Genomic DNA, 57,671 nt, shown 5'->3' on the forward strand with positions numbered 1-57,671 from the left:
CATCTACGTCAAGGGCATTGCCCCTGCCGAAGCAGAAGCCAAGATGGAAGCCCGTCGTGTGGAACTGAAGGAAGGCAAGTTCGAGTACAAGCCGAACCCCGCCGAACCGAAGTAACCATTCAGAACGGGCAAGCACATCGTGGCAATCGACATGAACCAGCAGGATGCAACCGCGCTCGCGCAGGCGATTGCGGAAGGAATCCTCAGTGCCGAACAGGCGATGGATGCGGCTCTCGACGCAGCAGAAAAATGGCGCCCATTGGGCGCCATTGCATATCTTGATCGCGATCTTGGCCGTGCCGGTGCCATTGCATTCGATGCAGCCCCATCCAAAGCGGCCTTCGCGGGCGTTCCCTCACTGTTCAAGGATCTGGGCGGCCCCTGTGCCGGTCTGCCGATCCGGCTCGGCTCAAAGGCATTCCTCAATGCCTCACCGCAGATGGATTCCGAACTCGGTCGCAGGCTGCGCGCAGCCGGACTCAACTTTTTTGGCACCACCACCGTTCCCGAATTCGGTTTGGCGCTTGCGAGCGAGCCAGCGGGAGCACCGCCTGCGCGCCATCCCTTCGATGAAACGCTTTCACCTAGCGGCTCATCCGGCGGAGCGGCAGCAGCCGTCGCAGCCGGGATAGTCGCAATTGCGCACGCCACCGACGCTGGCGGTTCCATCCGTGTGCCCGCTGCAACCTGCGGTCTTGTCGGCCTGAAACCAAGCCGTGGCGCCATGCCAGCGGGTCCACATTTCGGCAATTATCTTGCAGGCATTGCGAGCGAATTTGCGCTTTGTCGTTCCGTCCGAGATGCGAAAGCGCTTCTGCCGCTTGTCGAAGGCAAAACAGAAGGCTTTCTGCCCGACCCGGCAATGCAGGCAGGCGATTTGCCGAACCGCCTTCGTGTGGGCATCGTGACCGGCGATCTTGCAAACTATCCAATCAGATCGGAGCGCTTGCAGGTTGTGGCCGATGCAGCGCATTTCATGGAAGCACAAGGTCATACAATCCGTGAAATTCCGGCTTCGGAATTCAGCCCGCTGATCGCTTCCAGCGCACGCGCTTTCGACCGCATCATTTCCGTCAATCTCGCGGCTGCAATCGATTTTCTAGCCCTTGATGAAGACAGGCTTGAACCGCTTACCCGTGCGGTTGCAGAGCGCGGGCGGCGCATGGAAGCCACCGCGCTTTACCGCGCCATGAACGGAGCCGTCAGCACCGCACATATGCTCTGGCAGATTTTCCGCAACATTGACGTGTTGATTACACCAATGCTGTCGCGCGGGCCGATGCCACTCGGCTCGTTTCCCATGGATCACGACGATGTGGATGCACACTGGCAAAAGATGAATGCCTTCGCGCCTTATGCAGCGCTCGCCAATATTTCCGGTTTTCCGGCACTTTCTCTGCCATTCGGAGAAGATGCTGATGGAATGCCCGTCGCCTTACAGCTTGTGGCCCCGATGGGCGCCGACCAGCTGCTTCTGAACCTTGGCGAGCGTTTGGAGGAGGACCGGCGCTGGCAGCACAGATTTCCCGTTGCGGGGTTGAACATATGACGACGACCGTTCTTGAACTGCAAAGCATCACCAAGCGATTTGGCCAGCTTACCGCCAATGACGACATTTCGCTGAAGCTGAAGCGTGGCGAAATCCTCGCTTTTCTTGGCGAGAATGGTGCAGGCAAAACCACGCTGATGAACATCCTGTTCGGCCATTATGTGCCGGATGAAGGCCGCGTCTTCGTCAAGGGCGAGGAAATCCCGCAGGGTAAGCCGCGCGCTGCCATCGATGCGGGCGTGGGCATGGTGCACCAGCATTTCACGCTTGCACCCAATCTCACCGTACTGGAAAACATCATTACCGGTACTGAAAGCCTCTGGAAGCTTAAATCGGCACATGGACCCGCGCGCACCAAGATTGCCGACATCGCCGGACGCTTTGGCCTGCAGGTTGATCCCGATGCACGGCTTGGCGATCTCTCGGTGGGCGAACAACAGCGCGTGGAAATCCTGAAAGCGCTCTATAATGACGCCGACATTCTGATCCTCGACGAGCCAACCGCCGTTCTGACCACGCAGGAAGCCGAAAACCTGTTTGCGACACTGAAAGAAATGGCTCGTCAGGGCCTGTCGCTGATCTTCATCTCGCACAAGCTGCATGAAGTTATGTCCGCCGCCGACCGAGTAATCGTGCTGCGCGGCGGAAAGCTTGTCGCTGAGCGTAAGGCCTCCGAAACCTCGAAAGAGGAACTTGCCGAACTGATGGTTGGCCGTCGCGTTTCGCGCCCTTCGCGTGCAGCGGCCACGCCCGGCGAAACCTTGCTGGAAGCGAAGAATGTAACGGTCGTGGAAGATGGCGCGACACGCCTCAGCGATCTCGACTTTCACCTCCGCGCTGGCGAAACGCTGGGCATCATTGGAGTGTCGGGGAATGGGCAGGCAGCGCTTGGACGTCTCGTTTCCGGCCTCAGCCAGCCTGCGAGCGGCTCACTTGTCATGTTCGGGCAGACAGTTACCAAATTCGACCCGCGCCAGTTTGTGGCGGAAGGTGTTGGCCGCATTCCGGAAGATCGCAATGCGGAAGGCGCAATCGGTGATCTGACACTTTGGGAAAATGCTGTGCTGGAACGCGTGCGCGATCCGCAGTTCTCCAATGGTCTTCTGGTCAACCGGACGGCTGCGCGTGAATTTACCGACCGCATCATCAAGGATTTCGATGTGCGCGGCGGTACGCCTGATAGCCGTATTCGCCTGCTTTCCGGCGGCAACATGCAAAAGCTTATCCTGGGTCGCAATCTGGAAACTGCCCCGCGTATCCTGATAGCGGCGCAGCCGACACGCGGCCTTGACGAAGGTGCCGTTGCGGCCATCCATGCCCGCATTCTGGAAGCGCGCGCCAAGGGAGCCGCAGTACTGCTGATTTCGGAAGATCTGGATGAAATCATTGGCTTGGCGGATCGTGTTCAAGCGATTGTCAAGGGGCGCCTCTCCCCACCCATCGACGCGGAAGAAGCCGATGCACAAAGGCTGGGCCTGATGATGGCGGGCGAATGGCAGACAAATATCACGAAGGGGCTCAACTGATGCGTATTGAACGACGCGAAACACGGCCCATGGTTCTGGTGGCAACCGCACCAATTATCGCCGTCCTGACCGCCTTCGTGCTTGCCGGACTGCTGATCGCCGCTGCGGGTGCGCCGGTTCTGGAATCCTTTCGCCAGATCGCAATCGGTGCATTTGGCAACAAGCTTTCGATCACCGAAACGCTCACGCGCGCAACACCGCTGATGCTGACCGGCCTTGCCGCTGCCGTCGCCTTCCGCTCCAAACTCTGGAATATCGGTGCCGAGGGCCAGTTCTATATGGGCGCTCTTGCGGTCGTCACCTGTGGCACGCAATTGCAGCTTCCGGCTCCCATACTTATTCCGCTGCTGCTCGTGATCGGTGCCATTGCAGGCATGATTTTCCTGCTTATTCCGCTCGGGCTTCGCCTGCGCTTCGGTGTTGATGAAGTGGTGACGACACTACTCTTGAACTTTGTTGCCGTGCTCATCGTCTCGATGATGATCGAAGGGCCGATGAAAGACCCCCTCGCCTTTGGCTGGCCGCAATCTGAGCCCGTACCGGATGCCGCAGTGCTACCCAAAATCATGGCGGGTATGCGGCTGCATATCGGTATCATCATCGCCATCGCCCTGGCTCTCATCATCGCCTATGTGCAAAAGCGCACCGTCTTCGGGCTTGAAACCAAGGCTGCGGGCCTCAACCCGCGCGCCGCGCGCTTTGCAGGCGTTCCGCTTGGCAAGACGCTGGTGAAAGTCGCCTGCATTTCCGGTGGTCTTGCAGGCCTTGCTGGCGCGATACAGGTCATGGGCGTAAAGGGTTACGTCACGACTGACCTCTCACCGGGCTTCGGCTATTCCGGCATCATAGTCGCCATGTTGGCCAATCTGAATCCTATCGGCGCGATCTTCTCAGCGCTTTTTGCAGCCGCCATGTTTGTCGGTGCCGACGGCATGAGCCGCGCTATCGGCATTCCAAGCTTCATTGCCGATGTCACCGTTGCGCTGTCGCTTCTGACCATGCTGGTTGCTCTGTTCTTCACACAATACAGGATCGCCCGATGAATGAGTTGATGGATATCCTGCTCTCCGCTGGCCTCTGGGTCTCGGTCCTGCGCATTGCAACGCCGCTGATCTTCGGCACGCTCGGCGCACTTTATTGCGAACGGGCGGGCGTGCTTAATCTCGGCATCGAAGGCATCATGACCTTTGGCGCGATGATTGGCTGGCTGACCGTCTATAATGGCGCAGACCTCTGGGTGGGCGTGCTCGCGGCGGCTGCTTCCGGCGCCGTGTTCGGCCTGCTTCATGCAGCCCTCACCGTGCCGCTTGGCCTGTCGCAGCATGTCGTCGGCCTCGGCATCACACTGTTTGCATCGAGCCTCAGCTATTTCCTGTTTCGCCTTCTCGTACCGCTTTCTTCAACACCACCGACGATCACACCATTCCAGCCGGTCAATCCGTCCTGGCTTGCAGATATCCCGTTCGTCGGACAGGTGCTTGGCACGCAAACGGCGCTCACGTGGATCGCCATTCCTCTGGCACTGCTGCTTGGTTATGTGCTTTTCCGCACGCCGCTCGGCCTTGCCATCCGCATGACAGGCGAAAATCCACATGCCGCGGAAGCGCAAGGCATCAACCCTATCCGGGTGCGCATCTTCACGATCATGTTCGGCAGCGCACTGATGGCGGTGGGCGGCGCGTTCCTCACGCTCTCTGCCTTCAATTCGTTCTTCCCGACGATGATGCAGGGGCGCGGGTGGGTCTGTATTGCGCTCGTCGTCTTCGCGTCGTGGAAGCCTGCACGCGCACTTCTGGGCGCGCTTCTGTTCGCGCTGTTCGATGCTTTCCAGCTACGCCTGCAAACGGTTTACGGCAAGGTCGTGCCTTACCAGCTCTTCCTGATGATCCCTTACATCATGTCGATTGTGGCGCTCATCGTCATGGCGCGGCGCGCACGTGTTCCGCAGGCGCTGATGCAGCCCTATCGTCGCGGCGAGCGGTAGAGCATTTCCAGCAAAAGTGTGAAACGGCTTTGCGTTGGAAAATGCGACAAAACAAATAGTTAGAGCGGATCCGGCGATCCTGATAAGATAGGAACCGCTCTAAGAATATCCCAAACAAAACGGCGCCCCGAAAGGCGCCGTCAGGCTGCTGACAAACCTCCGGCAGGGTCAAAATGACCTCAGATTCACGGAACGTCCCAGATTCAGAACGTGAACAAATCGGAATCAAAACCCCTCGTTTTTGACTGCTTCCAAAAATCGAGGGGTTTGTAATCAATCTGACGGCGCCCGAAGGCGCCGTTTCTTTTATTCTGTCGGGCTTATGCAGCGCTCGACGACTTGCTCTTTTCAAAGCGCTTGCGCTCATTCGGATCAAGATAGAGCTTGCGAAGACGGATCGACTTCGGCGTCACTTCAACCAGCTCGTCATCCTGAATCCACGACAAAGCGCGTTCCAGCGTCATCCTGATCGGCGGGGTCAGCTTCACGGCTTCATCCTTACCGGCGGCACGAACGTTCGTGAGCTTCTTGCCTTTCAAAACATTCACTTCCAGATCGTTGTCGCGACTGTGAATGCCGATAAGCATGCCCTGATAGACCTTGACGCCAGCGTCGATGATCATCGGCCCACGATCTTCAAGGTTGAACAGTGCGTAGGCAACCGCTTCACCCTGATCGTTGGAAATCAGAACGCCGTTGTTGCGGCCAGCGATTTCACCCTTGTATGGCTGATAATCATGGAACAGGCGGTTCATGATCGCCGTGCCGCGCGTATCGGTCAAAAGTTCCGACTGATAGCCGATAAGGCCGCGGGTCGGAGCATAGAACACCAGACGCACGCGATTGCCGCCCGAAGGACGCAGTTCGACCATTTCGGCCTTGCGCTCGGACATCTTCTGCACGACCGTGCCGGAATATTCTTCATCAACGTCGATGACGACTTCTTCCACCGGCTCCAGCTTTTCACCGTTCTCGCCGTCCTTCATGACGACGCGCGGACGCGAAACGCCAAGCTCGAAGCCTTCGCGACGCATGTTTTCGATCAGAACCGCAAGTTGCAATTCACCGCGACCGGACACGAAGAAGGAATCCTTCTCGGTCGATTCCTCAATCTTGAGCGCGACATTGCCTTCGGCTTCTTTCAGCAGACGGTCGCGGATGACGCGGCTTGTCACCTTGTCGCCCTCGGTGCCTGCATAAGGGCTGTCATTGACGATGAAGGACATGGTCACGGTCGGCGGATCGATTGGCTGCGCAGCCAGAGGCTCGCTGACCGAAGGATCGCAGAACGTGTCGGCGACGGTGCCCTTGGAAAGACCGGCAATAGCGACGATGTCGCCTGCCTGTGCTTCATCAATGGCCTGACGCTCGATGCCGCGGAATGCGAGAATCTTCGAGATGCGACCGGTTTCGAGTAGCGAACCATCTTGGCCGAGAACCTTGACGGCCTGGTTCGACTTGATCGAGCCGGAATGGATACGGCCCGTGATGATGCGGCCAAGAAACGGATCTGCTTCGAGGATCGTACCGATCATGCGGAACGGGCCTTCGGCAACCTTCGGTGCCGGAACGTGCTTGAGCACGAGGTCGAACAGCGGAGCCAGACCTTCGTCCTGCGGGCCTTCCGGGTTCAGTGCCATCCAGCCGTTACGGCCCGAACCGTAGAGGATCGGGAAGTCGAGCTGTTCGTCGGTTGCGTCGAGATTAGCGAAAAGGTCGAACACTTCGTTGACGACTTCCTCGTGACGGCCATCCGGACGGTCGATCTTGTTGATCGCAACGATTGGCTTCAAGCCAACTTTCAGCGCCTTGCCGACGACGAACTTCGTCTGTGGCATCGGGCCTTCAGCAGAATCGACAAGCACAATCGCACCGTCGACCATCGAGAGGATACGCTCAACTTCACCGCCAAAGTCGGCGTGGCCCGGCGTGTCGACAATGTTGATACGCGTATTTTTCCAGACAACCGAAGTGGCCTTGGCGAGAATGGTGATCCCACGCTCGCGCTCGATATCACCGGAATCCATCATGCGTTCGCCGACGCGCTGGTTCTCGCGGAACGAGCCGGCCTGCTTCAAAAGTTCATCAACCAGTGTTGTTTTGCCATGATCGACGTGTGCGATAATAGCGATATTACGCAATTCCATATGGAGATCACTTCTATATGAGTTGGGAGCCGCGCCAGCATTGGGTGCGCGGAAAAACAATGCGCCGCTCTTACAGGTTTTTTTGCGTTTTAGAAAGGGGCAGCGCGAAACTACCCCTCATTTGACCAAGAAAACCTTGTTTTCACCGCTTCTCTACACTGTCAATCTGACAGTTTTTTGTCGCGCTTGTTACAAAAGCGTACCTGAGAGGATGACCAGCGCGACGCTGAAATAGATCACGAGGCCGGTAACATCGACCAGGGTTGCCACAAATGGCGCCGAAGCGCTCGCCGGGTCGAAGCCGAGCCTTTGCAGAATAAACGGCAGCATGGAGCCTGTCAGCGAGCCGAAAGTCACGATGCAGACCAGCGCCATGCCAACGGTTGAAGCCACAAGAATCCAGTGTTCGCCATAATCGTATATGCCGAGCGTCTGCCAGATGGCGATGCGTATGATGCCGATCAGGCCGAGGAAGCTGCCAAGCGCCAGTCCCGTTGGCAATTCGCGGAAGGCGACACGCCACCAGTCCTTGAGCTTGAGTTCCTGCAAGGCAAGCGCGCGAATAATCAGCGACGTTGCCTGCGAGCCGGAATTACCACCCGACGACATGATGAGCGGGATGAACAATGTCAGCACCAGCGCCTTTTCTAGCTCCAGCTCGAAATGCTGCATCGCGCTTGCGGTCAGCATCTCACCGAGGAAAAGGATACCGAGCCAGCCAGCGCGCTTTTTCAGCATCTCGCCGAAGCCGATGCGCATATAGGGCTTGTCCAGCGCCTCCATGCCACCGAAACGGTAAGCGTCCTCGCTTGCCTCTTCCGTCATCGCGTCGAGCACGTCATCGACGGTCACAATGCCGATGATGTGGCGGCTTTCGTCCACGACAGGTACGGCCAGAAGGTCGTGCTTGCGGAACAGGCGCGCCACTTCCTCGCGGCTCGCCAGCGGCGAAATGGTGATCGGATCGTCTTCCCGCGCAATCGACAGGATCGGCTCGTCCGGCTGGCGGATGATGAGGCGACGCAGGCTGACCACGCCCAACAAAACGCGGCTGACCGGATCGACCACATAGATGGCATAAACCGTCTCGCGAGTGCGCTCGACCTTGCGGATATGCTCCAGCGTCTGACCGACATTCCAGTTGGAAGGCACAGCGATGAATTCGATGGTCATGAGCGAGCCTGCCGTATTCGGCGGATAGCCCATCAGCTTTTTCAGCGCAGCTTTGGTTTCAGGCGCGAGAATAGGAAACAGGCGCGCCCGGTCGTCGTCGTCCAGCTCCTGAAAAACGTCGGTTGCACGGTCCGCCGACATGCCGTCAAGTAGAAGGCTTGCAAGGCCGGGTGGGAGGGTAGCAATGATTTCGGTAGCACGGTGCAGTTCCGGCTGGTCGAGCAGACGGATGGCATCGTCATGCGAAAGCTGTGCGATGACGGCGACTGCATCATCGGCATCGAGTTCGTTAACGAGTTCCACTGCGTCGCCAGTACGCATGTCCGCAATGCGGCTTGCGATGGCTGCAGCAGGGAGGTCGGCAACATTGAGTACTTCCGGGAAGAAGTTGTTGTCGGTCATGGGCTTGCCTTTCTGTCGATCCGCCGTCGAAGGCAGACCGTGCAAGCCGACCGCGAGCGATCAGATCACGAACTGCCTTGACGGCTGAAACAATCGACTGTGACTGTCGCTTGGCATAAGAGAATAAAACTCCGGTTGAAATTGCTGCCGCAGAAATCCGGCTGCGAGCGTGATGTGCGCTGGGTCGCCAACAAAGTCAAGCCCCGCAAGGCAATGTCGAACGCTTTTTCCCGAAAGCAGTCTTCAATGTCGTGAACCTCTTGCCCGCCCGCTTTCTAAATCTTAAGTCTGGTTCATACCAAATTCATTTGATCTGGAGTTTCATCATGTCCGACAAGCCCACCCACAACCACGCGCTGACTGAATGGAACGGACCGCTGGGCCTGCCGGATTTCACCGCCTTTGAGGATGGCGATTTCGCATCTACATTCGATGCCGCGCTGGCTGCAGACCTCGCAGAAGTGGAAGCCATCGCCAAGGCGGCAGATGACGCGACCATCGACAACACGCTCAAAGCCCTGCAACTGACCGGCAAGGCGCTCGACCGCGTATCGGCGGTTTTCTGGATGCGTGCTGGCGCACATACCAACAACACGATCCAGGCGCTGGAACGCGAGATTGCGCCAAAGATGTCGCGCCATTATTCGCGCATTTTGATGGATCCCGCACTTTTCGCCCGCATTGACGCGCTTTATGAAAATCGCGATACGCTGGACCTCGATAGCGAAACCAAGCGCGTTCTGGAAAAGACGTGGAAAGGTTTCGTCCGTTCCGGTGCAAAGCTCGACGAGGCGGGCAAGACGGAGCTTGCAGGCATCAATGAGAAGCTGGCGGGACTTGGCGCCCGTTTCGGGCAGAATGTGCTGAAGGATGAATCGAGCTGGGCCTTGTTCATCACCGATGAAGCCGACCTCGCCGGCCTGCCGGACTTTCTGAAAAACGCCATGCAGAGTGCTGCTGCCGAACGCGGCAAACCGGATGCCTGGGCGGTTACGCTATCGCGCTCGATTGTCGAGCCATTCCTTTCCTTCGCCGAAAATCGCGAACTGCGCGAACAGGCTTTCAATGCCTGGGCAAAGCGCGGTGAAAATGGTGACGAAAGCGACAATCGCGAAATCGTGCGCGAGATGGTGGAGCTGCGCGAGCGCAAGGCCCATCTGCTCGGTTACGCCAACTTTGCAGCCTACAAGCTCGACGACACTATGGCCAAGACCCCGAAGGCGGTCATGGACCTGCTGGAGCCTGTCTGGGACAAGGCGCGCGCCAAGGCCCATGAAGAAGAGGTCGAACTGGAACGCCTGATCACAGCCGATGGCGGCAATCACAAGGTCGCACCGTGGGACTGGCGCTTCTATGCCGAAAAGCTGCGCGCCGAGCGCTTCGCCTTCGATGAGGCGGAACTGAAGCCTTATCTGCAACTTGAAAAGATCATCGAAGCCGCCTTCGACGTCGCAGGCCGCCTGTTCGGTATCCGCTTCGAGGAAAAAAAGGGTATCGCAGCATGGCATCCGGACGTGCGGGTGTTTCAGGTGTTCAATGCCGATGGCAGCGAACGCGGCCTGTTCCTTGGCGACTATTTTGCGCGTACCTCAAAGCGTTCTGGCGCATGGATGAGTGCCCTGCAATCGAGCCACAAGCTTGACGGCGGACAGAAGCCGATCATTTACAACGTCATGAATTTTGCGAAGCCAAAGGCTGATGAACCTGCCCTGCTCTCGCTTGATGATGCGCGCACGCTGTTCCACGAATTCGGCCATGCGCTGCATGGGCTTCTGTCGGATGTGACATGGCCTGCCATTTCCGGCACTGCCGTTTCGCGCGATTTCGTGGAACTGCCGTCGCAGCTTTACGAACACTGGTTGACCGTCCCGGCCGTTCTCGAAAAATATGCCGTGCACTACCGCACTGGCGAGGCCATGCCGAAGGCGCTCCTCGACAAGGTACTTGCCGCGCGTACCTTCAATGCTGGCTTCAACACGGTCGAGTTCACCTCGTCCGCACTGGTCGACATGGCATTCCATACCGGTAAGGAAAAGATCACTGATCCGCTGGCTTTTGAAACACAGACGCTTGCAAAGCTTTCCATGCCGGATGCGATCATCATGCGCCATCGCACACCGCATTTTACCCACGTCTTCTCCGGCGACGGTTATTCCGCAGGTTACTATTCCTACATGTGGTCGGAAGTGCTGGACGCGGACGCTTTCTCGGCCTTCGAGGAGACCGGCGACGCCTTCAATCCGGAACTGGCGGCAAAGCTGAAACAGCATATCTATGCCGCTGGCGGCAGCCGCGACCCGGAAGAACTTTACAAGGCCTTCCGCGGTAAGATGCCGACACCGGACGCGATGATCGAAAAGCGTGGATTGAACTAAGAACAAAGGCCGGGAAACCGGCCTTTCAGATTGATTACAAACCCCTCGATTTTTGGAAGCAGTCAAAAACGAGGGGTTTTGATTCCGATTTGTTCACGTTCTGAATCTGGGACGTTCCGTGAATCTGAGGTCATTTTGACCCTGCCGGAGGTTTGTCAGCAGCCTGAAAGGCCGGGAAACCGGCCTTTGTTCAACTTTTGTGGGTCAGAATATTCACGAGCCGACCGTAAGGGTCACGCGTATAGAAACGACGCACGCCCCATTCCTCATCGGTCGGACCGTATTCGACGGGAAATCCCAGCGCGATCGCGCGCTCCAGCACGGCATCGACATCATCGACCTCGATGGAAAGATCGGGCACCGGTGTGCCCGATCCCCCCTCACTCATGATGCTCACCTGTACCCGCGCCTCAGCATCAGTCGCATAAGTGACGATCCAGCCGAAATCCATCGCCACATCGAGGCCCAGCAAATCGCCATAGAAGCGCTTTGCCGCCGCGGGATCACCTGCGGCGATATTGGCGACGATGCGGCGGACGGCCATCAGTATTCGCCGAGCTTGATGTCCGGTGTGTAATCGACGCCGTCGACTTCCTTGACCACCGGCTGGCCGCAATGCATCACGCCGGTCGCGGCGTTAAAAGCATAGGTTGGCGAGCCATAGAGCTGCCAGCCCTTGTTAAGCGCGGCGGTGACACGATGGCAGAAAGCGGAATCGTCGGGGCCTGTAATAAAACGGTATAACTTCATGCTTTTACTTCCTCTGTTATAACTTCACACCGGTTTTGGCGAGCACACGCTCGGCCATCTGAAGATGCAGGCGCTCGACCATCTGCCCGTCCAGCGAGACGACCCCCTTGTCGGCATTTTCAGGGCGGGCAAAGATTTCAACGACGCGGCGGGCGTGGGTCACTTCATCCTCGCTCGGGGAGAATGCCCGATTGGCCGCTTCGATCTGCCCCGGATGAATGAGCGTCTTGCCGTCGAACCCCATGGCGGCACCTTGCGCGCATTCTGCTTCGAAGCCAACGCTATCGCGAAAATCGTTATAAACGCCGTCAAGCACAGTGATCCCGCCAGCGCGCGCCGCAAGAATGATCTGCATCAGCCATGGAACCAGATAAGGTCGTCCCGGTTGCGGGCGCACACCGGTTTCACGCGCAATATCGTTCGGCCCGACGACGAAACAGGCAAGTCGCACCGCCGAACGATGCCCGAGAACGGCAATCTCATCGGCATTGAGAATGCCGCGCGCGGTTTCGATCATCGCCCATACACCAACTGCCGGATCGGCATCCTGCCGGTCGAGCCGGTTGGCCGCGTCGATTATATCCTGCGGTCGTTCGGTCTTGGGCAGGAGGATCGCATCCGCTCCCATCTTGGCAGCAGCCGCAACATCGTCCCTGCCCCACGGCGTTTCCGCCGTATTGACCCGCACGATGCGCTCGAAGGCAACTTTCGGATGGCTTATGAAATGAGCCGCCAGCGCATCGCGCGCCGCAGCCTTCGCTTCCGGCGCGACGGAATCCTCCAGATCATAGATCACGCAATCTGCTGAAAGGGTCAGCGACTTCTCCAGAGCGCGTGCATTTGCGGCGGGGACAAACAGGACCGAACGGCGGGGACGAACAACAGTTTTCATAAGCCGATTTGTGCACCGAACCGCACAGCAGCGCAAGCGTAGAGAACACGAGTAGACCAGCCCTTGAAATCCTGTATCGACACGCCTATTTCCAGCTTTCGGTTGGAATGCACCCGCCGCCCGCAGCCTTATGGCCTTGGTAGAGCATTCTGAAACTTCGTTTTTGTTCCGGTGACGGCAGAAACGGCAATGCGGGTACCCGTTCATGAAAACGCCGCTCACAACCAGGAGCGAAAACAATGACCACAGCTATCATCGCTGGGACCAATAACGCTGACTTCAAGCATCAGGCCCGCCGTCTGCGGCAAGCATTGAGCGAGGAAGGCATCACCATCAGCCACGGCAAGGCACTCGACCTTGTGGCGCGCCAGTCCGGCACCCGTGACTGGAATACGCTTGCCGCCAATGACAGCAAGGTGGCACCCGCACCCGTTCAAGACGATACCGCGCCTTACCGCGTCGGGCAGCGCATCACCGGCATGTTTCACGCCACGCCGTTCGATGCCCGCATCATCGCCGTCGAGGAAACGATCAAGCCTGAACTGTGGCGTATCACGTTGCAATTCGATCCAGCCATCGATGTGACTATGTCACCCAATCTCTCCATGCGGCGCAGGCGTTATACGATCGTCGTCGGCACGGATGGAAAATCCCGTCGCCTGACCGGCAGCGAGACCGGTGGCATCGCCCTCAATGTCTGATAATTGCGTGAATGGCACCAACGGCGCATGATCCGTAAAACTTGACGCGGTTTCCAGACAGGATTATGCGCATAACCCGACAGTCGGACTATCCGGCGCGCTTGTCCGCGCGCCGGATAATTCGCAAAACGGGTCGGGAGTTGCGACCTATTGGGCAGTTTCGGCCTCAAACGTTGACTCTCGGTCAAGCTGATGTAAACCAGTTTGCAAATTGCAAATTCCCAACCGACAGGTTCAGGACATGGATAAGTTCACCAAGCTCACGGGCGTCGCTGCCCCCCTGCCGATCGTCAATATCGATACGGACATGATCATCCCGAAGGATTACCTGAAGACGATCAAGCGCACGGGTCTGAGCAAGGGTCTTTTTGCCGAAATGCGCTTCAACGAAGACGGCACCGAGAACCCGGATTTCGTCCTGAACAAGCCGGGCTATCGCAACGCGCAGATTCTCGTTGCAGGCGACAATTTCGGCTGCGGTTCCTCGCGTGAGCATGCGCCATGGGCCCTGCTCGATTTCGGCATCCGCTGCGTGATCTCGACCTCGTTTGCCGATATCTTCTACAATAACTGCTTCAAGAACGGCATTCTGCCGATCAAGGTCAGCCAGGAAGACCTGGACAAGCTGATGGATGATGCTTCACGCGGCGCCAATGCGACCCTTACCGTCGATCTCGAAGCCAAGGAAATTCACGGTCCGGACGGTGGTTCGATTTCCTTCGACCTCGACGATTTCAAGCGCCACTGCCTGCTCAACGGCCTGGACGATATCGGACTGACCATGGAAAAGGCTGGCAGCATCGACGCGTTCGAGGCCAAGCGCGCCGAACAGCGTCCCTGGGCATAATGACGGAAAGCATTATATATGGCCTGCAAGAGCCCGGTGGCCTGAGACATTGAATAGGACACGATTGGCTGGAATGGCCCGAGAAGATCAAAGCGGCGATTGGGCGGGACGTCTCTCGCCTTCGCTGGACGAAATCGAATCCATAGCGATCGAAGCTCTTGCGCATCTGCCGCAGGAGTTTCGTGCGTTGTGCGGCGACATCATCATTCAGATTGCCGATTTCCCCGACGATCAGATCATCGAAGATATGGGGCTGGAAACGCCTTTCGACCTGCTGGGTCTATTCGAAGGCCGCGGCATCGGCGAACGTTTCAGCCTGCAGACCGGCGAAGGTCCGAACCGCATCACGCTCTATCGCCGGGCGATCCTCGACTACTGGTCCGAACATGAAGAAACGCTGGGCGATATCATTACCCATGTACTGATCCACGAGATCGGCCACCATTTCGGCCTGTCCGACGACGATATGGAAAATATCGAGGCACAGGCGGAATAATCACGGTTGCCCGACGGCGGGACGACCGCGCCGACAGCCTCTCCCCTTAACAAAAGCGCCGGAAAACCGGCGCTTTTCATTATCAGTACGGATAAAGCGGATCAGGCGGCAAGCGTCTTCGGCTTGATAAGGCCGCGCGCGACCAGAAGTTCAGCGATCTGGATCGTGTTGAGAGCAGCGCCCTTGCGCAGATTGTCGGAAACGACCCACAGTGCCAGACCGTTCTCGACCGTGATGTCCTCGCGGATACGGCTGATATAGGTCGCATCTTCGCCAGCGGATTCATAAGGCGTGATGTAGCCGCCGTTCTCGTGCTTGTCGACAACCTGACAGCCCGGAGCTTCACGCAGAATCTCGCGTGCTTCTTCCGGCGTGATCGGGTTTTCGAACTCGATATTGACCGCCTCGGAGTGACCGATAAAGACCGGAACGCGAACAGCCGTTGCCGTCAGCTTGATCTTCGGGTCGAGCATCTTCTTGGTTTCGGCTACCATCTTCCATTCTTCCTTGGTGTAGCCGTCTTCCATGAAGACATCAATATGCGGGATCACGTTGAACGCGATGCGCTTGGTGAACTTCTTCGCCGTGACAGGATCAGCCACGAAAACAGCGCGTGACTGTTCGAACAGCTCATCCATGCCTTCCTTGCCTGCACCGGAAACCGACTGGTAGGTCGATACGACGACGCGCTTGATCTTCGCCGCATCGTGCAGCGGCTTCAGGGCCACGACGAGCTGGGCAGTCGAGCAATTCGGATTGGCGATGATGTTCTTCTTGCGGAAACCTTCGACCGCGTCCGGGTTCACTTCCGGCACGATCAGCGGCACTTCCGAGTCATAACGCCAGGCCGACGAATTATCGATGACGACGCAGCCCTGCTTGCCGATCTTCGGCGACCATTCCTTGGAAATCTCGCCGCCGGCAGACATCAGGCAGATGTCTGTATCGGAGAAATCATACGTGTCGAGCGCCTTGACCTTCAGCGTCCGGTCACCGTAGGACACTTCCGTGCCTTGGCTGCGGCGCGATGCAAGCGCCACAACTTCGTCAGCCGGAAAGCCGCGTTCTTCGAGGATATTGAGCATTTCGCGCCCGACATTTCCGGTGGCGCCGACAATTGCAACCTTGAAACCCATTTTTCGTCTCCTGTCCCTCTCCGCTTCCAGATTCGGAACCCCGCAGGCCACGCGGGACTTCCGCCCCCGGGCCAGACCCGGGGAGAGGGCGAGCAGGCCAAGGGAATCAGACCGTTTTCGTGGTCGTTTTAGTAATGGCCGTGAGTGTTTTGGAAATCGAAGGCATGCGCGCTGCCCCGGCAAGAATGCCGGCAGTTCCGATCGAAACTGACGCTACGTTAACGCGATCCACGCGGGTTCTCCTTCGTTCGCCACTGCTTTTACGCGGTTTATAGATGGAGTCAATTCTCCAACCCTTCAAGGAGTGCATTTTTGGCGCTTTAGATGTTTAGTCCCAGTATGTGACAGTCGCTTCCTTGATCGTCCGCATCCTCTCGGCCTGGCCGTTGGTCCACGGATGATATGGTTTTGTCAGTCGATGCTCAATGGCGTTTTCAAGCGCTATTCGCCCGAAGATGTGTGGGAAAGTGAGGTTTGTACCTTGCTCTCGCTGAACAAAATGCACGCCATTGTCCATCAAGATCGTATGAATCCTGTAAGACATGGTTTTGATCAATGACTTGAGGAACCCGGCGGTGGCCAGTTTGGTGGCCTTGCGATAGATTCGTGCGAACACCAGCTTCGCTTGTCCGATCGACCGCAACAAAGAGGAAGCCTTTGCCGCCCTCATAGCGGAGCTTGGCAATGTCAATGTGGAAGTAGCCGATCTCGTAGTCTTTAAGCTTCTTCGGTTTCTCCCGGTCGCTTTTCGGCAGACGAGAGATATCGTGGCGTTGCAGGCACCGGTGCAGCGAAGAACGGGTCAAATGCGGGATGACATCCTTGAGCGCAATGTAGACATCATCGAGCGGTAACCGTGCCTGAACCCGCAGCACTATGATCGCAGCCTCTTCAACAGGCATCAGAACCGTACTGCGGCGCGCTTTCGGACCCATTGGCATATCTTCGACTAAACGCCCCTTGCGCCACTTCAGGACCGTTTTCTCGTTGATCCCGAACCGCTCGGCAAGTTGCGCGACCGAAGCTTTCGATCGCTGTAGTTCTGCTCGGATGGCGTGCGTGGTCTTGGCGCTGCCGTGGAGAACTTGGCCATAGCTCCCTTTGCTGTGTCGGTGACAATTCATACCGTCATATGCCGAGACCAAACAGCTAGTAGTCTGATTCCGACATTTGCTCAGCGCTCATATCCGGGGGATGCAAATGTCGGAATCAAAAAGATAACTGGTAACTTTATGAATCTAGTGGATTTTTCGAATTTGACGTTTGAAACGGGATTAATATCGGACGGGTATCAAACGTCAAATTCAATCGACTAGCTCAACGTTGCGAAGTGGCGCAACGTGAAGGTGATCTGATACACCAGTGCAACCGCCGCGAAAAGCGCATGATAGCGCCGGTTGCCCCAGAACACCGCGATCAGACTGAACAGGATGAAGCAAGCGACCTGAATGGGATATTCGATGCCGTAGAGCCGGTAGTGATCAGCTCCCTTCAGCAGCGTATCGATGAAATCGACCACATAGACCAGCGCCAGAATGCCGAAGAACCACCTGCGCCTGGAAATGAAGTAATCGCGATAGCCGGTATATTCTTCCATACTGTCGGGGAAAAGCAGCGTGCTGAGCAGAAAGTACAGCCCTGCATAAAAGATCACGAACAGATATTTCTCGAAGGTCCAGAGCGGAATGGTGCGCAAACTGAACTCGAACCACCAGAAATGGATGACCGAAAGCAGAATGAAGCCCACCCATGCCAGATGGACCGGATAGATTTTCTGCTTGCCGGGATGCTGGATGAAACGCGCCAATCCTGTCAAAAGGCGTGAAACGCACAGGCCCAGGATCATGCCGATAATAATACGGACGTGTCCGAAAGCTTCTGATGGCGGAACGCCTGTCGTCAAAGCCGGATCCATTGTCTCCCCATTCCAGCAACACCGACAGAAACTGCTTCGTTGCTCTATCAAGAATTCTAGATGGGAAGCATAATGACTGATACCTTATGAGCAATCGGTAAATCGCATTGCAATAACCAGACAGTACTTCGCAGCAAGTATCGTGCTTTTCATCAGACCGCCGCCTTGCAGGTCACAACCACGCGGGTCTATATCCCAAAGGAATGAGAGAAGGCGTACATGACGCTGTGCGTCAGGATCAAACAGGTGGAACGATTGATATGCATGACACGGTAATTCTGGTCGGTTGCGGCAATATGGGCTTCGCGATGCTGAAAGGCTGGCTCGATAGCGGTATCCTCAATGCGAAAGACGTTTACGTCGTGGAGCCGACCGAAGCGCTTCGCGAACGCGCCGCGGGTGCGGGCGTCCATGCCTATGCCGATGCAGACGCCCTGCCGGACGACCTGAAGCCGCGCATGGTTCTGGTCGCCGTCAAGCCTCAGGTCATGGCACAGGTTCTGCCAGCCTATGCGCGCTTCGCCCCGGCTGCCACCTTCGTCAGCGTTGCGGCTGGCATTCCGGTCTCCGTTTTTGAAAGCAAGCTTGGACCCGATGCAGCCGTGCTGCGCTGCATGCCCAACACGCCTGCCGCCATCGGCAAGGGAATGCTCGTCACGTTCAAGAACGCCAATGTGACCGACGACAATGAAGCTTTTGTCGCCCGCCTGCTTGCAACATCCGGCAAGGTCGCAAGCGTGAACGATGAAGCGCTGATGGACGCCGTGACCGCCGTTTCCGGCTCCGGGCCTGCCTATGTTTTCCACTTCATCGAGGCGCTGACTGACGCCGGTGTAGCCGCCGGCCTGCCGCAGGAAACGGCGGCACTTCTGGCCATGCAGACCGTCATGGGTGCTGGCGCTCTGGCCGATGCCAGCACGGACACGCCGTCAAAACTGCGCGAACAGGTGACGAGCCCGAACGGCACCACCGCTGCCGCGCTCGACGTGCTGATGGGCGGCGACCGCCTCAGGAAGCTGGTCGCCGAAGCGGTGGAAGCTGCCCGCAAGCGTTCGGTGGAACTGGGCAAAAGCTAAACTGAGAGACGCAGCACCGCTTTGATCAGCGCCTTGGTGACAGGCGCTTGCGGTGCCGTTATCAGCTCCTGCGTCGGGCGGCATTCGACAATCCACCCGCGCTCCATCACCGCGATACGGTCCGCCATCTGCGCTGCGACCGCCAGATCATGCGTGATGAAGAGATAGGCCGTCCGCTCGGCTTTCTGTATATCCCGCAACAGGTTGAGAATGGCGCGGCGCACGGTGACATCGAGCGCCGAAACCGCCTCATCCAGCACAATCAGCGACGGCTTGGTCGCAAGTGCCCGCGCAATCGCGACACGCTGGCGCTGCCCGCCGGAAATCTCATGGACACCGCGCCGCGCAAGCGCCGGATCGAGCCCGACCGTTTGCAGAAGCTCTGCACTATCGCGTTTCAGCCCGTGGATGCGCAGCGGCTCGCGCAGGAGATCATCAACGTTTGCGCGCGGATTAAAAGCCGAGAGTGGGTCCTGAAAGACCATCTGCATGCGCGCCCGCGCTTTGCGAAGAACGGCTCCCTTGAGCGCCAGCCAGTCCTTGCCCTCAAAGCGGATCGCGCCGCTTGCAAGCGGGTGAAGCCGCAGAAGGGCGCGCGCCAGCGTGGATTTACCGCTGCCGGACGGGCCGACCAGCGCCAGTGTCTCGCCCGGCTGGATCGCGAGGCTGACGCCATCAAGCGCAAGGGTGTCGCCATAGCGTAGAATGAGATCGTCGGCCTTCAGAAGCGGATCAGCCATGGGACGCCCCCGGCATCGGCACGGCAGCGATCAGCGCTTTTGTATAATCCGTTTGCGGATTCAAGATGATATTTTGTGCCGGGCCAAGTTCCACCAGCTTTCCTTGCCGGAAAACCGCAATGCGGTCGGCCAGTCCCGACGCCAGGGCAATGTCATGCGTGATGAAGATCAGCGTCATACCGTCTTCGCGCACCAGTTCGCGCAGGAGAGAGACAATCTCTTTCTGCACGATGGTGTCGAGCGCGCTTGTCGGCTCATCCGCGATCAGCAGGCGCGGACCGGCGGCAATGGCGAGCGCAATCGCGATGCGCTGTTTCTGCCCGCCCGAAAACTGATGCGGATAGCGCGAGAAACTTGTTTCCGCTTGCGGGATACGGACCCGCTGCAAAAGGGCGACTGCTTTGGCTTTCGCCGCCAGCCTGTCGATTTTTGCATGAGCGCGGATCGTCTCGACAAGCTGCGCACCAACCGTCATCAGCGGATCGAAGCTCGATGCAGGGTCCTGAAACAGGAAGCCTATGTCGCATCCCGGTTTCAGTCTGTTCTCCAACCATTCCATATTGCCCGAAATGCGTGCGTTGGTTGGTAGTAGCGAGGCCAGCGCCAGCGCCAGCGTGCTTTTGCCCGAGCCGCTTTCGCCAATGATCGCCAGTGTTTCGCCGCGCCGGACATCGAGATTAATGTTCTCCAGCGCCATTTCACGGCCATAGCGCACGCAAAGCTGCTCCAGCCGGACGATCACCGTCATGACTGCACCTCGCGTCGGGACAAGGCGTTCGTCAGTCCCTCGCCCGCCAGATAGACGCCCACAACAGTCAATGCCAGCGCCAGTCCCGGAAGGATCGAAAGAAAGGGTGCGGAACGCAGGACCGTGCGCCCCTCGGCGATCATGCCGCCCCAGGTGACACGGTTCGGATCGCCCAGCCCCAGAAAGGACAGCGCCGCTTCGATCAATATGGCCGAAGCGACGATCACTGGCACCAGCGCCAAAACCGGCGGCAGAGCGTTGGGCAAAATCTGGCGGAAAGCGATTTCCATCGGATGCATGCCGATGACGCGGGCGGAAGCCACGTAATCGCTTTCGCGGATTGTGAGCACCTGCCCGCGCGTGAGGCGCGCAGCCTGCGTCCAGCTTGAAAGTGCAATTGCTGCAATCAACACCGGCAGTGTCGGCCCGGCAATACTGACCATCGCCAATGCCAGCAGAAAGCCCGGCACGGTCTGGAAGGCTTCCGTGATCCGCATCAGGACTTCATCGACGATACCGCCCGCAAAACCGGCCAGCGTCCCGATGATGCTGCCGAGGATAATTGAGGCCAAGGCAGCAGCCAGTCCAACGCCAAGCGATGTGCGCGCACCATAGAAAAGCTCGGCCAGAACATTGCGTCCAAGCCGGTCGGTTCCGAGAATAAAATCTGTATTGTCAAAGGGCTGCAGCAGCGGCGTTGAGACAATGCTTAAAGGATCGGCGGGAAAGATGAGAGGTGCGGAAAGTGCTGCCAGTACGAGCAGCGCCAGCAGGATTGCACCTGCTAAACCCTCACCCGTTCTGAAATAACGTTTCACCCCGTTCATACTCCGCCGCCTCCGGCCGCGATACGCGGGTCAAGCCAGAGATAGATCAGGTCGATCAGGAAATTGACCACGATCACCATGATGGCGCTGACCAGAATGACGCCGAGCAGAAGCGGCGTGTCACGGCTTGCGACGGCCTCCTGCGCCAGCCGTCCCAGCCCCGGCACGGCGAAAACGCTTTCGATCACCACGCTGCCGCCGAGCATGGATGCGGCCTGCAGGCCCAGTACAGTGACGAGCGGCAGCAACGCGTTGCGCGCCACGTGGCGCAGGACAATGCGCGAATGCGAAATGCCCCTTGCCCGCAAGGCGCGCACGAAATCCATGCGCCATATCTCGGCCATGGCGGCGCGCATGACCCGCAAGTAAAGTGCCAGATAGATCACCGCCAGCGAAACGACCGGCAGCACCAGATGAACTGCAATGTCGCCTGCCCGCGCCAGCCCATGCTTGCCGGAAGCAATTGTTTCAATGCCGCTCGACGGCAACCAGCGCAGCCTGATTGAAAAAAGGATGACCAGCACGAGCGCCAGCCAGAAACCGGGGATCGCATAGAGGATCAGCGATGCCACGGAGAGAAACCGGTCGCGAAAGCTTCCGGGCTTTGCCCCTGCCACGATGCCAAGGAGCGACCCTGCGGCAAAAGACAAGGCAGTCGCCGCCCCCATCAGCAGAAGTGTGTTGGGCAAGCGTTCCAGTATAACGTCGAGAATGGGCCGGTTGAAACTGACGGACCAGCCAAGATTACCCTGCACAAGGGCTGCCAGATAGGCCCCGAGCCGATGCCAGACCGACTGATCCAGCCCCCAGCGCGCCCGCATTTCAGCAATGGTTGTTGCATCGCCGCCGAATGTCACGGCATAGGCGTCGACGGCATCGCCCGGCGCGCTTTCCAACATGAAAAAGCAGCCGACAATGACGATCAGCAGCACGATGATGCTGCCGGCCAGTCGTTTGCGGAAAAGGGCCAGAATCTGTTTCACGGCGGCAGGATACAATCAATCTGACGGTTTCGTCACTGTTCCAGCCACGTATCCGCCCAGTTGGAAACAGCCCAGCGCGGATTGTTGGAAACATTCTTCACGCGATCGCTGGCAACGGTGATGAACCCCCATTCCGCAACATTGATGAGCGGCAAATCCGCCTCCACCATCTGCTGGAACTGGTGGTAGAGGGCCGTGCGCTTTTCCTCATCGATTTCGCGTGCGGCTTTGGCAATCAGCGCGTCCAGTTCCGCATTGGCATAGCCGCCCTGATTGGAGAACGGCACGCCTGCCGGGATGCCGCTTTCCACCAGAATGGTGGTCGATATGGCCGGATCGCCGCGATAGACTGTCGGCGCGATGGCCAGATCGAAATCATGATCGGTGTAGACGGCTTTCTGGTGTGCGGCGGAGTCATTGTTGACGATGCGCGCATCGATGCCGATGGCGCCAAGCGCCTGCCGCAGATAGTCACCGAACTGTTTTGTCTCGTTGAAATAGGGCGCAGGCAAAAGCTTGAGCGTGAAGCGCGTGCCGTCCTTGCCCCGCTTATAACCAGCCTCGTCCAGAAGCGCATTCGCCTTCGCGACGTCGAACGGATAGGATGGCACGTCATCGGTATAAAACTGGCTGTCATAACGCGGCACGGGACCGGTTGAGGTCTTGGCATAACCGAGAAAAATCGTCTTCACCACGAAATCGCGATCAATGGCATGGGCGATTGCCTGCCGAACCTTCAGGTCCGCCAGTTCCTTGCGGCGGTGGTTGATTTCCACCACGAGCTGATAGGTCAGCGCTTCATAGCCCTTGGAAATGACCGTCAGGCCCGGAACCTTGGAAAGGCGGTCCAGATCGGCGAGCGGTACGGCGGAAAAGGCGGCAAGATCGATTTCTTCCGCCTCAAGCGCACCGGCCGCTGATGCGCGATCCGGCAGCACCCGATAGACGATCTCGTCCAGATAAGGCTCACCCTCGCCCCAATAATCATCGTTGCGTGTCAGCCGATAATATTCGCCCGTCTTGTGCTCGGCATATTTGAACGGGCCGGTGCCGATGAGCTTTTCATTGGCTGGATTGGCCATGATGTCGGTTCCAGCAAAAACATGCTTCGGCAGCACGGCGGTCAAGGCGGGCAGAGCATTGCGGATAAGTTGGAAGGGCGTCGGCTCGGAAAAATGGAAGATGGCGGTAAGGTCGTCCGGCGTTTCGACCTTCTCCAGCGCCTTGAACACGACACGGCCAAGGTTCTGCAATGGTTTCCAGACTTCCATGGCCGAAAAGGCCACATCCGCCGATGTGAACGGCTTGCCGTCATGCCATTTGACGCCATCGCGTAAGTGGAACGTCGCCGTCAGCCCGTCGGCGGAACCTTCCCAGCCCGCGGCAAGGCGCGGCGCGAGACCATTTTCGCCCTCGAAGGACGCTTCTGCCAGAGGCTCGACTATCTTGCTTGCGACGAAGAAAACGCCGTTGGATGCTACAATGGCCGGATTCAGATTGCGGGGTTCTGAATCCGCGGCCACAACCAGCCGCCCGCCTTTCTGCACCCCAGCAGCCGCATTCGACCGTTGCGGCCAAAGCGCAACAGCGGCCAAAGCGGTCGACCCCGCCAGAAAAGCCCTACGCGACAGAACCAGTTGAGCCATATCCATTGCCCCGCAATCACATTTTCATTCTCTGACTTTTTATACCAGTCATCCGAATTTGACAGGATCAAAACCTGTCACCCGAACAATAAATATCGAAAAACACTTCGTTTTCCGGCATCTTTAACCCTCAAGTAAAAATAATATTTCAATGATTTGCTAGCTTATTATTGCAGTATTTCAACCTATGCGTTTGAATTATTTTTCCGATAAAAGCTTATTTAAAGAAAATCACCTCTTGCCAAACAGGCCTTCTTCCGTAGATCATGGTTAATTATGTGTTGTCGTATTTCGTGAGCTTCCATTTCGACACGGCACGCATAAACCAGAGAAGAGCAATTCATGGCTCTTGTTGACATGCATTTGTACGCCCCGCATCAATTCATCTGGCGACAAATGCCGCCTGATTACTCGCGCATCTTATTCCGAAGCCGCATTTCATACTTTTCGGGATGCGCTCTGAAGCTAAACCACATTGGAAGAGAGGAAACAGAAATGTCTAGTTTGCTGCCCCCGCTTCATGACGGTCACGCACCGATCTATCTGCATCATGCATTCCAGGATGCAGTCGATGCCTATGAAGATTGGGCTCTGGAAACGGCCGAACCGTCCGTTCAGGTCAACGGCAAGGTCACACGGATCAGCGTCGTCTTTCGTCGCCTGTGGAACTGCACCGATATGGTGCCGCGCCACACGCTGGAAGCGCTGAAGGATATCGTCCCGACCGGCTTCATTCATGCCGAACACTGGAAGGAAACGCCGACATTTGCAGAAGCTGCCCGCATCATGCGTGCCGCTCTGGAACGGCGCAAGGCACGACGGCTCCCGGTCGTGTGCTGATCTTCCTGAATCCTATAAAGGAAACGGGCGGATTTTCCGCCCGTTTTGCATTTCTCGCTCTGAAACAACGCGTTCTAAACAACAGGATCGAGCTTGCGGAACCGCACCCGGGCGCTGCGTTCGATGGCGGCGACGGTCAGTTCATCGAGCGTCCAGCGGTCACGCAGCATCTGGAGAAACTCCAGTTCCTCCTGTTCCACATGCAGATCGGCGGCAGCCACCTCGACAGCCAGCGCATAGGCCGTATCGTAGAGGCGTTCCGGCAGGGCTTCATGAGCGAGGTCAAGAATCTTCTCCAGACCGTCTTCATAGGCCAGTAACGTGTAGCAATCATTGGCAAGCTGCGGCAGACGCCCCGTATCGAAACCACGAAAAACCGGCAGGCGCGTCACTACATTGCCGATGGATTCCAGTTCGGCATCGGTCATGGTGGTGTCGGCTGCAGACGTCGTAATCATGATATAGACGAGTGCATCCTGCGGGGTGATCTTTTTCATCGCGTACTCCTGCACAACAATGGCCGGAATCAACTCCAACGGCCCAAATTGGTTCGAAAGTTAGGAAGCTGCATCCCGTTGCGCAAGGAAATTCGGTTGCAACCGTTGACGGACAGTGGTTGCCGCGCCATAGAGCAGTATGCGCCGCCCATGTGCGCAAGTTTTCACAGCCTAAACCTCTTCACAGGATTAAACCATGACCTCGCACCGCCTTCCCGAAATCACGCTGACCCCGGAACTGACCGCGGCGGCTGCGGAAGCGAAAGCATGGCCTTTTGAAGAAGCGAAGAAAATTCTCAAGCGCTATGCAAAGACCGGCCTGCCGGAGACAGTGATCTTCGAGACCGGCTATGGCCCTTCCGGCCTGCCGCATATCGGCACGTTCGGCGAAGTGGCGCGCACCTCGATGGTGCGCCATGCCTTCCGCATCCTGACCGAAGACAAGGTCAAGACGCGCCTGATCTGCTTCTCGGACGATCTCGACGGTATGCGCAAGATTCCGGACAATGTGCCGGACAAGGCAGCTCTTGAGCCCTATCTGCAAATGCCGCTTTCCTCGGTGCCGAACCCGTTCGGCGGCGGTTACAAGAGCTTTGCGGACCACAACAACGCCATGCTGTGCCGCTTCCTCGACACTTTCGGCTTTGATTACGAATTCGCCAGCGCGACGGAATATTACAAGTCCGGCAAGTTCGATGCCGTGCTGCTCAAGGCTGTCGAGCGCTATGACGACATCATGAAGGTGATGCTGCCGACGCTGGGCGAAGAGCGTCAGGCGACCTACAGCCCGTTCCTGCCGATCTCGCCGAAGTCCGGTCGCGTGCTTTACGTGCCGATGAAGAGCGTGGATGCCAAGGCCGGCACCATCACATTCGACGATGAGGACGGCGTTGAAACCACCCTGTCCGTCACAGGCGGCAAGGTGAAGCTGCAGTGGAAGCCGGATTTCGGCATGCGCTGGGCAGCGCTCGGCGTCGATTTCGAAATGTTCGGCAAGGACCACCAGACCAATGCGGGCGTTTATGACCGCATTTGCGAAATCCTGGGCGGACGTGCACCGGAACATTTCGTCTATGAACTGTTCCTCGACCAACTTGGCCAGAAGATTTCCAAGTCCAAGGGCAACGGTATTTCCATCGACGAATGGCTGGCCTATGCGCCGACCGAAAGCCTTGCGCTTTACAATTTCCAGAAGCCGAAGACCGCCAAGCGGCTCTATTTCGATGTCATCCCGAAGGCGGTGGACGAATATTTCGCTCATCTTTCGGCCTATCATCGCCAAGGAAACATGGAATGGAAAGACCGGCTGAACAATCCGGTCTGGCACATTCATTACGGCAATCCGCCGAAGGTGAACCTGCCGGTCACATTCGCGCTGATGCTCAATCTGGTCAGCGCATCGAATGCCGAAAATCCAGCCGTTCTGTGGGGCTTCATCTCGCGCCACGTGCCGGGCGTCACGCCGGAAAACAATCCGGAACTCGATGCGCTTGTCGGTTATGCGATCCGCTACTTCAACGATTTCGTGAAGCCGACCAAGCAGTTCCGCGCGCCGGACGATGTGGAACGCGCAGCGCTCGAAGCGCTGGATGCGAAGCTTGGCAGCGTGCCTGCTGGCACCGATGGCAATGACATCCAGAACGCCATTCTGGACGTGGCCCGCGCCATCGAGCGCTATCAGGACCACACCAAGAAAAGCCCGGAAGGCGGCCCCGGCGTTTCGGTTTCCTTCTTCCAGATGCTCTATGAAGTGCTGATCGGTCAGGAACGCGGACCACGCTTCGGTTCCTTCGTCGCGCTCTACGGCATCGACGAAACCCGCGCACTCATCAAAAAGGCGCTGGCTGGCGAACTGGCGTGAGTGTCAAGGCAGGGAATGGAAAAGCTCCGCATCGTGCGGGGCTTTTTTCGTTGTATGAGCGGAACTGACTGAAAGGGGTTCGGTCTCATTCGTCATTGTGCAGGCGGCGCTGGCGGAAAATCATTCAGCGGCTGCGGCGATGGAGAAGACGGCTGCGGTTCCGGTGCAGGGGTGAGCGGCGAAGGACTGTCCAGCATATTGCCGCTATCGGGCTCCGGATTGGGCAGCGACGTATCGGGCTTGTCGCCGAAAATGCCAAGACGTGCTTCCACCGCCTTGCGGCCCGCTTCGTCATAAGCGCCGCCGGGAACGGCCTTCGCCCAGCCATTGGCGACCAGCCATGCGGCTGCATCCTCATTGCCCAGCGTGCATTCGGTTGCGACCGCAGCACCGCTGTCATTTTCCGGCAGACGGCACATGACGGCACGGGAGCGCAGCCATTGCCGGAAGGCAGTGCGCGCCTGCATGCCGCATGGCCAGCTTTCGCCCGACGCGGTCTCACAGGTCTGTTCGACCGGAACGATCTCGATCCCCTGCAGTTCGATCATGCGGCCCTGGCTTTCAAGGCGTCCGGCGGCCACAGCGACAGGCCGCTGCAAAAGCTGCATCTGTTCGCCCGCATCGACGGGTGTGGCCGGTGTAGGTGGCTCCGGCGGCTTGGGTGTCGGTGCAAGGCCAAGGTCGCTCAGCGGCGGTCGAGGCGCTTCACGCTCCATGCCGTCATCATTGACCTGATCGGTTGCCTTCCCGTTCTCTTTCCACGCAGGCGGCTGGCTTTCCGCAGGCGCGGACTGGCCTGTCTGCGGAGCAGCTTGCTGTGCGGTACCTGGTTCAGGCGATGTTCCCGGCTCGTTATAGTCGAATTGTTCGACCACTATGCCGTTATTCGCGCCCTGACCGCCCTTTTCCGCACTGCCGGAATCGATGACCACAACCGGTCGATCCAGCGCACCATAGAATGGCGCCACGAAAGCGGCGACCAGAACTGCGCCGGTTATGCAGGCCAGACCGCCAAAGACGGCGCGTGCATGACTTCTATCCTGCGATTGCGTCATTATTGACTGGCCCACAGAATGCGGGCGACCCATTCGATATCCCTCGACTCGAAAATACGGTTCGGATGTTCGGGATTGAGCGAGTGAAGCTCAATGGTTCGCGGCGTCTGGCGATGCAGGATCTTGGCCATCACTTCTCCGTCTTTCGTTCGCACCACCACCCGATCGCCCCGACGAATGGCAGTATTGGGTGCTACGATCAGCGTATCGCCATCACGGTAAAGGGGCAACATCGAGTCGCCGGAAACCTCCAGCGCATACACACCTTCCCCCGTGCGGGCGGGGAACTCCACGATGTCCCAGCCCTGCCCTGCCGGAAAACCGGCATCGTCGAAATAGCCTCCGGCGCCCGCTTCCGCCATGCCAAGCAACGGGATCGACTGCATGTCCTGCGTATATTCACCGAATTGCGGCGTACGGTTTTCGCCCTGAATGAGCCGCGTGAACTCATCGAAGGTCGAACCGGTTGCTTCCATCACCTTGGCGAGCGATTCCGTCGAAGGCCAGCGCGCGCGCCCATCGGAAGCATAGCGCTTGGATTTGTTAAAGGTCGTTGGGTCCAGCCCCGCACGGCGAGCCAGCCCGGACGCGCTCAGGGAATGACGTTCAGCCAGAGCATCGATTGCCGCCCACACACTCTCGTGAGAAAACATAGTCATGATCCGCCACATAGGTTCCGACATATCTTCCTGAACGATCCTTGTCGGGAAAGATATATTTCAAAGGATTTTAAACCTAATTTTCCGTCCCATCTTCAGCTTCAACCTACCGAAAAAGCTGGAATTGCGCAAGATGGGTGAAATGACAGGGAAAATTTTCTTATTTAAGGACTGGTAATGCAAGAATGCGTCCGGCGCGAACAAAAGCGCGGCGTGAGACACGCCGCGCCTGATGATCTTGCGAAGGATTGCGCTTACGCCGCCTTTTTCGTTTCAGCCTTGTAAGGGTTGAAACGCTGATAGAAGGTTTCGCCGTTTTCGGCCATGTCGACGAGAAGCTTCGGCGCCTTGAACTGCTGGCCGTATTTCTTCTGCAAATCCTTGGCGAGCTTGACGAATTTCTTTGCGCCCATGCCATCGATATAGGAAAGCGTGCCGCCTGTATAAGGCGCGAAGCCGAAGGCGAGGATCGAGCCGACATCCGCTTCGCGCGGATCGGTGACAATGCCTTCTTCCATCACGCGGGCAGCTTCCAGAGCGATGGTGACGAGGAAGCGTTCTTTCAGCTCCTTCACGTCGATCTTGTCCGGGTTCTGCTGCGGATAGAGATCCTTGAGCCCCGGCCACAGATGCTTCTTGGCAGGCTTAGCCGGATAGTCGTAGAAGCCCTTGCCATTCTTGCGGCCCTTGCGGTCGAACTCGTTGACGAGACGGTCCACCAGCTCCACATGGCGCGGATCGACGGCTTTTGGCCCAAGATCCGCAAGCGTAGCTTTCAGAATCTTCTGTGACAGGTCGATAGCGGTTTCGTCATTGAGCGCCAACGGACCGACCGGCATACCGGCCATGCGGGCGGCATTTTCAATCATCGCAGCCGGGACGCCTTCAACGAGCATGTTGTAGGCTTCCGACATATAGCGCAGCACGCAACGATTGACGTAGAAGCCGCGCGTGTCGTTGACGACGATCGGCGTCTTCTTGATCGCGCGGACATAATCGAGCGCGACGGCCAGAGCCTTGTCCGAGGTCTTCTTGCCGAGGATCACTTCCACCAGCATCATCTTGTCGACCGGCGAGAAGAAGTGGATGCCGATGAAATTCTTCGGACGCTTCGAGACCTTGGCAAGGCCAGTGATCGGCAGGGTCGAGGTGTTCGACGCGAAGATCGCCGAAGATTTCAGCACTTCCTCGGCCTTCTCAGTCGCGACGCGCTTGACTTCGCGATCCTCGAACACGGCTTCGATCACCAGATCTGCACCTTCGAGAAGCGCATAATCCGACGTCGCGGTGATGAGCGACAGAAGCTTTTCCTTGTCGGCTTCCGTAGCACGGCCCTTCTGCATTTCCTTGGCGATGAGGTCTGCCGTATGCGCCTTGCCCTTGTCGGCGGATTCCTGATCGCGGTCGATCAGCACGACCGGAATGCCTGCCTTGGCGGTAACATAGGCAATGCCTGCACCCATGAAACCAGCGCCGATGACGCCGATTTTCTTGAGCTTGGTCGGCTTTTCATCCGCCGGTCGGCGTGCGCCCTTGTTCAGTTCCTGCAACGACACGAACAGCGAACGGATCATCATGCCCGCTTCGGTCGTCTGGAGGATTTCCGTGAAATAGCGCTGTTCGATCTTAAGGCCGGTATCGAACGGCACCAGAAGGCCCTCATAGACAGACTTCAAAATGGCGAGCGCCGCTGGATAGTTGCCCGATGTTTCACGGCGCAGAATGGCGGTTGCGGCAGGCCACAGATTGGCGCCAGCGGCTGAATAGATCGCGCCGCCGGGCAGCTTGAAGCCCTTTTCATCCCAGGGCTGAACCGGCTTGAGGCCGCCCTTGATGAGCTTCTTTGCGGTTTCGACCAGCTTCTTTGCCGGTGCGACTTCCGTGACGAGACCCATTGCCTTGGCGCGCTGCGCCGTCAGGCTGGAGCCGGTCGTCATCATCTGAAGCGCATCCTGCTGGTTGGCAAGGCGCGGAACGCGCTGCGTGCCGCCAGCGCCCGGAAACAGGCCGACCTTCACTTCCGGCAGCGCGAGCTTCACGCCCGGCGCATCCGACACCACACGCGCATGGCAGGAAAGCGACATTTCAAAAGCGCCGCCCATGCAGGTGCCGTTGATAGCCGAAACCCATGGCTTGCCACTGGTTTCCAGCTTGCGGAACAGACCACTCATCTTGCCGACATTGTCGAACAGGGTCTGAACCGCGCCCTGCGGGTCCTTGGCCTTCTGCTTCTGGAATTCTTTGAACATGCCTTCTAGCATGGTCAGGTCGGCCCCACCGGAGAAGCTTTCCTTGCCGGATGTTATAACAGCACCCTTGATCTTGTCGTCGGCAACCACCGCGTCGATGATGGCGTTCAGTTCCTGCATCACCTCGACGGTGAAAACATTCATCGACTTCTCAGGCATGTCCCAGGTAACGAGGGCAATGCCGTCGGCGTCGGTCTCAACTTTGAAATTCGTGTAAGCCATTCGTAAAAACCTCCCTCGCCCTTATACGCGCTCGATGATCGTCGCCGTGCCCATGCCGGCACCGATGCACAAGGTCACCAGCGCGGTGTTGAGATCACGGCGTTCCAGCTCATCCAGCACCGTACCGAGGATCATAGCGCCGGTTGCGCCGAGTGGATGGCCCATGGCAATAGCGCCGCCATTAACGTTGATCTTGTCGTGCGGAATGTCGAAAGCCTGCATGTAGCGCAGGACCACAGCGGCAAAGGCTTCGTTCAGCTCGAACAAATCGATGTCCGAGATTTTCATCTTCGCCTGCTTGAGCAGCTTCTCCGTCACATCGACAGGGCCGGTCAGCATCAGCGCCGGTTCGGAGCCGATATTGGCGAAAGCACGAATGCGCGCACGCGGCTTGATGTCGAAGGCCTTGCCAGCCTTCTTCGAACCGACCAGAACACCCGCCGCACCATCGACGATGCCCGACGAATTACCGGCATGGTGGACGTGATTGACCGTTTCGATTTCCGGATGGGCCTGAATGCCAACGGCATTGAAGCCGCCCATTTCGCCCGGCATCACGAAAGACGGGTTCAACTGGCCCAGCGCCTGCATATCGGTCGTCGGGCGCATATGCTCGTCATGGTCGAGAATGGTCAGACCGTTCTGATCCTTGATCGAGATGACCGAATTCTTGAAATAGCCCTTTTCCCACGATTTGGCGGCGCGCTTCTGGCTTTCGACAGCATAGGCATCCACATCATCGCGGCTGAAGCCGTATTTCGTGGCGATCAGATCGGCGGAAACGCCCTGCGGCATGAAATAGCCGGGGAAGCCGACCGATGGATCCATGTACCATGCGCCGCCCGACATGCCCATACCGACGCGCGACATGCTTTCGACGCCGCCCGCAATCACCAGCTCGTCGGCCCCGAAGGCAACCTTGGCAGCAGCCAGATTGACCGCATCGAGACCCGAAGCGCAGAAGCGCGAAATCTGGATGCCCGGCGCCTTGAAGTCGTAACCAGCTTCAAAGGCGGCAGAACGCGGAATGACCGCACCTGCTTCGCCGACCGGATCGACGCAGCCGAAAATAATGTCATCCACCTTTGCGGTGTCGATACCGTTGCGGTCGCGCAGGGATTCCAGAACCTTCGCGCCCAGACGCACGGCAGGCACTTCATGCAAGGACCCGTCCTTCTTGCCACGTCCGCGCGGTGTGCGCACGTGATCGTAAATATAAGCCTCAGCCATGTTGACTCCTTCCCGCTAAATCCGAAATTTAGCTCAATCCCTAACTCAGAATGTGTCCGCGTTGAGCGCCATCATGCTATCCGCACCCGACTGGATGCGTGCGAGATGAGCAGCGCTTTCCGGCATGATCCGCTCGAAATAATAGCGTGCGGTAACAAGCTTGGCGTCGAGGAACGCCTTGTTGCCTTCGCCCGATGCGAGTTTTTCTTCCGCGACCTTGGCCATGCGCGCCCACATATAGCCCAGCGCCACCAGACCGAAGAGATGCATGTAATCATTGGAGGCAGCACCGGCATTGTCGGGCTTGGCCATCGCATTCTGCATCAGCCACATGGTAGCGGCCTGAAGATCGTTGAGACCCTTCTTCAGATGCTTGGTGAAGAAGGACAGCTTCTCGTTTTCACGATTGGCTTCGCAGAACTCGCCCACTTCCTTGAAGAAGGCCGTGACCGCGCGACCGCCGTTCAGCGCCAGCTTGCGACCGACCAGATCAAGCGCCTGAATGCCGTTGGCGCCTTCATAGATCATCGCAATGCGCGCATCGCGCACATACTGGCTCATGCCGTGTTCTTCGATATAGCCGTGACCGCCGAAGACTTGCTGCGCCATGACGGCATGTTCAAAACCCTTGTCGGTCAGAACGCCTTTCAGCACCGGCGTGAGCAGGCCGACCAGATCGTCGGCGGCCTGACGTTCCGCTTCATCGCCCGCGCGGTGGGCAATGTCAGAATGAAGCGCGATCCAGAGGATAAGCGCGCGACCGGCTTCGTTGAAAGCGCGGATGTTCATAAGGTTGCGGCGGATATCCGGGTGGACAATGATCGGATCGGCCTTCTTTTCCGGCGCTACAGCGCCTGAAAGCGCGCGGCCCTGAATGCGCTCGCGGGCATAAATTGCAGCATTCTGGTAAGCGGTTTCGGCAATCGAAAGCCCCTGAAGCGCCACGCCAAGGCGCGCTTCGTTCATCATGGTGAACATGGCGCGAAGGCCCTTGTTGGCCTCGCCGATCAGATAGCCGGTCGCCTCGTCATAATTCATGACGCAGGTGGCATTGCCGTGAATGCCCATCTTTTCTTCGATGGATCCGCAGGAAACGCCGTTGCGCTCGCCCGGATTGCCTTCCGCATCAAGAATGAACTTCGGCACGATGAACAGCGAAATGCCCTTCACGCCTTCCGGCGCGCCGTCAATACGGGCCAGCACCAGATGGATGATGTTTTCCGACATATCGTGTTCGCCAGCCGAGATGAAAATCTTCTGGCCGGAAATCTTGTAGGAACCGTCTTCCTGTGGTGTGGCGCTGGTGCGTAGCAGGCCCAGATCCGTACCGCAATGCGGTTCGGTCAGGTTCATCGTGCCGGTCCAGGTGCCTTCCACCATCTTCGGCAGATAGGTGTCCTTCTGCTCATCGGTGCCGTGGGTCAGGATCGCGGCAATCGCGCCCTGCGTCAGGCCCGGATACATGGTAAGCGCCATATTGGCCGACGACATATATTCACCAACGGCGGTATGCAGCAGATAGGGAAGCCCCTGCCCGCCATATTGCTCCGGCACGGCGAGACCAAGCCAGCCGCCTTCGCGATAGAGATTATACGCTTCCTTGAAACCCTTCGGCGTCGTAACCGAACCATCTGACGCGCGTTTGCAGCCTTCGCGATCGGCGGTCTGGTTGACCGGAAACAGGGTGCCTTCGGCAAGCTTCGCGCCTTCGGACAGGATTGCCTCGACGACATCGGGCGACGCGTCGGCAAAGCCCGGCAGATTGTTGTAGCGCTGATAATTCAGAACGTCGTTGAGAACGAAATTCGTATCCTCAACTGGCGCGCGATAGCTCGGCATAGAAATCCTCCAAATTCATCACCTGAGCCGTTCCGCGATGCTTGGAACGAGCCCGTAACCGCGTTTCATGCCTGCATGCCACACGATAGCGAAACGTTATGACAGCGCGCATGTTGCAACAAAAAAGGATGGTTTTCCGCGAAAAACAGCCAATTTTGCCACTTTTTGACCGAGCCTAGCACGAATTTTGCGCACGACCAGTCAACTCGACATCAAAGCTAACCTACTTTGACGTTTCCGTAAACGTCAAAAATTACACAAGTTTGTGCAGGATGGGGAAATGTTCGTTATTGTAAGCGCCACCTTGGTTTGTCCTCCTGCGCCTTGGTATGGGCATTTCGTTGAATTTGATTTGTCCACTTCGAGAAATTAAGCGGAATAGATCAAAGTTTCCCATTATTATCCTTGTTGTTATCGATCACCGGAGCAAAGTGCGTCGCGTACGCCTAATTCGCTGACAGACGTCCAACTCTTCATATCAGCGAAGAAACTGAGGAAATCCCGCCGTTTCAGACTTCGCAAGGATCCTGCCTCTACCGAACACAGATGATCACCACTCATGATTGAAGCAGATGTGTAAGCTGCCTTCCCTTATATGTTGAAAATCGGGCACAGCCAGTAGACCAAAAAACGTGGCCGATGTAGCTTCAGTCAAAAATCTCGGGCTTGGATAGACGAAAATTATGCTTGCGAATACTACGTACCCGCGCGGTTCCGAGTGGAGACTGTGGGATCTTCATATTCATACGCCAGCCTCATTTCACTGGGAAGGTGTGCGATTTATACCGGGCGATGATGTCCATAATAATGGAATTATCGACGATCTAATCGTCGCCCTAAATGAAGCGCAACCGCAAGTATTCGCGTTTATGGATTACTTCACGTTCGATGGATGGTTCGCCCTAAAGCGGAGATTGAAGGATCCGGCGGCTCCCAGACTCGAAAAAACAGTCTTTCCGGGAATAGAGCTTCGTTTGTCTGCTCCGATGCGCGGCAGGTTAAACGCGCATGTCGTTTTCTCTGATAAAATCGAAGATCAACACCTCCGAGATTTCCTTTCCGCTCAGAAGCTGGAGCTAATTAATCGCCCCTTATCGGACGTGGCGCTTGCAGACTACGCACGCCGTGCATCTCCGGAAAAACTCGCTCACCACGGCTTTAAGAAAGCTGACGTTGAAGCGGATGAAACGATAGCGCGCAAAGCGGGCTACACTATTGGTGAGATAAACTGCGATGCGTACAAGGAGGCAATACGTAAGGTCCCTGACGGAATGGCGGTTGGGTTTATGCCATTTTCGACGAATGACGGTTTGACCAAGATTGATCGCAATGACCATTACGCGTATTCGCTAAGCCTCTTCGAAACATCGCCAATTTTCGAGGCGCGCGACCACGATCATTGGGCTGCCTTCGCGGGTGTTCAAACTCCCGGAAACAAAAGCTGGTTTGCGGCCTTTCAAACAGCGTTGCAAAATGTGCCTAGGCTGGCAGTCTCAGGCAGCGACTCTCATCGTTTTCGCGGCGTTGCAGGCGATAACAACCAGCGCGGATATGGCGACTTTCCCTCAAATAAAAAGACGTGGATCAAAGCTGACCCCACGTGGGAAGGACTTTTGCAGGCAATTCGCGAACCTGCGAAACGGTCATTCATTGGCGCAATGCCGCCCAAGCTAGACTTGGTTAACTCCCTAAAAACCTTTTACATAGACAAGATCGCGATTAAAAAAGTATCGACCAGCACTTTCGCAGAAGATTGGCTCGATGGCGTTGAATTGAATTTGAATCATGACCTGGTTGCAATCATCGGGAATAAGGGTAGCGGCAAAAGTGCACTAGCAGATGTGATCGCCTTGCTTGGGAATTCACAACAGCAGAAGCACTTTTCCTTCCTTCAAGCCAAACGGTTCCGTGGAAAGAACGGTGAGCCAGCGCACCATTTCCAGGGAACATTGAACTGGCTTGCTGGAGAGCCCGGTTCGATGGTTCTGAGCGACAACCCGTCTGCAGAGCGCGTCGAGTTAGTGAAGTATATCCCACAGGGGCGTTTCGAAGCCCTGTGCAACGAACACGTCATGGGCACGTCCAATGCCTTCGAAAATGAGCTTCGATCCGTTATCTTCACCCATGTTCCCACCGAGGTAGCAGACGGGGCCCTAGATTTCGACCAACTTATTGAAAAGCAGGAAGAAGTTCATCGAGCTAAGGTTGGAGAACTCCGAAAGCGACTTCGAACGCTGAACGAGGAAATCGTACATATCGAGGATCAGCTGAATCCTGCGCTAAAATTGAACCTCCAGGAACAACTGTCGTTGAAACAACAGCAGGTCGCTGAACACAAGGCTGTTGAACCAAAAGAAGTCCCCGCCCCAACGGAAGAGCTTTCGATTGAGCAACAAGAGGCCTCATTACAACTTGTCTCCCTATCCGAAGAGATGGCGCAGATTACGGAAGCAATTGAGAAAACGAAAAGGCAGCAGGTCCTCAATACATCGAAACGGCGCTCTATCAAGAACATCAACGCTAGGGTTGCGATTTTTGAATCCCAATTAAACGAACTTCGGTCTGGCATCTCTGTGGACCTAATAAATATTGGCCTGCACATTGATGACGTCATTCAATTTAAGAATGACTCGGAAAAACTGATCGAAATGGAAAGTGCGTTGGCTGACGATAACGCTCAACTAATCGAACAGGCCGCTCAGTTTGAGAAGCAGAAGGAAGCAATGCACCAAACGCGGCAGGAGCTCGCAAGCAAGCTCAACGAACCTCAGCAAATGCACCAAGAGTATCTGGCAGCAAAGGAACGATGGCAGAGCACTTTGGCAACGCTGGAAGGTTCAGAAACCCTGGCCGAGAGTGTTCGGGGACTGACTGCCCGTTTGTCACAGCTGCAAGCCTTACCGGAGGCGCTTGGCAAGAAACGCGATGACAGACGCGAGTTGGCGGGTGAGATTTATGACCTTCTGGCCGCCCAGCGTGAAAGTCGGGCTGAACTATTCTCCCCTCTTCAATCCCTAATCCAAGGCAACACACTGATAAGAGAAGGATACAAGCTGGAATTTGTCGCCAAGCTCGGTGCTTCCGTGGAGGCGATTGCGTCTCGCTTGTTCAATCTGATCAAACAGAATGTCGGAGAGTTACGAGGAGAAGAAGAAAGTCTCGCCGCAGTGCGGTTGCGCTTTGAAAAGCATGACTTCACAGTGAGAGATCATGCGGTCCAGTTCGTCGACGATATGGAGGCTCTCGTGAGGGATGCTTCAAATCGGATATCAGGCGGTGGTGAAGGTATCCGCACTGTACTCCGCAAGGATCGTGAGCCCGTGGAAGTCTACGATTTCATATTCGGCCTGGAGTACTTGGAGCCAAAATATACCCTGCTTTTTCAAGACACCCAGATCGAGCAACTGTCACCTGGTCAGCGCGGTGCGCTACTGTTGATTTTCTACCTGTTAGTTGACAAAGGCCGGAATCCAATCGTTCTGGACCAACCAGAAGAAAATTTAGATAACGAGACCGTGGTAAGTTTACTTGTCCCGGTTCTCGAACAGGCAAAACAGAACCGCCAGATTATAATGGTCACCCACAATCCCAATCTCGCCGTTGTATGTGATGCTGAACAGATCATTTTTGCAGAGTTCGACCGAAAAGAAAATCCAAAGATCACCTACGTGTCCGGGGCAATCGAAGCGCCCATCATAAATAAACATGTTGTTACAGTCTTGGAAGGGACCAAGCCCGCGTTTAACAACCGAAGCCAGAAATATCATTAGTTTAGGATAGGTACCCAGTGTCGGCTCCAGATCCCAAAAAACAGAACGCGGCCAAGACAACCATCAGCCGCCTATTCAAAGACGCTGCTAATATTTGGGTCATTCATTACTCTTGCGAAAGCTTTTATGATCGAACAGACGGGCGCTCACCCCGCATAACCTCCATCGCGATCAGAAAACTTGATTCCGGCCAAACTGTCTCGTTCTCAATTCACCAAGTGGCTGAACTTGAAGGGATCAACCTGGCCGGAATTGCCGATCATTATGACGTTTTGGAAAGGAAGATGCTCGATGCATTCTTTCAGCACGTCGGCAGTCATCGCGGCATGAAATACCTTCACTGGAACATGCGTGATATAAATTACGGCTTCGCGGCAATCGAGCATCGACACCGAGCAATTTCTGGCAATCCTTACGTCATACCGGATGAAAGCAAATTTGATCTTGCTCGCCTTTTGATCGACATCTATGGCGTTGGATACACTGGACATCCACGACTGACCACGTTACTTGATAAAAACAATAAACAACCGCGCGATTTCTTGAATGGTGCGTCAGAGGCAGATGCTTTTGTACAAGGGAACTATGTTGGACTTCATCAATCTACGTTGCGTAAAGTGGACATTTTGGCCAACATCGCGGGGCGAGTAGCTGATGGGTCGCTAAAGACGAATACAACATGGTGGGAGATGCACGGCGGACGACTGCGCACATTTATCAGTTTCGCGGCGGAAAACCGACCTTTTCAGCTTGTTGCTGGTGCAGCTAGCATCGTCGGCCTCGTGATTGCTTTCCAACCTCAACTCCCTCAGGCCATAATACGCTCGTTGTCGTTTGGAGACTGATCTGCTGCTTCAGGCAATAAATTTTTATCAATGACAGCTGGGGCATCTGCCCCGCTAGACAAGGTTTCTTGGACTCTGACGACGCATCTCTAAGCTCTAAAAGCAACATGCTCATCGAATTACAATCTGGTTACCTGTGCGGAATCACGCGGTCTTATCCCAAGGCCGCAATGCTCAAAAAGCGTTCCGACAGAAATTTAGTTAGTCCAGCGCGTTCCACGCGGAAATGATGATTTTCGACACAGTATCTTCCTTACGTTCTGCTGAGCTCTCTCAAGTCGACTGTGCTCGACGCCGCACAAGACAAACGCACGCCGTCCAACAACGCTCTGGCAGGTCACAGGAGTGCGAGCTCCCTTGGATGTTCGCGATTGTGAGTTAACTCGCCCCCCTTTTGGGGGCTAATACTTATTCAATTTGGACCCCCCGCTAAATTTCATCCGAAGGACTGACTTTTAATCAGCGGATGGAGTGGAGAGTTGAAAAGAGTGGATACGACTGTTCGTGTACGGCGCGCCTTCCATGTTCAAGGTGGTCACCAGAGAGCTTCATGTTTCGCGTAATTCGGCGCGCAAAATACTGCGATCTGGTGTGACGGAGTTTTGTTACAAACGTGAACATCAGCCTTTTTCTAAGGTGGAGCCTTGGAAAGGGGACGTTGAACGTTTTCTTGTTTCCACCGATTGTCAGTTGAACGTCATTTTTGAAACAAAAGCATCACCGATTGAGAGCTGTGCGCTTCTCGTACTTCCTTCCAAAACAGTTCGTGTTTGGAGAGCATGCATGTCCGAAAGAGGTTCGGAAAGCGCATCGATGTTTAGTGCTCGGTGTTCTACGAAATTGAGGAACTCATTTTCAACACCGTATTCTAAGATAACGGAGTTTGAAACTCGGCCATTGATCCGGACTGCCTTTGCCAGATCCATTTTAATCTTTCGTCCTATATAGCTTTTACCATTAGACACGAATGCTATTCTGTCGCTCTTTCGATCTAGTTCTTCCTTCGCGCGATTTCGCTTTTGATCAACAATCCTTGTGCGCATGGATTCGAATCTGCTGCCCTTATAAGCTTTAGCTTTTGGACCTGTTCCAGCTGGAGCAGCGACCAGAGAGGATGTGTCGGGAAAACCTGCTAGACGTAGCACACGTCCGCTTACCCCTCTTGATATCGCATCGGAAGCAAAATCAAGGTCAGTTTCAGATACTGACCCTACCCCTTCACCTTCAGGATCAATAATCAAAAGTTCACTCGTATTTCTATCGCCCTCGACACCAATAAACAGACCAGTCGCCAATTTCTGTCCGGTGTGGCCGTTGGGGAAATTAATGGTTTGCTTTTGAGCCAGTGCCCCACTTGGAACCTGCGCACCAATACCTAGCTGCTTTTTCCGGTAAGCTAACGATGTCTGCGTCCCTTTACACTCGATTACATGCCAAACCCCGTTTAGGTCTTGCGCAACAAAATCAGGAGATTTTTGCGGACCTTGTTTCTTTGTTCCAACTGCTGTGAACCCAATAGTTGCATGCATTCTGTCTATGAAATATTTCCCATCCGCAATTGGACCGATTTGTAATTTCTGGAACAGCCAGTATATCGGTGCTCCCATTCCAAAGTCGTCACTCAGGATAGTTTTCTGATGTGCGTCGAGCTCATGAAAAGATTTAGTCAGTTGGAAATCTGCAGAATCCACCAACGCATGAATATACCTAACCCAAGCCCAGTATTCGCTAAGCGACACTCCAGACGCATAAGATGGCGTGGTCAGATATCCGATTGCTAGGAGCAAGGCGGGGATGTTTACGTCCCAAATCTGAGATCCGGCAGTAAATTCAGGTGGAAATGCTGGCAAATTAGGCGCTGGTGGCCACGTAGTCTGGTCAACATTCACGCGTAAATTTCTCTGCATCGTATTCTTGTCGCCCCCGTTTAAGCACTTATAGCTTGCTGTTCATTTCATATTCAATTGAAATCAGATTCAAACTGGCCCCCATCAGACGCAGATACTTCATCGCAAAATTTTTCCGAAAACAAGCCTGCTGGTTTTAGGGTTTTCGGTAACCTATTTTGCAATATTTCCCATTGGCTATAGCGATGCAACATCATCGAGCACGCCCACGAAGGAATCTATACTATTTTTAAGATTGCCCATCCTAAATTGTGCCTAATCATCGCCACATGATTTGCGCTTGTAGTCCAGTGGGAGCGGACCCCATAAGTAGCGATGGGGAGCGCGACCTTAGAGCTCAAGCAGCCCTCATCTCTTGAACCTTAGTAACGACACGAAAACTCCGCTCATGATATCGCAGAAACTTGCGAGAACGCTCATGTAGCGCCTGATCCGGAACCTTCGTGATCCGTAGGAACATGGTTGATTTACCGTAGCAGTATCCAAACGCATATTGAGATAACGTAATACTCACATTTCACCTGCAGATACAAAATCCAACTAGACTCCTGCTCATGATTGTTCCATTTATTGCTGATAATTGGGTGGGTTAAATCATGGATCAGCAGCGTTCGGAATCGACCAACTCGGTCGAAAATTCCGCTTTTTCAGGTAGTTTATCGGTCGAAGACAAGATCGAACGAGCTCGAACAGAGCTTTTAGATCTTTCAGCTCGAAATCGCTTGTTGAACGTGCCGCGTTTTTCAAAGAGCGCGAAGACTGTCGATATCATCGATGAAAAAGCGGCAGAAGTATTTCGAATTCTCGTGACTGAAGGCAAGGTAATGACCTTCCTTGCAGGCGCGAAAGGACGTGAGAAAACCGGGGAAGACGCTGATGGCGAGGAGCTTATTGAGCTCGCACTCCCGGACGATGACGAGCGCGATAAGCAAGGCAAGCTTGTTCGACATGGAGATACCAAGCTACAGACCAAGATGACGCCGAATGCTTTGCAGAAGCGCCTTCTGGACCTTTATTTTGACGCGCGCACGCTCGAAGAAGAGCAAGGCGTCAATATTCTATTTCTTGGCCTCGGAACGCTGAAGTGGATCGACCCGAACAATAAAGAGAATAACCGATATGCTCCCCTGATATTGGTGCCAGTCATATTGGAACGCGGGACCGCCGGTGAACGGTTTAAGCTACGGGCGCGGCAAGAAGATTTCTCGTCCAATCTGTCCTTGGAAGCGTTACTTGACCGTGTCCACGCGATCAAAATGCCCGAGTTTGAGGCAACAGACGATTTTTCATTTGAAGATTACGCGCAGAAAGTTGCCTCTTGTATCGCTGTTAAGCCGGATTGGTCAGTACAGCCTGACGACATCGTTCTTGGCTTCTTTTCATTCGCCAAATTCCTGATGTATCGGGATCTCGATCCTGCTCTATGGCCAACCCACGCCAAATTTACAGATACGCCTCTTATTAGATCTCTCGTCTCTGACGGATTTGAACGCGATGATGACCTGATTTCTGACGAGGCTAATATTGATGCCGTCATCCAGCCATCTGAGATGACCCATATCGTCGATGCAGATAGTTCCCAGTCTGCAGCCATTCATGAGGTTAAACGAGGTAAGAACCTTGTAATTCAGGGGCCTCCCGGAACAGGGAAATCGCAGACAATTGCCAATATTATTGCTTCGGCAGTTGCTGATGGGAAAACCGTTCTGTTTGTTGCCGAGAAGATGGCGGCTCTGGAGGTCGTAAAACGTCGGCTTGACGCTGCTGGTGTCGGCGAAGCTTGCCTTGAGTTGCACAGCAATAAAGCGAACAAGAAAGCCGTACTGCACGACCTCCAAAAGACATGGGACTTAGGCTCACCACGCGGAAATTTCGATGGCGCGATAGATGATGTCTTGCTCGATCTTCGTGACAGGCTGAACGATCATCCCAAGAGGCTCCACCGTCTATATGAGCCATATCGACTTTCAGCTTATACAGTCATAGGTCATCTGTCTCGACTTCGTCGGGAAGGCATGGCACCGTCAGATATCGAGCTTCATAATGCGGTGGAGTGGACACCTGGTCATCGCGACGAAGTGTCAAAGTTGCTTATGGAGCTCGCCGAACGCATTCGCGACATTGGACTACCTTCTCGACACCCTTGGCGTGGTGTCGGGATAACGGGTATCTCACCTCTCGATCTTGAACGACTGGCCGTACGCATTCAGAACTCAAGCACAGCATTCGCGGAATTGCTCGAAAGGATGCAAGAAACGACGACGGCGCTTCAGCGTGCGAATGTCGTCGATCTTCAAGATTATCAGAAATGCAAGAAGCTAGCAGACAGACTCGCTAGCTGTCCCGATACCATTGCGAATGATGCGCTTTCAAATGATGTATGGGCGAGTTCGATCACCGAGATCGCTTCCTTAGTTCAAGATGGAAAGAAGTTAGCGAATGTTGCTGAAAAAATTAATGAAATCTTAACATCGGAAGCTTGGGGGTCTGAACCTGCAGAACTCGTTTCGCAGTTCTCGCGAGTACCTGCAAATTTCTCAGATGCAGCTTTTACGACCGTTGAACAATTAAGAACCCTTTTGCCGCGATTGCTGACAGCGGTGCGATCATTGCAAGCATTGCTCGGGGTAGACGATATAGGCTCATTGGCTTCGATTGAGCGGATGGTCGTAATCGGCCAACGCGTGGCGAATGCCCCAGACGCAAGCCCGGACGCGTTTGTTGCAGCTATTTGGGAACGAGGGCTTGATCAGGCCGGTGATCTTGCTGAAGCCGTAGCCACACTACAAAACGCGCGATCAGAACTTACAGGAAAGGTTACTGATCACGCCTGGGAAGTCGATCTCGTTGCGGCGAGAACCGCTTTGGCGGTTCACGGAAAGCGAATGCTCAAATTCCTGAGCGGGGATTGGCGTTCTGCCCGATCATTGCTCAAAACGGTATTGGTTGGTGAGCCTTCCGTCGACGAAACGTTGCGTATTCTCGACTTTCTTCAGAAGGGCAAGCAGGCCAGATCGACTATACGAGACGGAGATGCTCTTGGCCGTTCCGCCTTTGGAGCGGACTGGCGCGGTGAGAAGACAGACCCCAAGCCACTTGAAGATTTGGTGCTTTGGATGCGTAGCCTGCGGGGTGTCAGCACTGAGGCACGGCAGATCGCAAGCCGTCTTTCGAACAAAGCCGCAGTTGGCACTAGCGCAGAACAAGTACAAGGCATCTTGGAAGAAGCCCGCAGACTGACTCATGCTCTGTGGTTGGAACTGTCCGATAAGACGCAGATTCTCTTCCCTGGCGCTACCGGAGCAGAAGACGCGCATTTATCGCAAGTCCTTAGATTGGTGGATGAGCTCGGCCAAGCTGAGCAGGAAGCCAAGACGCTCCTTAAGCGCGATCTGGCGACAGCAGGTGAACGTTCGAAAATTTTCCAAGTGTTAGGCCTTGCCATTGATCTGAAAGCAAAGGTAGACGGTCAGGGAACGCTTTTAGCTTCAGCATTTGGTCAACGTTGGGAGGGCATTGGATCCGATTGGGATGCACTCTCTCTTCTGTTCGATTGGGTTCAGCAAAATGCAGACATACGTCCTTTAGCTGCGACAATAGCTGATCGGGGAGACCTGGCCAGAAAAACGGGAGCGACGCTTGACGATGCCGGTACCTGGGTCGGCGAATTCTCAGCGATCCTTGATTACCTACAGACCGATCCGGAAACACTTTTTGGAGCCAACAGGGTTGAGGAAGTTCCCTGCTCCGAATTGCAGGAGCGGTTGCAAGTTTGGTTGACCTCACGGGAACAGCTATCGAAATGGACCGCCTACCGTAATCGCGCCAATGCCGCAAATGATGCAGGCGCAGAACTAATTGTTGAACGTCTGGAAGACGGTCGTGTCACTCCAGACGGCGTAATGTCATATTTTGAGATGGCATTTTACGAAGCCATCCTACGTGATCAACATAGACACGATCCGGAGTTAGCTCGTTTCGATGGCGAGGTTCACGGAAGGCTGGTAAATGAATTCGCGCGCCTTGACATGGACAGGATGGGACTGTCACGACTGGAAGTCGTTCGTTCACACCATAAACGTATTCCGGGCAAGAGCGGTGTTGGCCCCGTCGGCGTGCTCAGATCTGAAATGGCTCGTCGCCGTGGTCACATGCCAATTCGTCAGTTGATGACCAGGGCGGCTCCAGCAATTCAAGCGCTGAAGCCCGTCTTTATGATGAGCCCGCTGTCCATTGCACAGTTTCTGCCACCTGCACAACTCACCTTCGATTTGCTCGTTATGGACGAAGCTAGTCAGATACAACCTGTTGACGCCATTGGCGCTGTTGCCAGAGCGCGGCAGGTGGTTGTTGTAGGCGACGAAAGACAGTTGCCGCCAACGCGCTTCTTCTCGAAGATGACTTCAAGCGGCTCGGAGGACGACGACGAACTTGAAGGCGCACAGGTTTCAGATATCGAGAGCATTCTCGGTCTGTTTTCTGCGCGTGGTCTGCCGGAGAAAATGTTGAGATGGCATTATCGTAGCCGTCACCAGTCACTCATCGCAGTTTCAAATAGCGAGTTTTACGAAAACAAGCTGTTTATCGTTCCTAGTCCGTACACGCACGAAGCCGGAATGGGGCTCCGATTCCATCAAGTTGCAGGCGGAACCTTTGAAGAGGGCGTTAACAAAACTGAAGCAAAGGCCGTGGCCAAGGCTATCATCAAGCATGCTCTTGAGAACCCTAACCAGTCACTGGGTGTTGCTGCTTTTTCGATCAAACAGCGTAGAGAAATTCAGGATCAGCTAGAAATCCTGCGACGGCTTAATCCTGAAACTGAAGCCTTCTTTCATTCGCACCCAACAGAACCGTTCTTTATCAAGAACCTAGAAAACGTTCAGGGTGACGAACGTGATGTCATTTTCATTTCAGTGGCCTACGCCCGCAATGCCCAAGGGTACATGGGGATGAGGTTCGGCCCACTTGGAGCAGAGGGTGGTGAACGACGTTTGAATGTTTTGATTAGTCGCGCCAAGCAACGCTGTGAAGTCTACGCGTCCATAACCGATGAGGACATCGATTTGGAGCGCGCACGAGGCAAGGGCGTAGCTGCATTCAAGCTCTTCCTTCATTTTGCCAGAACCGGACGGCTTTCGCTATCCAAGCGTACTGAACGCGAGATGGACAGCGTCTTTGAAGAACAGGTCGCTGCAGCATTGACCGAGCGTGGCTACCAGGTCCATCCGCAAGTAGGTATTGCTGGGTTCTTTATCGACCTCGCGGTCGCCGATGACGCGGTACCAGGGCGGTATTTGCTCGGTATTGAATGCGACGGTGCGGCATATCATGACTCTCGTTCAGCTCGCGACCGTGATCGTTTGCGACAAGCTGTTCTCGAAGCGCATGGCTGGAATATTCATCGCATATGGAGCACCGATTGGTTTCAACGCCCAAATGCTGAGCTCGAAAAGCTGATTGCCGCGATAGAACGTGCGAAGGTCAATACACTTGAACTCGAAGGTGACACAGAGAAGAAGCGCAAAGCAGTCAATGTGGAGATCATCACCATTGATCGTGATGACGTGACTGAAATCGGGCTACTGCCGAAGGATGTGATCGAAAACGCAACTCCCCTTTATAAGGAAGCGTCAATCACGCCAGCGATCCATGTTGAACTTCATGAAACGCCTATCGGCATTCTGGTTGAACACATTAAGGAAATTGTGGAGGTCGAGGGCCCTCTTCATCAAGACGAACTCGTCACTCGGCTCAGAAGCGCGTGGGGATTACAAAGAGCAGGCCAGCGCATCAACAGCCACGTAACCGTGGCAATATTGGCGGCCGCCCGAAACAAGCACATCAACATCGAAGGGCAATTCCTGCTTTGGCCAAATGGTGAAATCAAGCTTCGTGATCGAAGCGAAGTTACCTCGCTCAGCTTGCGCCGCCTCGATATGCTTCCTCCAATGGAAATTGATCAGGGACTTCGACAATTGGTCGAGGCGAGCTTCGGTGCAACGCCAGATGAAGCAATCAATGCGATTTCGAGAGCGCTTGGGTTCAAATCAACAAGTGGTCAATTGAGGGAACATATCCAAGCGAGAATTGGCTATTTGCAAAAGGCCAATATACTTGAGGAACGAGATGGGCTTCTCACACTCAAGACAACTTAAAACCGAAGAAACTCCGCACCTGCTTCTGCCCCGATTGCGGCAGAAGCAGGTGCGTTTAACGTCACATCAATTATTTGGTTTCTGGATCGCTATGATGGTTATCGCTTGGCAATGTTTTAGGGTGTCAGGTTTGAAGCGTTTAAGTTTCTGAGCGCTGACCGTGTTCAGAGAGGCGATTTTTAACGTGGGGGCAGAATGAAAAATTATGTAGCTTTCGTCGCGATCCTGATTGCGGCTATGTCGTTTTCCAATTTCGCGGATGCACGCAATACCCCCTGCTCTGGGAAGAAGGGCGGCGTTGCGCGTTGTACCGCCGATGGCAAGTTTCTCTGTCAGGACGGCTCAATCAGTAAATCCAAGCGACTGTGCACTAGAAAGTAGCGGTCGTATGGTTCGAATGATAATGGCCGCGCTTCTCTGTGTGAGCGCTTTGGCCGCTCATGCCGCTGAATTAATTGGACGAGCCTCAGTGATCGACGGTGACACAATCGAGATACATGGCGCGCGCATTCGACTGAGTGGGATTGACGCCCCCGAAAGCGCGCAGACCTGTAAGAATGCGGAAGGCAAGTTATATCGTTGCGGCCAGCACGCGGCCCTAAAACTGGATGCATTCATTCACGATGCACAGCCGGTCACTTGTTTCCCAGTGGATCGGGATCGGTACGGCCGAACCGTTGCGACATGCCAAACAAGCCAAGGCCAAGACATCGCCGCATGGTTGGTCGAGAACGGTCTCGCATTGGATTGGCCAGTTTATTCCAAGGGAGCATACGAAAACGTGCAAGACATTGCTATGCGAGCCTCTTCAGGCCTTTGGCAAGGCGATTTCATTACGCCATGGGAATGGCGAAAACTACCGAAAGCACAGCGTCGATGAGCCATGGAAACTCAATGAAATCGAGCAGGCTCACATACGCTATCGGCGACGTTCACGGGCGTGCAGATTTACTGGAAAAGTTGCTGGATCAGATTCAGCTTGATGCTGATCAGCGAGCGGTCGAGTATCGCATTATCTTTTTAGGAGACATCATTGATCGCGGGCCTGATAGCAGGAGGGCGATGGACTTGGTACATGCAACGCTCCATGCTTCTCCCAATAGTCGCCTAATTCTCGGCAACCACGAGGAGTTTTTCTTAAGAGTCCTTGATTGCAACCAAGAGAGTGAACGTGTTCGGGATCACTGGTTAGATAAAGGCGGATTCGAGACGCTAGCGTCATATGGTCTTCTCGATTGCAGTGACGTCACGCACTTGGCTGAGGAATTCAAGAAACGTTTTCCTCATCACCTGGCAATGATGCGACAAGCCGAGAACCTTGTCATCGACGGAAACTATGCGTTCGTCCATGCAGGCGTTCGACCGAACGTCTCTTTGAAAGACCAACGAGAGAAAGACTTGCGCTGGATCAGGGGCGAGTTCCTCAACCATACGGATGCTCATGAGAAGATCGTTGTCCATGGTCATACAGTTACTGCATCGCGTAGGCCGGAAGTTTATTCAAACAGAATAGCGCTGGACACAGGAGCTTATGAAACAGGAACCCTAAGCGCAGCCGCGATAACTCCAAGGAACAATCCAAGGCAAACAAATTTTATCCAGGCTTTCGCAGCGCAACGTTCTTTGAAACGATAGGTGTTTAATCTATCGTTTCAATCTCCTCAATATTTTCCGCTGGAATAGCACGCCTGAACAGAAGACAAGAATCTATTCCTGCCCTCTTGTATTCAGGCTTGGTCATTAACCAGGCGTACTCCTCCAAAATATCTCGAACAAAATTAGGATAGCGGTCGTTTTGACGAGTGTGTTCAATTGAGAAGAAGGGGTGCATCGCATCCAATGCTTCACTGCCTGGTATGACGATCTTTATGACTCTCGGGTTTCCGCGCTTTGTAATTAAGGGCAGCAGGTCACTTCGCCCGGAAAACTCCAGTAAACGGCGATCAAATTCTGATCCAAGGAAAAGATAGTCATAACCGTTCATAAGTTCCTTCAACGAAATAGCCGCATGCAGTTGATTCTCACGATAAATGAGAGAACCTTTATCGACCGCATCACTAACCAAATCATCGGTAAGTATATTTCTCAAACCAGGGATCGTACATCTGAGCCACTCTACGCGATCAGCAACTGATAGTGGCTTTATCCCCTCAGATATAATCTCCTGCGCTTCAAGGTCGGTTAAACGCGTTCCATGAAAAATACGCACATGATTGCTTTTGATCCAATCGAGGGTTACGTCGATGATGACCTCAATGTCGACGCTTTCTTCAAATGCATCCAACGCATCTTCCTTAAACTCAAACTTGTCACGCTTCAGTTTTAGGCGAGTTTCTTTTGATAGATGAGCTTCAAGAACATGGTGTAAATCGAATAACCATTCAGTGGCATCGAAATCAATTATCATTAATTATGTCCCCGTCGCAATATCTGCTCATCGAGTAACTTTCTCTTTGAAATATTCGTCGCTTTTTCAACGCGCTTTAATGATTGAAAAATAAACCACTTTGTTTCAATGATCATTAGTATATTGGCAGTTGCCGTACGCCACGTTCGCGTTTTGAAAAGGTACGAAAGACAGCATAGCTGTCGGACCGGACAATGAATCTATCAATCATCTTCTTCCAAAGGGCCGCCCTTTGATAAAAACTCTGTCGGGTCCCTCGCTTCTACGTGGCCAAGAAACTTTATCTCGAACTTCCTGTTACCGACGCGAATTATCTGAGGACTATCTATTTCGACGATGGCGAGCAATTCAGCCAAACGCTCACTAGGCTCAACGTCGAGTAGCTTTTCGTTCGCCATTAACTAATCTCCATGCGAAATACAGCCCACATATTTCGCGAGCTGCTAACATTCTCCCAATTTAATATTTACGAAATCACTTCGAATTAACCTTAAATTCTGGTGATCCCGTAGGCATTCAGAGTGTACAATGAACCAATCGCCACACATTCTATTGGATACCTGCGTGATTTCTCAGTTCACGTACAAGAATCCTTCTGAACACCTTATCACGTGGCTCAGGACATTTCCGGAAGATTCTTTAGCGATTTCAGTGGCAACCGTCGTAGAAATTCAGAAAGGCATAGAGAATTTAAGGGCTGCCAAATCACCCCGCGTTCAAGCATTTGAGACTTGGCTTGATGAACTTTTGACCACAGACATCAACTGCATTCCGCAGTGTACGAAAGTGGCAAGACTTCAAGGTAGAATGGTTTCTGTACCCGCCCTCAAGAATCTTTGGGTTCCAGATTCCAATGCAAAATCGCCAAAATACGGACAGGATCTGCTCATCGCGGCCACCAGCATCTGTCACAACATTCCGATTGCAACGATGAATATCAAAGATTTTGAAGCCATTCACGAGCACTTCCGTTTACCCGGATTAATTGATCCAAGCACCTCCGTCTGGCACATTTCGCCGTCATGGCCTCCACAATCCTTGCCTAATGACCGATCAAATGTCTTGACGTAACTAATATATCCATTATTCTGGATATATGGAAACAGAAGAAGCTATAACCGCACTCGCAGCACTCGCCCAATCGACAAGGCTCGACACCTTTCGACTGTTGGTGAAACATGAACCTGACGGTCTTCCTGTCGGAGAACTCGCTCGGATGCTGGATGTACCGCAGAACACGATGTCTGCACATCTGGCGACACTGTCTCGCGCTGGGCTTGTGAACGGCGAACGTCAGAGCCGCTCGATCATCTATCGCGCTGATCTCGACCGATTTAGAGAACTGACCCTTTTCATGATCAAGGACTGCTGTGGCGGCAGTGCCGAGCTCTGCGCACCTCTTATAAAAAGCCTGACACCCTGTTGCGAACCGAAGACGGTCGCCCAGTAACACAAGGCCGCTGAATTCGGCCTTCCATAAACGGACTGATAAAATGACGGATCGGATCTACAACGTGCTCTTCTTGTGCACGGGCAATTCCGCACGCTCAATTTTGGGCGAGGCAATTCTGAACAAGGATGGCGAAGGACGTTTTCACGCCTATTCGGCTGGCAGTCGGCCAAAAGGCGACGTTCATCCTCTCGCAATCAAGGAACTGGATGCTCTTGGCTATTCCACGGAGAACCTGAGTTCAAAAAGCTGGGATGTGTTTTCAGGTACCGACGCCCCTCAGATGGATTTCATTTTCACGGTCTGTGACAACGCTGCCGGAGAGGCTTGCCCTGTCTGGATTGGCCATCCTATGACAGCCCACTGGGGCATTGAGGACCCTGCCGCTGTTGAAGGAAACGACGCAGAAAAGCAGCGCGCCTTTGCACAGGCCGCCCGTTTTCTGAAGAACCGGATATCAGCATTCCTGAACCTTCCCCACGCCACGATAGACCGCATGGCGCTTCAAAATCATCTGAAAGAGATCGGCACCATGGAAGGTAGCACACAGACAAATGTGGAGAATAACTGATGTCCACATTCGAACGTTATCTGACGGTCTGGGTGGCTCTTTGCATTGTCGCAGGTGTAGCTCTTGGCCACTTCTTTCCGACAGTATTCCATGCAATCGGGTCTGCTGAAGTCGCCAGGGTCAACATTCCAGTCGCTATTCTTATCTGGCTCATGATCATCCCCATGTTGCTGAAGATCGATTTCAGCGCATTGAGACAGGTCACTGAGCACTGGCGTGGCATCGGCGTCACGCTCTTTATCAATTGGGCCGTCAAACCATTCTCTATGGCACTTCTCGGTTGGCTATTTATCGGCTGGCTGTTTCGCCCTTATCTGCCTGCAGACCAGATCGACTCCTACATTGCCGGGCTGATTATTCTGGCCGCCGCCCCTTGCACAGCAATGGTGTTCGTCTGGTCCAATCTGACCAAGGGGGAGCCGCATTTCACGCTGTCGCAGGTCGCCTTGAACGACGCGATCATGGTTGTGGCATTTGCCCCTATCGTCGGGCTACTGCTCGGACTGTCGGCAATTACTGTCCCGTGGGACACGCTTATTCTGTCGGTTGTCCTCTATATCGTCATTCCGGTGATTATCGCGCAAATCCTACGCAGAAGCATTCTCGCCAGCGGCGGACAACAATCCTTCGATGCAATGCTCAGAATGCTACAACCGCTGTCTCTGATTGCGCTTTTGGCGACGCTCGTTCTGCTATTCGGGTTTCAGGGAGAGCAGATCATCACACAGCCCATGATCATTGCGATGCTGGCCGTGCCGATCCTCATTCAGGTCTATTTCAACTCCGGCCTCGCCTATCTGTTGAACCGAATTTCAGGCGAGCAACATTGCGTCGCCGGTCCCTCGGCGTTGATTGGCGCATCCAACTTCTTCGAGCTGGCAGTAGCAGCAGCAATCAGCCTTTTCGGCTTCTCATCTGGCGCGGCGCTCGCAACAGTGGTTGGCGTTCTTGTTGAAGTGCCGGTCATGCTCTCGGTCGTCTGGATCGTGAACCGCTCAAAGGGTTGGTACGAACGCGGTGCCAATCAAAATCCAGTCACCGAAACAGGAAAACTCTAATGTCAGTTACGATCTATCACAATCCGAACTGTGGCACCTCTCGCAACACATTGGCCTTGATCCGTGCCAGCGGCGAAGAGCCTGTCGTCATTGAATATGTACAAAATCCGCCTTCGCGAGAACGATTGGTCGAATTGCTCACTGCAATGCAGATGACGCCTCGTCAACTCCTTCGCGAGAAAGGCACACCATATGCCGAATTGGGATTGTCCGATCTAAACTGGACCGATGACGAACTGGTCGACTTCATGATGGCGCATCCTATCCTGATTAATCGTCCAATCGTGGAAACGTCGCTTGGCACCAAACTGTGCCGTCCGTCAGAACTGGTTCTCGACATTCTGGAAAACCCGGTGTCGTCATTCACCAAAGAGGACGGAGAAGTCATCACCTATGAAAGATAGTCCCGCTGACATGGACCTGCCGAACCTCGATCAGGATTCCTTCGCATTGCCTGACCTGGATGCATTACGTGCCGACTTTCCAAAGCATAAGCCTCGTATCCTTTTGCTCTATGGCTCACTTCGTGACCGTTCCTATAGTCGGTTTCTGACGCTGGAAGCACAGCGCCTTCTCGATGCGATGGGTGCTGAAACGCGTGTCTTTCACGCCAATGGTCTTCCTTTGCCAGACGATGGTTCAGCAGAGCATCCGAAGGTGCAAGAACTGCGTGAGGCAATGCTTTGGTCAGAAGGGCAAGTCTGGACCAGTCCCGAACGTCATGGAGCCATGAGCGCTGTCATGAAATCGCAGATCGACTGGATTCCATTGCCGGGTGGTGCAATTCGTCCGACGCAGGGCCGAACTCTGGCATTGATGCAGGTATCCGGCGGATCGCAGAGCTTCAACGCTGTCAATCAGATGCGCATTCTGGGGCGCTGGATGCGAATGATCACCATTCCAAACCAGTCATCCGTTGCAAAGGCATGGCAGGAATTTGACGACGCTGGACGGATGAAACCTTCATCGTTCTATGATCGCGTGATGGACGTAATGGAAGAACTAATGAAGTTTACACTTCTGACGCGTGGCATCTCGGATCATCTCACAGACCGTTATAGCGAGCGCAAGGAAGAAGCTGCCAAACTCGAAAAGCGTGTTTCGTTGAAATCAATATGAGCGCTGAACGGCTTCCCATTGCGGCCATCGCCGGTCTCGGACTGACCCAGAATATCGGTTACGGCACTTTATATTATTCCTTCAGCATTCTCGCGCCATCCATGGCGCGGGACTTCTCCGTTTCCAACGAATGGATTTTCGGAGCACTGTCGGTTGCCTTGCTAGCCGGGGGCTTTCTGGCTCCCTGGTTAGGCAAATGGATTGATCGTTACGGCGCAGGTCGCATGATGACGATAGGCTCGATACTGGCCGCCGTCTCTCTCATACTGTGTTCGCTTTCTCCAAATGCTTTGATGTTTGCAGGTGCGCTAACGATCATCGAAATCGCCGCAAACCTCGTCCAATATGGAGCAGCCTTTGCATTATTGGTGCAATTAGCTCCAAATGTTGCCCAGCGTAGCATCACCTATCTGACATTGATTGCAGGCTTTGCCTCGACAATTTTCTGGCCCATTACAACAACCCTTCAACATTGGCTTACCTGGCAACAGACCTATTTGCTGTTCGCTTGCCTCCATTTGTTTCTCTGCGTGCCGGTACACCTTTTGCTCGTGCGTTCTATTGCAAAGAGTGGTCGGAAACGATCAACGAATGGAACAGTCACAACCGCCTTTTCAGGTGATCTGCCTGCCCATCAACGGCGCAAAGGTTTCGTACTGGTTCTCGTAGCATTCTCGTTGCAAGCCCTCGTTGCGGCGGCCACTCTGGTCCATATGGTGCCGATGTTGGGCGCGCTCGGTCTCGCAGGTTCTGCAGCATTTATTGGCGCGATATTCGGACCTTCTCAGGTAGCCAGTCGCCTGATCAACATGCTTGGTGGCAAAAACCTCACTCCGATCCGTCTGGCAGTAATCTCTGCCTCCTTGATGGGGCTAGCCCTCATTGTTCTGCTATTCGGAGCTCCATCCATTATTGCGACGATAATGTTTGCCTGTCTTTTTGGCTTCGGAAACGGTCTATTCAGTATTGTCTCCGGAACATTGCCGCTGTCATTATTCGGCAGTGACGGCTACGGTGCCATGCAAGGCAAGATCATGTCAGCCAGACTAATCATTTCGGCCACTGCGCCATTCGCGATGGCATTGGGCTTGGAAACGTTCGGTGTGAAAACCAATTTAGCCGTCATGATTGGAACAAGCCTTCTCTCCGTCATCATACTTTTCTGTATCACCCGTCTTCGCGAGAACAGCATCCGTAGAGCTTGAATGTCTTGTCAGATCCAGAATGCAAATTCATTCAGATCGCCGAAAATTTCCAGTTGACTCCTGAATTATGTTCACTCTATGTTCCATGCATGAAACACGCGCTCGCCCATTTCCTGTTGCTGACTATGCTCCCTATTGAGCTTGTCGCTCGCGCGCGTCGAATACGTAGCTTCTGAGTTTTGAACCCCGCAGTTCATAGGCGGCGTAAGTTCATACGCCATACTCAGAGGAACTCTTTTCAATGTTCCAATCCATTACCGACCGTCTTCTCAAGGACGTCAGACTGAATGCGTCTGCTTATAAATTCCCACCCACGCAGGTACTGAAGTGCCGTGGCGAACCGCTTTTCCGTTCGCAACAAGCGCGTGACCTGGCATGTCTTTTTGATCTATCTCCTAACGTAATTGCTTGGACTTGTTTGCCTCTGCTCGTACGTTTTGGCGACGGTTATCATGTTCCTGATTTCGCAATCCAACGAAACGACGGTGATTATCTCGTGGACGCGACACCTCCACCGGAGTGGGCGATCACAGCCGCCGAAACTGATGGCTGGCTCTATGACTGCACCAGTTACCAGCACGACGCCAATGCTGAAGTCATTGCAAATGCGGTAGACTTACTACCATACGCGCAGAATTCAACGGTTTCGCTTTCTGACCGCGTGCGCCTGCTGACCGTTCTCGATGACTACGGCCCACTTCCGCTTAAGCATTGTTTTCAACTCATTCGAAATTCAAGCGAGCCAATGGCGGCAATCGCCGCGCTCTATTTCTCCGGTGAAATCGTATTCGATTTGACTGAGAGGATAGCTCCGGAAACACGCGTTTCCAGAACCTAGTTCACTTCCACAATCCTAAATGATGCAAATCGGCGTTTACGCGCCCGATAATGAGGAGTCTTACGATGAATAGTCAAAATTATCTGAACGACATGATCAGCAAACTCCACCAACTGATCGATGATCTGAAGATGCTCCGAGATGGCAAACAGCCAACACCTGAAATTCTTGATGACAGTCCCGCGTTATACGACTGGAAACAGACTACTCGACCTGCTGCATGTCTAGAAGGACTGGTTCAGGAACATCCTTTGCTTGGTCGCAACAGGCTCATCATCACCAGCGATCTCTACTATCTCGATCCTGAAATGCGGTTCGCACGCACACTTTCCAGGTTCTATAGGCTCGGAAATCCAGCCAGGTTCGGACGGCAGCATTAAATCCATGAGGGCAACGTCGATGAAACTCATCCGAATATCGGGTCGCTACTGGCGGCCACCCCTTCCCCCACTTCCACGCAGTGTGAGTAAACAGAATGAAGTATTTTCAACGAACACAAGACGGTTTGGCCTTGGAGCTGGCTCGGGCACACGTCACTAGGCAAATTCGAAAACACGGCCTTCATCATTTTCTAGCAGGGCGAGTGTGCACTCTTGCTACCATTATCGATCACCAAGAAGATCTGGAATTCTACGAACGCGCGCTTACTGAGATCAAACACTACTGTGCAGGCCCGCGCTCGCAACGGATCATCACAATTGACGAAAAGCAAGCGCAACGCCAAAAGCGGTTAAAGCGACCGACCGAGGAATTTTCGTGGGCAAGGCAAACCGTCTTCTTGACGCACAATGAGTTATCATTGCCTGAATACGTATCGGCAACAGTAGACTACGTTGTTCCCATTAAAACCGACGTATCACTTTGCGAAGCCGTTGCTCGGGGTTTTCAGCACACTAAAATTGAATTTTCTAAAATCGATGAGCTTCATACCGTTTCCCTGAACCGCATCGCGTCATTTATCACTCAAAATTGGACTGAGCCGGAAATCAGAAAGAAACTCTATCAATTCACTTGCGTCACAAAAATTTCCCCAGAATACCGAGCAACAGATATCAATCTGGATAACCTAGTTGGATATGGTTCGGCTGCTACCTGGGGTAAACTATTGGCCAGCGATCTTCTGCTTTATCGTGCCGGTCATTTACCTTGGTCAGATATTGATCGTGGAATTCTTCTTAGCGGGCCGCCAGGCGTGGGCAAAACATTGTTTGCCCGTGCGTTGGCCAACACATGCAATGTTCCATTTTATCCACATTCACTTGCGAGCTGGCAGTCCCAAGGAAGTTTGGATGATTTGCTGAAAGCTATGCGGTCTGCGTTCGAAGAAGCCAGCAAAAACGCTCCAGCAATTCTTTTTCTAGACGAGATCGACAGCTTCGGTATTCGAGCTAATCTGTCGGGACATAATGCGAATTATGGGCGGCAAGTAATCAATGGACTGCTCGAGCACCTTGATGGTGTAAGCAACAGAGAAGGTGTTTTCGTGATTGCGGCGACAAACATGCCAGACTTAATTGACCCCGCAATCACGCGTTCCGGGCGCATCGAACATCATGTGTCGATCACACTACCCGAACCAGCTGAACGTGAAGGAATTCTTCGATTTCATCTTGATCGTGACCTCGAAGGCGAGGACATCTCTGACGTGGCGGAAAGTTTGACCGAGGCATCTGGAGCAGATATCGCAAAGTTTGTGCGTCAAGCTCGACATATCGCGCGTTTGGAAAAACGGCCTTTGGCGCTGTCCGATTTGCTGAGATTTAAACCAGCTACTACCCCCCTTCAGCCTGACGACATTCACCGTATTGCTGTTCATGAATCTGGACATGTCGTCGTCGCTCACGCGCTTTCGGATAGCCTCGGCATGGTGCCGGTTTCGGTAATGATCAATCGCGAAGTCCAAAGCGGAACCGCTCGACTTGGGGGTGTCAAAATGCGGAATACAGAGCCCAAGATTGTCAAATTACGCGAAAATTACGAA

At 54.6% G+C, this 57,671-nt stretch carries 49 protein-coding genes and 1 pseudogene (2 of these 50 cut by a window edge); 28 read left to right on the forward strand and 22 right to left on the reverse strand.

The window, feature by feature from the left end:
- The 5 genes in view from JNC70_RS12725 to JNC70_RS12745 are tightly spaced (at most 36 nt apart) and all read left to right on the forward strand, a layout consistent with a single transcriptional unit that may run on beyond the window.
- On the forward strand, positions 1-115 hold the end of the coding sequence (locus tag JNC70_RS12725; protein ID WP_104754595.1) for a BMP family protein. Its footprint begins 884 nt before the window's first position; only the last 115 of its 999 coding nucleotides appear in the window; the start codon falls outside the window, past its left edge; it ends in the stop codon at positions 113-115.
- 36 nt (positions 116-151) lie between these two features.
- The gene (locus JNC70_RS12730) at positions 152-1,549 is read left to right on the forward strand and encodes an amidase (RefSeq protein WP_104754340.1); all 1,398 of its coding nucleotides are present in this window, start codon (positions 152-154) and stop codon (positions 1,547-1,549) included.
- Positions 1,546-3,075, forward strand: a complete 1,530-nt coding sequence (locus tag JNC70_RS12735) for an ABC transporter ATP-binding protein (protein ID WP_104754339.1) — start codon at positions 1,546-1,548, stop codon at positions 3,073-3,075. Before JNC70_RS12730 ends, JNC70_RS12735 begins: the two co-directional genes overlap by 4 nt.
- Positions 3,075-4,118, forward strand: a complete 1,044-nt coding sequence (locus JNC70_RS12740) for an ABC transporter permease (protein ID WP_104754338.1) — start codon at positions 3,075-3,077, stop codon at positions 4,116-4,118. Before JNC70_RS12735 ends, JNC70_RS12740 begins: the two co-directional genes overlap by 1 nt.
- Positions 4,115-5,059, forward strand: coding sequence for an ABC transporter permease (locus JNC70_RS12745; protein WP_071630945.1), 945 nt, complete (start codon positions 4,115-4,117; stop codon positions 5,057-5,059). The genes JNC70_RS12740 and JNC70_RS12745 overlap by 4 nt, the downstream gene beginning before the upstream one ends.
- Positions 5,060-5,379: 320 nt before the next feature.
- Here JNC70_RS12745 and typA read toward each other — a convergent pair whose 3' ends face one another.
- Positions 5,380-7,206, reverse strand: a complete 1,827-nt coding sequence (typA, locus tag JNC70_RS12750; RefSeq protein ID WP_104754337.1) for a translational GTPase TypA — start codon at positions 7,204-7,206, stop codon at positions 5,380-5,382.
- Positions 7,207-7,395: 189 nt separating this feature from the next.
- A complete protein-coding gene (gene mgtE / locus JNC70_RS12755; RefSeq protein ID WP_104754336.1) occupies positions 7,396-8,781 on the reverse strand; it encodes a magnesium transporter in 1,386 nt (461 codons plus the stop codon).
- Between the two features lie 326 nt (positions 8,782-9,107).
- Here mgtE and JNC70_RS12760 point away from each other — a divergent pair, with 326 nt between their 5' ends.
- Entirely contained in the window at positions 9,108-11,156 is a 2,049-nt protein-coding gene (locus tag JNC70_RS12760) for a M3 family metallopeptidase (protein ID WP_104754335.1), read from the forward strand.
- 190 nt (positions 11,157-11,346) lie between these two features.
- Here the strand turns inward: JNC70_RS12760 and JNC70_RS12765 are convergent, their stop codons facing one another.
- Genes JNC70_RS12765 through JNC70_RS12775 form a run of 3 tightly spaced genes read right to left on the reverse strand, consistent with a single transcriptional unit; the run spans position 11,347 to position 12,798 of the window.
- A complete protein-coding gene (locus JNC70_RS12765; protein ID WP_104757533.1) occupies positions 11,347-11,700 on the reverse strand; it encodes a VOC family protein in 354 nt (117 codons plus the stop codon).
- Positions 11,700-11,906 (reverse strand): DUF1737 domain-containing protein, encoded by a 207-nt coding sequence (locus JNC70_RS12770; RefSeq protein WP_002965766.1) that lies wholly within the window; start codon positions 11,904-11,906, stop codon positions 11,700-11,702. Before JNC70_RS12770 ends, JNC70_RS12765 begins: the two co-directional genes overlap by 1 nt.
- 16 nt (positions 11,907-11,922) lie before the next feature.
- Positions 11,923-12,798 carry an HpcH/HpaI aldolase/citrate lyase family protein gene (locus tag JNC70_RS12775; protein ID WP_104757534.1) on the reverse strand — a complete coding sequence of 292 codons (876 nt, stop codon included), beginning with the start codon at positions 12,796-12,798 and terminating at the stop codon, positions 11,923-11,925.
- A 239-nt stretch (positions 12,799-13,037) separates the two neighbouring features.
- On the opposite strand from JNC70_RS12775, the gene JNC70_RS12780 reads away from it, so the two are divergent.
- From JNC70_RS12780 to JNC70_RS12790, 3 genes are all read left to right on the forward strand, one after another.
- A complete protein-coding gene (locus tag JNC70_RS12780; protein ID WP_104757535.1) occupies positions 13,038-13,499 on the forward strand; it encodes a glyoxalase superfamily protein in 462 nt (153 codons plus the stop codon).
- Between the two features lie 241 nt (positions 13,500-13,740).
- Positions 13,741-14,346 (forward strand): 3-isopropylmalate dehydratase small subunit, encoded by a 606-nt coding sequence (gene leuD / locus JNC70_RS12785; protein ID WP_104757536.1) that lies wholly within the window; start codon positions 13,741-13,743, stop codon positions 14,344-14,346.
- A gap of 73 nt (positions 14,347-14,419) precedes the next feature.
- The gene (locus tag JNC70_RS12790) at positions 14,420-14,842 is read left to right on the forward strand and encodes a metallopeptidase family protein (RefSeq protein WP_012092734.1); all 423 of its coding nucleotides are present in this window, start codon (positions 14,420-14,422) and stop codon (positions 14,840-14,842) included.
- 101 nt (positions 14,843-14,943) lie between these two features.
- On the opposite strand, the gene JNC70_RS12795 is transcribed toward JNC70_RS12790, so the two are convergent.
- The 3 genes and pseudogenes from JNC70_RS12795 to JNC70_RS12805 form a co-directional block, all read right to left on the reverse strand.
- The gene (locus JNC70_RS12795) at positions 14,944-15,978 is read right to left on the reverse strand and encodes an aspartate-semialdehyde dehydrogenase (RefSeq protein WP_104757537.1); all 1,035 of its coding nucleotides are present in this window, start codon (positions 15,976-15,978) and stop codon (positions 14,944-14,946) included.
- 343 nt (positions 15,979-16,321) lie between these two features.
- Positions 16,322-17,102: pseudogene (locus JNC70_RS12800) on the reverse strand (DDE-type integrase/transposase/recombinase); the annotation flags it as partial.
- A gap of 188 nt (positions 17,103-17,290) precedes the next feature.
- Entirely contained in the window at positions 17,291-17,893 is a 603-nt protein-coding gene (locus JNC70_RS12805) for a hypothetical protein (RefSeq protein WP_104757514.1), read from the reverse strand.
- A 260-nt stretch (positions 17,894-18,153) separates the two neighbouring features.
- Between JNC70_RS12805 and proC the strand changes: the two genes are divergently transcribed.
- Positions 18,154-18,969 (forward strand): pyrroline-5-carboxylate reductase, encoded by an 816-nt coding sequence (proC, locus tag JNC70_RS12810; protein WP_104757515.1) that lies wholly within the window; start codon positions 18,154-18,156, stop codon positions 18,967-18,969.
- On the opposite strand, the gene JNC70_RS12815 is transcribed toward proC, so the two are convergent.
- From JNC70_RS12815 to JNC70_RS12835, 5 genes are read right to left on the reverse strand one after another with little or no spacing between them, the layout of a single operon-like run.
- Positions 18,966-19,709, reverse strand: a complete 744-nt coding sequence (locus JNC70_RS12815) for an ABC transporter ATP-binding protein (protein ID WP_104757516.1) — start codon at positions 19,707-19,709, stop codon at positions 18,966-18,968. The genes proC and JNC70_RS12815 overlap by 4 nt on opposite strands.
- Entirely contained in the window at positions 19,702-20,457 is a 756-nt protein-coding gene (locus tag JNC70_RS12820; RefSeq protein WP_104757517.1) for an ATP-binding cassette domain-containing protein, read from the reverse strand. Before JNC70_RS12820 ends, JNC70_RS12815 begins: the two co-directional genes overlap by 8 nt.
- Positions 20,454-21,284: an ABC transporter permease gene (locus JNC70_RS12825; protein WP_104757518.1), complete on the reverse strand. Its 831-nt coding sequence runs from the start codon at positions 21,282-21,284 to the stop codon at positions 20,454-20,456. The genes JNC70_RS12820 and JNC70_RS12825 overlap by 4 nt, the downstream gene beginning before the upstream one ends.
- Positions 21,281-22,282 carry an ABC transporter permease gene (locus tag JNC70_RS12830; protein WP_104757519.1) on the reverse strand — a complete coding sequence of 334 codons (1,002 nt, stop codon included), beginning with the start codon at positions 22,280-22,282 and terminating at the stop codon, positions 21,281-21,283. The genes JNC70_RS12825 and JNC70_RS12830 overlap by 4 nt, the downstream gene beginning before the upstream one ends.
- Before the next feature lie 17 nt (positions 22,283-22,299).
- The gene (locus JNC70_RS12835) at positions 22,300-23,913 is read right to left on the reverse strand and encodes an ABC transporter substrate-binding protein (RefSeq protein WP_104757532.1); all 1,614 of its coding nucleotides are present in this window, start codon (positions 23,911-23,913) and stop codon (positions 22,300-22,302) included.
- A 495-nt stretch (positions 23,914-24,408) separates the two neighbouring features.
- On the opposite strand from JNC70_RS12835, the gene JNC70_RS12840 reads away from it, so the two are divergent.
- Positions 24,409-24,753, forward strand: a complete 345-nt coding sequence (locus tag JNC70_RS12840) for a BRA0787 family protein (RefSeq protein WP_104757520.1) — start codon at positions 24,409-24,411, stop codon at positions 24,751-24,753.
- A 74-nt stretch (positions 24,754-24,827) separates the two neighbouring features.
- Here the strand turns inward: JNC70_RS12840 and JNC70_RS12845 are convergent, their stop codons facing one another.
- A complete protein-coding gene (locus JNC70_RS12845) occupies positions 24,828-25,250 on the reverse strand; it encodes a tellurite resistance TerB family protein (RefSeq protein ID WP_104757521.1) in 423 nt (140 codons plus the stop codon).
- A gap of 196 nt (positions 25,251-25,446) precedes the next feature.
- On the opposite strand from JNC70_RS12845, the gene JNC70_RS12850 reads away from it, so the two are divergent.
- Positions 25,447-27,111: a lysine--tRNA ligase gene (locus JNC70_RS12850; protein WP_104757522.1), complete on the forward strand. Its 1,665-nt coding sequence runs from the start codon at positions 25,447-25,449 to the stop codon at positions 27,109-27,111.
- A 92-nt stretch (positions 27,112-27,203) separates the two neighbouring features.
- Here the strand turns inward: JNC70_RS12850 and JNC70_RS12855 are convergent, their stop codons facing one another.
- The 5 genes from JNC70_RS12855 to JNC70_RS12875 all read right to left on the reverse strand — a co-directional run bounded on the left by JNC70_RS12855 (position 27,204) and on the right by JNC70_RS12875 (position 34,365).
- The gene (locus tag JNC70_RS12855) at positions 27,204-28,166 is read right to left on the reverse strand and encodes a thermonuclease family protein (protein ID WP_104757523.1); all 963 of its coding nucleotides are present in this window, start codon (positions 28,164-28,166) and stop codon (positions 27,204-27,206) included.
- On the reverse strand, positions 28,166-28,819 hold the full coding sequence (locus JNC70_RS12860; RefSeq protein ID WP_104757524.1) for a S24 family peptidase: 654 nt from the start codon (positions 28,817-28,819) through the stop codon (positions 28,166-28,168). The genes JNC70_RS12855 and JNC70_RS12860 overlap by 1 nt, the downstream gene beginning before the upstream one ends.
- A 260-nt stretch (positions 28,820-29,079) precedes the next feature.
- The gene (locus tag JNC70_RS12865; RefSeq protein ID WP_104757525.1) at positions 29,080-31,296 is read right to left on the reverse strand and encodes a 3-hydroxyacyl-CoA dehydrogenase NAD-binding domain-containing protein; all 2,217 of its coding nucleotides are present in this window, start codon (positions 31,294-31,296) and stop codon (positions 29,080-29,082) included.
- A 21-nt stretch (positions 31,297-31,317) separates the two neighbouring features.
- Complete coding sequence (locus JNC70_RS12870; protein WP_104757526.1) at positions 31,318-32,526, reverse strand: acetyl-CoA C-acetyltransferase; 1,209 nt, start codon at positions 32,524-32,526, stop codon at positions 31,318-31,320.
- A gap of 45 nt (positions 32,527-32,571) precedes the next feature.
- Positions 32,572-34,365: an acyl-CoA dehydrogenase C-terminal domain-containing protein gene (locus JNC70_RS12875; RefSeq protein WP_104757527.1), complete on the reverse strand. Its 1,794-nt coding sequence runs from the start codon at positions 34,363-34,365 to the stop codon at positions 32,572-32,574.
- A 683-nt stretch (positions 34,366-35,048) separates the two neighbouring features.
- Here JNC70_RS12875 and JNC70_RS12880 point away from each other — a divergent pair.
- Positions 35,049-38,135: a TrlF family AAA-like ATPase gene (locus JNC70_RS12880; protein WP_374788602.1), complete on the forward strand. Its 3,087-nt coding sequence runs from the start codon at positions 35,049-35,051 to the stop codon at positions 38,133-38,135.
- 17 nt (positions 38,136-38,152) lie between these two features.
- Positions 38,153-38,980 (forward strand): hypothetical protein, encoded by an 828-nt coding sequence (locus JNC70_RS12885; protein ID WP_374788603.1) that lies wholly within the window; start codon positions 38,153-38,155, stop codon positions 38,978-38,980.
- A gap of 686 nt (positions 38,981-39,666) precedes the next feature.
- Here the strand turns inward: JNC70_RS12885 and JNC70_RS12890 are convergent.
- Complete coding sequence (locus JNC70_RS12890; protein WP_374788604.1) at positions 39,667-40,869, reverse strand: hypothetical protein; 1,203 nt, start codon at positions 40,867-40,869, stop codon at positions 39,667-39,669.
- Between the two features lie 614 nt (positions 40,870-41,483).
- On the opposite strand from JNC70_RS12890, the gene JNC70_RS12895 reads away from it, so the two are divergent.
- The 4 genes from JNC70_RS12895 to JNC70_RS12905 all read left to right on the forward strand — a co-directional run bounded on the left by JNC70_RS12895 (position 41,484) and on the right by JNC70_RS12905 (position 48,677).
- Complete coding sequence (locus JNC70_RS12895) at positions 41,484-47,042, forward strand: DUF3320 domain-containing protein (protein ID WP_374788605.1); 5,559 nt, start codon at positions 41,484-41,486, stop codon at positions 47,040-47,042.
- A 237-nt stretch (positions 47,043-47,279) separates the two neighbouring features.
- Positions 47,280-47,423: a YdcA family protein gene (locus JNC70_RS22875; protein ID WP_510185729.1), complete on the forward strand. Its 144-nt coding sequence runs from the start codon at positions 47,280-47,282 to the stop codon at positions 47,421-47,423.
- Positions 47,424-47,445: 22 nt separating this feature from the next.
- Positions 47,446-47,922 (forward strand): thermonuclease family protein, encoded by a 477-nt coding sequence (locus tag JNC70_RS12900; RefSeq protein WP_374788606.1) that lies wholly within the window; start codon positions 47,446-47,448, stop codon positions 47,920-47,922.
- A 14-nt stretch (positions 47,923-47,936) separates the two neighbouring features.
- Positions 47,937-48,677, forward strand: a complete 741-nt coding sequence (locus JNC70_RS12905) for a metallophosphoesterase family protein (protein ID WP_374788607.1) — start codon at positions 47,937-47,939, stop codon at positions 48,675-48,677.
- A gap of 4 nt (positions 48,678-48,681) precedes the next feature.
- Here the strand turns inward: JNC70_RS12905 and JNC70_RS12910 are convergent, their stop codons facing one another.
- A complete protein-coding gene (locus tag JNC70_RS12910) occupies positions 48,682-49,449 on the reverse strand; it encodes a hypothetical protein (protein ID WP_374788608.1) in 768 nt (255 codons plus the stop codon).
- 203 nt (positions 49,450-49,652) lie between these two features.
- Entirely contained in the window at positions 49,653-49,847 is a 195-nt protein-coding gene (locus JNC70_RS12915) for a hypothetical protein (RefSeq protein WP_374788609.1), read from the reverse strand.
- Between the two features lie 130 nt (positions 49,848-49,977).
- On the opposite strand from JNC70_RS12915, the gene JNC70_RS12920 reads away from it, so the two are divergent.
- From JNC70_RS12920 to JNC70_RS12965, 10 genes are all read left to right on the forward strand, one after another.
- Positions 49,978-50,520: a PIN domain-containing protein gene (locus tag JNC70_RS12920; RefSeq protein WP_374788610.1), complete on the forward strand. Its 543-nt coding sequence runs from the start codon at positions 49,978-49,980 to the stop codon at positions 50,518-50,520.
- 25 nt (positions 50,521-50,545) lie between these two features.
- A complete protein-coding gene (locus tag JNC70_RS12925; RefSeq protein ID WP_112591815.1) occupies positions 50,546-50,899 on the forward strand; it encodes an ArsR/SmtB family transcription factor in 354 nt (117 codons plus the stop codon).
- 43 nt (positions 50,900-50,942) lie between these two features.
- Positions 50,943-51,470: an arsenate reductase ArsC gene (locus JNC70_RS12930; protein WP_374788611.1), complete on the forward strand. Its 528-nt coding sequence runs from the start codon at positions 50,943-50,945 to the stop codon at positions 51,468-51,470.
- Positions 51,470-52,528 carry an ACR3 family arsenite efflux transporter gene (arsB, locus tag JNC70_RS12935; RefSeq protein WP_374788612.1) on the forward strand — a complete coding sequence of 353 codons (1,059 nt, stop codon included), beginning with the start codon at positions 51,470-51,472 and terminating at the stop codon, positions 52,526-52,528. The genes JNC70_RS12930 and arsB overlap by 1 nt, the downstream gene beginning before the upstream one ends.
- The gene (gene arsC / locus JNC70_RS12940; protein WP_374788613.1) at positions 52,528-52,932 is read left to right on the forward strand and encodes an arsenate reductase (glutaredoxin); all 405 of its coding nucleotides are present in this window, start codon (positions 52,528-52,530) and stop codon (positions 52,930-52,932) included. The genes arsB and arsC overlap by 1 nt, the downstream gene beginning before the upstream one ends.
- Positions 52,922-53,647, forward strand: a complete 726-nt coding sequence (arsH, locus tag JNC70_RS12945) for an arsenical resistance protein ArsH (RefSeq protein ID WP_374788614.1) — start codon at positions 52,922-52,924, stop codon at positions 53,645-53,647. Before arsC ends, arsH begins: the two co-directional genes overlap by 11 nt.
- Positions 53,644-54,852 (forward strand): arsenite efflux MFS transporter ArsK, encoded by a 1,209-nt coding sequence (gene arsK, locus JNC70_RS12950; RefSeq protein ID WP_374788615.1) that lies wholly within the window; start codon positions 53,644-53,646, stop codon positions 54,850-54,852. Before arsH ends, arsK begins: the two co-directional genes overlap by 4 nt.
- A gap of 241 nt (positions 54,853-55,093) precedes the next feature.
- Positions 55,094-55,690, forward strand: a complete 597-nt coding sequence (locus tag JNC70_RS12955; RefSeq protein WP_374788616.1) for a hypothetical protein — start codon at positions 55,094-55,096, stop codon at positions 55,688-55,690.
- 65 nt (positions 55,691-55,755) lie between these two features.
- Positions 55,756-56,070, forward strand: a complete 315-nt coding sequence (locus JNC70_RS12960; RefSeq protein ID WP_374788617.1) for a DUF6634 family protein — start codon at positions 55,756-55,758, stop codon at positions 56,068-56,070.
- 95 nt (positions 56,071-56,165) lie between these two features.
- Positions 56,166-57,671 carry the 5' portion of an AAA family ATPase gene (locus tag JNC70_RS12965; protein WP_374788618.1) on the forward strand. The gene runs 450 nt beyond the window's last position, so 1,506 of the gene's 1,956 nt are visible here — the first part of the coding sequence; it begins with the start codon at positions 56,166-56,168; the stop codon falls past the right edge of the window.

This window comes from Brucella oryzae (genome assembly GCF_041929965.1).
GTDB classification, from domain to species: Bacteria; Pseudomonadota; Alphaproteobacteria; order Rhizobiales; family Rhizobiaceae; genus Brucella; species Brucella oryzae.

What these genes read in the sequence shown, in the direction of transcription:
- JNC70_RS12770 (WP_002965766.1), bottom strand. Translation starts at nt 11,906, where the DNA reads ATGAAGTTATACCGTTTTATTACAGGCCCCGACGATTCCGCTTTCTGC.
- JNC70_RS12795 (WP_104757537.1), bottom strand. Translation starts at nt 15,978, where the DNA reads ATGGGTTTCAAGGTTGCAATTGTCGGCGCCACCGGAAATGTCGGGCGC.
- JNC70_RS12815 (WP_104757516.1), bottom strand. Translation starts at nt 19,709, where the DNA reads ATGGCTGATCCGCTTCTGAAGGCCGACGATCTCATTCTACGCTATGGC.
- JNC70_RS12860 (WP_104757524.1), bottom strand. Translation starts at nt 28,819, where the DNA reads ATGTTTTCTCACGAGAGTGTGTGGGCGGCAATCGATGCTCTGGCTGAA.
- JNC70_RS12825 (WP_104757518.1), bottom strand. Translation starts at nt 21,284, where the DNA reads ATGAACGGGGTGAAACGTTATTTCAGAACGGGTGAGGGTTTAGCAGGT.
- JNC70_RS12760 (WP_104754335.1), top strand. Translation starts at nt 9,108, where the DNA reads ATGTCCGACAAGCCCACCCACAACCACGCGCTGACTGAATGGAACGGA.
- arsH (WP_374788614.1), top strand. Translation starts at nt 52,922, where the DNA reads ATGAAAGATAGTCCCGCTGACATGGACCTGCCGAACCTCGATCAGGAT.
- JNC70_RS12955 (WP_374788616.1), top strand. Translation starts at nt 55,094, where the DNA reads ATGTTCCAATCCATTACCGACCGTCTTCTCAAGGACGTCAGACTGAAT.
- JNC70_RS12855 (WP_104757523.1), bottom strand. Translation starts at nt 28,166, where the DNA reads ATGACGCAATCGCAGGATAGAAGTCATGCACGCGCCGTCTTTGGCGGT.
- JNC70_RS12920 (WP_374788610.1), top strand. Translation starts at nt 49,978, where the DNA reads ATGAACCAATCGCCACACATTCTATTGGATACCTGCGTGATTTCTCAG.
- JNC70_RS12845 (WP_104757521.1), bottom strand. Translation starts at nt 25,250, where the DNA reads ATGAAAAAGATCACCCCGCAGGATGCACTCGTCTATATCATGATTACG.
- JNC70_RS12740 (WP_104754338.1), top strand. Translation starts at nt 3,075, where the DNA reads ATGCGTATTGAACGACGCGAAACACGGCCCATGGTTCTGGTGGCAACC.
- JNC70_RS12925 (WP_112591815.1), top strand. Translation starts at nt 50,546, where the DNA reads ATGGAAACAGAAGAAGCTATAACCGCACTCGCAGCACTCGCCCAATCG.
- JNC70_RS12790 (WP_012092734.1), top strand. Translation starts at nt 14,420, where the DNA reads ATGGCCCGAGAAGATCAAAGCGGCGATTGGGCGGGACGTCTCTCGCCT.
- JNC70_RS12850 (WP_104757522.1), top strand. Translation starts at nt 25,447, where the DNA reads ATGACCTCGCACCGCCTTCCCGAAATCACGCTGACCCCGGAACTGACC.
- JNC70_RS12735 (WP_104754339.1), top strand. Translation starts at nt 1,546, where the DNA reads ATGACGACGACCGTTCTTGAACTGCAAAGCATCACCAAGCGATTTGGC.
- arsC (WP_374788613.1), top strand. Translation starts at nt 52,528, where the DNA reads ATGTCAGTTACGATCTATCACAATCCGAACTGTGGCACCTCTCGCAAC.
- JNC70_RS12930 (WP_374788611.1), top strand. Translation starts at nt 50,943, where the DNA reads ATGACGGATCGGATCTACAACGTGCTCTTCTTGTGCACGGGCAATTCC.
- JNC70_RS12745 (WP_071630945.1), top strand. Translation starts at nt 4,115, where the DNA reads ATGAATGAGTTGATGGATATCCTGCTCTCCGCTGGCCTCTGGGTCTCG.
- JNC70_RS12875 (WP_104757527.1), bottom strand. Translation starts at nt 34,365, where the DNA reads ATGCCGAGCTATCGCGCGCCAGTTGAGGATACGAATTTCGTTCTCAAC.
- JNC70_RS12895 (WP_374788605.1), top strand. Translation starts at nt 41,484, where the DNA reads ATGGATCAGCAGCGTTCGGAATCGACCAACTCGGTCGAAAATTCCGCT.
- JNC70_RS12865 (WP_104757525.1), bottom strand. Translation starts at nt 31,296, where the DNA reads ATGGCTTACACGAATTTCAAAGTTGAGACCGACGCCGACGGCATTGCC.
- JNC70_RS12805 (WP_104757514.1), bottom strand. Translation starts at nt 17,893, where the DNA reads ATGGATCCGGCTTTGACGACAGGCGTTCCGCCATCAGAAGCTTTCGGA.
- JNC70_RS12915 (WP_374788609.1), bottom strand. Translation starts at nt 49,847, where the DNA reads ATGGCGAACGAAAAGCTACTCGACGTTGAGCCTAGTGAGCGTTTGGCT.
- JNC70_RS12730 (WP_104754340.1), top strand. Translation starts at nt 152, where the DNA reads ATGAACCAGCAGGATGCAACCGCGCTCGCGCAGGCGATTGCGGAAGGA.
- leuD (WP_104757536.1), top strand. Translation starts at nt 13,741, where the DNA reads ATGGATAAGTTCACCAAGCTCACGGGCGTCGCTGCCCCCCTGCCGATC.
- JNC70_RS12775 (WP_104757534.1), bottom strand. Translation starts at nt 12,798, where the DNA reads ATGAAAACTGTTGTTCGTCCCCGCCGTTCGGTCCTGTTTGTCCCCGCC.
- JNC70_RS12835 (WP_104757532.1), bottom strand. Translation starts at nt 23,913, where the DNA reads ATGGCTCAACTGGTTCTGTCGCGTAGGGCTTTTCTGGCGGGGTCGACC.
- JNC70_RS12840 (WP_104757520.1), top strand. Translation starts at nt 24,409, where the DNA reads ATGTCTAGTTTGCTGCCCCCGCTTCATGACGGTCACGCACCGATCTAT.
- JNC70_RS12900 (WP_374788606.1), top strand. Translation starts at nt 47,446, where the DNA reads ATGGCCGCGCTTCTCTGTGTGAGCGCTTTGGCCGCTCATGCCGCTGAA.
- JNC70_RS22875 (WP_510185729.1), top strand. Translation starts at nt 47,280, where the DNA reads ATGTCGTTTTCCAATTTCGCGGATGCACGCAATACCCCCTGCTCTGGG.
- arsK (WP_374788615.1), top strand. Translation starts at nt 53,644, where the DNA reads ATGAGCGCTGAACGGCTTCCCATTGCGGCCATCGCCGGTCTCGGACTG.
- JNC70_RS12780 (WP_104757535.1), top strand. Translation starts at nt 13,038, where the DNA reads ATGACCACAGCTATCATCGCTGGGACCAATAACGCTGACTTCAAGCAT.
- JNC70_RS12910 (WP_374788608.1), bottom strand. Translation starts at nt 49,449, where the DNA reads ATGATAATTGATTTCGATGCCACTGAATGGTTATTCGATTTACACCAT.
- JNC70_RS12880 (WP_374788602.1), top strand. Translation starts at nt 35,049, where the DNA reads ATGCTTGCGAATACTACGTACCCGCGCGGTTCCGAGTGGAGACTGTGG.
- JNC70_RS12960 (WP_374788617.1), top strand. Translation starts at nt 55,756, where the DNA reads ATGAATAGTCAAAATTATCTGAACGACATGATCAGCAAACTCCACCAA.
- JNC70_RS12870 (WP_104757526.1), bottom strand. Translation starts at nt 32,526, where the DNA reads ATGGCTGAGGCTTATATTTACGATCACGTGCGCACACCGCGCGGACGT.
- JNC70_RS12820 (WP_104757517.1), bottom strand. Translation starts at nt 20,457, where the DNA reads ATGACGGTGATCGTCCGGCTGGAGCAGCTTTGCGTGCGCTATGGCCGT.
- typA (WP_104754337.1), bottom strand. Translation starts at nt 7,206, where the DNA reads ATGGAATTGCGTAATATCGCTATTATCGCACACGTCGATCATGGCAAA.
- arsB (WP_374788612.1), top strand. Translation starts at nt 51,470, where the DNA reads ATGTCCACATTCGAACGTTATCTGACGGTCTGGGTGGCTCTTTGCATT.
- mgtE (WP_104754336.1), bottom strand. Translation starts at nt 8,781, where the DNA reads ATGACCGACAACAACTTCTTCCCGGAAGTACTCAATGTTGCCGACCTC.
- JNC70_RS12765 (WP_104757533.1), bottom strand. Translation starts at nt 11,700, where the DNA reads ATGGCCGTCCGCCGCATCGTCGCCAATATCGCCGCAGGTGATCCCGCG.
- proC (WP_104757515.1), top strand. Translation starts at nt 18,154, where the DNA reads ATGCATGACACGGTAATTCTGGTCGGTTGCGGCAATATGGGCTTCGCG.
- JNC70_RS12905 (WP_374788607.1), top strand. Translation starts at nt 47,937, where the DNA reads ATGAAATCGAGCAGGCTCACATACGCTATCGGCGACGTTCACGGGCGT.